The organism is Methylobacterium sp. J-001 (assembly GCF_022829565.1).
GTDB lineage: Bacteria > Pseudomonadota > Alphaproteobacteria > Rhizobiales > Beijerinckiaceae > Methylobacterium.
On the sequence record NZ_JAKSYN010000197.1, the window covers coordinates 56145 to 112710 of the forward strand.

The window sequence follows — 56566 nt, forward strand, 5'->3', positions numbered from 1 at the left end:
AACGCACCTGTCGATCCCAAAAAACTTATCAAGGGCGGCCTGCACGACTGGGAGGTGATCGTCGGCATGGAAGTCCATGCCCAGGTCTCCAGCCGGGCCAAGCTGTTTTCCGGCGCCTCCACCGAGTTCGGGGCAGAGCCGAACGATCACGTCTCTCTGGTCGATGCCGCCATGCCCGGCATGCTTCCGGTGATCAATCAGGAATGCATCGCGCAGGCGGTCCGTACCGGCTTGGGCTTGAAGGCCCAGATCAACCTGCGCTCGGTGTTCGACCGGAAGAACTATTTTTACCCGGACCTGCCGCAGGGCTACCAGATCTCGCAGTACAAGGACCCGATCGTCGGAGAGGGTGAGGTGCTGGTCGACATGCTCGACGGCACGTCGATCACGGTCGGCATCGAGCGCCTGCATCTGGAGCAGGATGCGGGCAAGTCGCTGCACGACCAGGATCCGACCAAGAGCTTCGTCGACCTCAACCGCTCGGGCGTGGCGCTGATGGAGATCGTCTCCCGGCCGGATCTGCGCTCGTCGGAGGAGGCCAAGGCCTACGTGACCAAGCTGCGCACGATCCTGCGCTATCTCGGCACCTGCGACGGCGACATGGAGAAAGGTTCGCTCCGCGCCGACGTGAACGTCTCGGTGCGCCTCCCGGGTGAGCCGCTCGGCACGCGCTGCGAGATCAAGAACGTCAACTCGATCCGCTTCATCGGCCAGGCAATCGAGACCGAAGCGCGCCGCCAGATCGCGATCCTGGAGGATGGCGGAAAGATCGACCAGGAGACGCGCCTGTTCGATCCGGGCAAGGGCGAGACCCGCTCGATGCGCTCCAAGGAAGAGGCGCACGATTACCGGTACTTCCCCGATCCCGACCTGCTGCCGCTCGAATTCGACCAGGCCTATGTCGACGCCCTGGCCGCCGGCCTGCCGGAGCTGCCGGACGCTAAGAAGGCCCGGTTCGTCAAGGATTACGGCCTCTCGCCCTACGATGCCGGCGTGCTCGTGGCCGAGCGGGCCTCGGCTGATTACTACGAGGCGGTGGCCCAGGGACGCGACGGCAAGGCTGCCGCGAACTGGGTGATCAACGAGCTGTTCGGCCGCCTGAACAAGGAGGGCCTCTCGATCGAAGCGACGCCAGTCTCGGCCGATCAGCTCGGCGCGATCGTCGACCTGATCGGCGAGGGCGTGATCTCCGGCAAGATCGCGAAGGACCTGTTCGAGATCGTCTGGACCGAGGGCGGCGATCCGCGCGCCGTCGTCGAGAGCCGCGGCATGAAGCAGGTGACCGACACCGGCGCCATCGAGGCCGCCATCGACCAGATCATCGCGGCCAACCCCGATAAGGTCGCCCAGGCCAAGGAGAAGCCGACCCTGCTCGGCTGGTTCGTCGGCCAGACCATGAAGGCGACCGGCGGCAAGGCGAACCCGGCGGCCGTCAACGCGCTGCTCAAGGACAAGCTCGGGATCGCCTGAGCGACACCCGGATCATGCCATCGATTTATCCCGCCGCGGCCTTGCCGGGCGGGTGATGGTGGAACAGGTCCTGCGATGAGAAACCGCGGCGGAAGCGGCGCTAAGTGGGGCCTTTCGCGCATTCGAAGACGGGCCATATCACGGCCGCTTCTGCGCCCCTGGGGTCGCTTCCGTCTGGCTATTCGTCTGGTGCCGCTGAGCTCCGGGCCGAACCTGTCCCAAAACCGTCTAAGCGGCGCCACGCTGCGGTGGAGTCATGCCTGTCTCCTCCAGCTTCGACCAACCAATCTGACGCAGCACATTCCCGACATGCTGTCCGTTGATCTGGTCTGTGTCCGTTGTCGCCGAACACCCCTGAAGACTGCGCCGGCTTTTGACTTGCGTCAATACGGAATTTCCGGCCGCGCTTCCTTTCCTCGAAGCCCGATCAATCGCGCTGCAATGCAGTATCGCCAAAGCAAAGTCTTGCGGGGTTGAGCACCACGCCGCAAAACGTTGACGGCACCATAGGAATTTTCCCATATCACTAGATTGCCGAGTCGGTCGTCGTCGATGAAACGAGGGATGGCTCGCTCGGAGGATCCGTCTGCGTCGCAACGCTGACTGCGTCTGTCAGCCTCCCCCAGGACGTTGTCGGAAGACTGTTTCCTGGCGAGGCTGTTGCTCAGGATCAGGCTCGCGGCTTCCTCCACCTCGTCGCTGATTGCTCTTTCGGCGCCGACCTTGCGCTGAATACCGTTGCTGTAGCACCGGTCCGGCTCTGCCTTCGCCAGACCTCTGTGGGACAGGTTGGCGGGACCTCGGACAGGACCTGCTTCTGCCCACAGTAGACCACCTGCGCCCAGGCGTGATCGAACCCACCCATTCGCTTCTGTCGCCCGGCGCCAGCGAAAGGTTGGCCATTCTGGATGATGAAGGGTGCGGCTTTAACCGGAGCGGTCAGGGCTAAGTCGCTAAGTACAACGAGGGGCCGCGCAGCGTGCGGTCCGGATCACGGGGACCCTTTCGGCGCCGGGTCCTCCGGGACCATACGGCGTGAACCCAGCAAGGCTTTGAGGAGTCCCGTCCCTGGCCGGTCTTAGCGCCGATCCGCCTCCTGTGTGCCGATCGCGCTGTTTGTCAGCCCCGAGACCCGGTTACGCAGATCCATGAACCACGTTGGCATCGGCGCTCGGCCGGTACCCACCACCACCGTCGCGGTCATGCCGGCCACCAGGGGCATGTCGGCGGGCTTCTTGTCGATACGGACGCGCACCGGGACGCGCTGGGCCAGGCGCACCCAGGTGTAGACCGGGTTCACGTCCGGCAGCCCCTGCGTGCTCGCGGCGGCGTTAGCGGTGGAGATGCCGAGGGTGATGCTTTCGACCGTCCCGCTGATATGCGGATCGTAGCCCATCAGTTTGACGTCAGCGGCGTCGCCGACATGGATGTTGGCCATCTTGGTCTCCTCGAAATAGCCGTCGATCCAGAACGAATCCGTATCAACGATGCTGATGTTCGAGGTCCCTGTGCGCGCGTAGTCACCCACACGCATCAGGAGGTTGGTCACCCGACCATTGACCGTAGATTTTACCTGGGTCCGTCCGAGGTTGACCTTCGCCTGCCGCAGCTGCGCCTGAGCGCTTTCCAGAGTCGCCTCGGCGATCTTGGCCGCTCCGGCAAATTGTTGTTTCTCCTCCACCGAGGTTGAGACGGTGGTGAGCGCTTGGCGCCGGGCCGATTGCGCGTTCTTCACCTGAAGGTCGGCCTCGCGGTTCTTCACCTCGGCATCGGCCGAGGTGACCGCGACCTCGAAATCGACCGGATCGATCACGTAGAGCAGGTCGCCTTTATGGACGAACTGGTTATCCTGGACGCGCAACGACACGATCTGCCCCGACACCTGCGGGGCGATATTGGCAACCTGAACGCGGACGCTTCCGTCCCGGGTCCAAGGTGCGGCAACGTAGAATTCCCAGACGAACGCCGCAGCCACAAAGGCAAGAAGCAGGATCACGCCGGTAGCGGCCAAGCGAAAGATCTTCGCGGCGCGGCCCCGGCGCGCGGTGAGCGGCGGCGGATCGGTTCGGCTCTGCGCCTCCTCGCGTGGAGCGGCCTTCGGATCGTCCTCGTCGGCGGTGGTGGCAGGCATCTAGATGAACGCAATCAGGAGGGCGAGGACACACACGTAGATGCCGGCCTCGGCGAGCGGGGCGTTGGCAACGTAATGGCTGAAGCGGATACGGGCGAAAACCCAGCGCAGTCCGAGGAGGATCACGAAGGCGGCAAGCGCATAACCGACGAACGAGGAGATCAGCACCCCGCCGATGTGGATGTCCTCGTACATGCCGGTCTCGGATAAACCTTTGCGTTAGAAGAGTGCGACGTCGAGGCGACGAAGGAACTGCCGGTGACGCGCGATGGTTCGCGCCGCCGTAACCAGATCGCTCGCAGCCCGCGCCGTGGACAGCCGCACGGTTCGGTCCTGCCGCGAGGCCGCACGGATGAGGTCGCGGGCGCCTGTCTCCAGAGCTCGGTCGTCGCCACAGGCCAAGCCTGCTCGAGCCCGCTGGATCGCTCCGCGCAACGATTCGACCGGCCAGAGCCGGCGTAGCTCGGCATGGGCCCGCGCAGCTGCGGCCTCCAACCGAGCCAGTGCGAAAGCGTGCGAGAGGCTCGCCCGCCGCACCGCCCCGCTGCCCGAGCTGTAACCGGCGAACTGGAACAGGCGGTCGGCGTTCAGGCTGGTGCGGGTTGTCGCGTCGCCACCTTCACCCACGAGGGCATCGGCCAGGGCCCGCTGCGCCGACTCGAGGGCATAGACCCGCTGCTGCGCCGGCGTGACCGGCAACAGCACGCGCACCACAATCGACAGGATGATGGCGGCGGCCACGACGAGGAACCCGTTCAGCAGAAAGGTCTGGGCGTCGTAGCTCTGCGGATTGGAGGGGCCGAGCAGCACCGGGAAGAACACGATCAGGATGAAGCCGATCCCGAAGGTCTTCTGATTCAGTGACAGGAAGCACCCAAGGAAGATGACCGGGGCCATCACGATGGCGAGCATCGGGAAGCCTTGGACACCGTCGAGAAACGCGAAGCGGGCGATACCCGCGAAGGTCGCTGCGAGACTCATCCCGATCACCACGCCGTTGGCGAACTTTTTCGGGTCGGGTGTCACCGAGGACAGGGCTGCGGTGGCGGCGACCTGAACCAGCGCAAAGGAGGCCTGCGGCAAACCGAGTGCCACAAAGGTGGCGGCCGTCACCGCGAAACCGATGGCCACCCGCAACGCACCGCGCAGGGCCACGGGAAAATCTCGGTGGGTCGGCAGGTTCGCGTCGCGCAAGGGTCGATGGCCGTCGGCCACGGCTCGCATACCGTCCTGCGCGAACGTTGCCGCGCAGACCACGTCAAGGGCACGCTGGAGCACCACGACCTCGTCGAGAGGCCGGTTGCCATCCCGGATCGCGGCATCGACGAGATCACGCAGGCGCTCGTCATCCCGCTCAAGGGTCTCGGGATCCGGATCATCGGCGACACGACTGCAGATCCGGAGCGCTTCCTCAACGGCGGGGCTGCGCATGCGCAGACAAGCGGCGGCGGCTGCGACGGCACGGATCGCCGCCGCCAGGACATAGAGGGCCGCAATGCAGCTGCGCGCACCCGCGGCACGCCAAGGACCGTCATCCAGCTCCCCGGCGATAGCGTTGGCATCGGCACGCATCGGCGCGATGGTGCGGATCAGCGCAGCGGTGCGGGAGGCGCCGAGATCGCCCTTGTCCAGCGTCTCGCGCGCGTAAGCGCGCGTGTCATCCCAGGCTTTGCCAAGTTGCGGCAACAGCGCCCGCCACGTGCTCGGAGAGGCGAGGGCGTCGTTGATGAACGTGATGACGAGGATGCCCAACACGATGACGGCCACGCGGGAGACCGCGGCGTCGAAAGTGCCTTGCGGCTCGTCGATCTGGCCCAGCGCGATGATTGCCACCGTGTAGCCCGACAACATCGCGCCGTAGGCGCGGGTATCCTGGAGGTACTGCGCCGTGAATACGCATAGTCCCATCCAGACCGTGAACGAGACCAGCAACAGGACCCGGTCCTGCCCGAACGCCGCCATGAACACGATGGACACGGCAGCGCCGATCAGCGTCCCGAGCAGGCGGTAGACGGCCTTGGAGAGCGCCTGCCCCCGTTTGGGCTGAGCCAAAATCGCAACGCAGGTCGCCGCCGAGGATGCGCTATCCAGCTGAAGCCAGAAAGCCGCGGCGAGCGCCAGCATCATGGCAATCCAGATGCGCAACGCGTAGGCCCAAGCTGCAGGCTTGGGTACCCAGGCATCAAGAAAGCCGACAAGACGATCGGTGAGAGGGGCGGCAGGCTGGTTTTTGCCCGCGGCGACCGACGCCTCAGCCATGCCGCACGCGAGCCGCCACCGGCCAGGACGCCCGCCGATCCATCATGTCCGCGCTGGTTCCCGCTTCAACCGTTCGAAATCCAGAAACGAATGAGAAGCGCGGCGGTTCGGGTTTCTTTAGGCTTTGTCGCCTCCCTTCAAGCGCTTGTTACAGCTGCTCCAGAACTGAGGCCATTTGGGTCCCTGGGCGGCCTTCTGCGCATCGGTGAGCCCGCGCCACTCGGCGCCGCACGTCTTTTGCCGCTCCCGCGCAGCGCTTTGCCCGGGGCTCGGCGCCTTGACGGCGGGTGCAGCCGGCGCAGCCGCCGGAGCCTGGCTTGCGGCCGGAGGCATCGCGGGCGCGTCCTTGGCCAAGAGCGGCTGGGCCGCAAACAGCGGTGCTGTGAGCACCGCGATCCGCACAAATCGGTCGATCATCGAATCCCCCCGGAATCGCAACGGTTCCGGGATGCGATCTCACCGCGCGCGCGCGGTCGCGACAAGGGCTTGGCGGCTTTCGCCAACAGGTCAGGCCTGCGATCTCGTAAACGTGAGCCACGCGTCAGCGATGCTCTTGAGCGCAGCCGGGAAATCGTCTTCATTGCCGCGAGTGTCCGAGATCGGCGGGGGAACGCCGCGCCGCCGTGCGATCGGTCGTGGAGCAGATCAATCATGGCAGCGGTGTCGGGACGGCCGATCGACCTCCATACCTGGAGCACGCCGAACGGCTGGAAGATTCCGATCATGCTCGAGGAATGCGGGCTCCCCTATCGTGTGATCCCGGTCAACATCGCGAAGAATGAGCAATTCGCTCCCGACTTCCTCGCGATCTCGCCCAACAACAAAATACCGGCAATTGTCGATCCGGACGGGCCAGGTGGGCAACCGATCACAGTGTTCGAGTCCGGCGCGATCCTTCAATATCTTGGCCGCAAGACGGGCCAGTTCTACCCGACGGACGAGCGGGCCCGGGTGGCCGTGGATGAGTGGCTGTTCTGGCAGGTGGCGGGGTTTGGACCCATGCTCGGCCAGACGCATCACTTCAAGATCTACGCACCCGAGAAAGTGCCCTACGCCATCGACCGGTTCACCGCGGAGGCAAACCGCCTCTACGGCGTCCTGGAGCGGCGGCTGACGGGGCGGGACTATCTGGCTGGCGATTATTCGATCGCCGACATCGCGACGGTGACTTGGGCCAAACTGAATTTCAAGCAAGGTGTCGAGATTGCCGGCTTGCCGAATGTCGCGCGCTGGCTGGATACCGTCCTGGCGAGGCCGGCCGTACAGCGCGGCCTCGCGGCGATCTGAGCGTCAGTTCTTGTTGGCGGCCTGCTGGTTCACGTCCGGCACCCGGGTCCAGGTCTGCGAGCCGCACAGCACCTTGAGCATGCAGCCCGAGACACTGAGCTCGGCCTCGCTCTCGCGCTCGAGGCTGACGGTGTAAACCTTGCCCTCTTCGATGTTGTAGAGTTCGCCGGTGAATTTCTCGTCGTCCGGCTTCAGTCCGTCGATGAGCTGCAGCCCGATAACCGGACGGCTACGCTTCTTCGGATCGGGGTTCTTCGCATCGGTCCTTGCAACGCCGTTCTCGGCGGTCGGCACCTTGAGCCAGACGACCTTGCCGCACACGAGTTTCTGGCCGGGGCCGCATCGGTCGATCCGGATCTTCGCGCGGCCATCCCCGGTGAGCCAGGTGCCGGACGGATCCTTCCCGGTGTCGGCGGCGGCGGCGGAGAGGCCGCCGAGGAGGAGAGCAGTGCTGAGGGCGAGGCGCATGGTTCGTCTCCGAATATTGGGCACCGAAGGCGCCTGTGGGGTGGACGAAATCGGCTTGGGTCGACAGAACCGTCGCAATCAGGCGATTTTTCGGCGGTGTTGCGGCAGAGCCACGGCCACGCTTGTCCCATCCCGCCGTCTAGGGCGGCTTGAGGCCCGGTAGGGCGCCCGCTATAAGCCTGCCGCGGAAGCGAATTTTCGCGCCTGCGATGCGCGCGTCAGCCCGGCGCGCACCTGCCGCCTTTTCCACAGACAGACCGGACAGACCATGGCCACCGAGCGCACCTTCTCGATCCTCAAGCCCGACGCCACCCGGCGCAACCTGACCGGCGCCGTGAATGCGGTGATCGAGGAGGCGGGCCTGCGCATCGTCGCTCAGCGCCGCATTCGCATGACCAAGGAGCAGGCGGAAAAGTTCTACGAGGTCCACAAGGAGCGGCCGTTCTTCGGCGAGCTCGTGAGCTTCATGACCTCCGGCCCGGTGGTGGTGCAGGTGCTCGAGGGCGAGAACGCCGTGGCGAAGTATCGCGAAGTCATGGGCGCCACGAACCCGGCCCAGGCCGCCGAGGGCACCATCCGCAAGCGGTTCGCCGAGTCGGTTGGCGAAAACACCGTGCACGGCTCCGACAGCGCCGAGAACGCCAAGCTCGAAATCGCGCAGTTCTTCCAGGATTCCGATATCGCCGCCTGAGGCGGAAATCAGGGTGGCGGGTCGGGCACACCGGCGCGCCATCCGGGCGTGGCCCACCCGGCGGCGCGGCAAATGCCCCCCGGTGTGTCCGGACCGTCATTGACGGATCGAGGGTAGAAGGCGACCAACGGTCAAGGTTACCCAACCTCAGCTCTGGACCGCCAAGACCATGACGATGCGCCGCCTGCCCCTGCTGATCGCGACCGGCCTGATCGCGATCGGCGCGACCGCCGCTCTCGCGGGCGGATCCCCGGCCCCGTTCCAACAGTACGAGCCGGATCCCGCGCTCAAGACCGCCACCAAGGCGAATCTTGAGGGCCGCGTACGCCACGCCTGCACGATCGTTCAGGCCCGGCTGACCAGCGCCCCTGAGGCTTCCCTAGAGCGTCCTTGCGGCTGCTACGCCAAGCAGACGCTGCGCAGCCTCGATGAGTCCGAGATCGAAGCCTACCGGGCCACCGGCTATTTCAACGACTCCGCCCGCGCCAAGGCTCTGTCGGCACTCGACAGCTGCAAGCTGCAGCGGCCGGTCTGATCATTCCCGGGGCGCTGCCCCGGACCCTGCCGAAGGGACTCGTCCCTTCGGGATCCCCATTACACGCTGAACAAGACGCCTTCAGGCGCGGTGTCGGCGATGACAACGCGATCACCTTCAAGGCGAGCGCGTCCGTCGGCCACCAGAGCCAGAACCGCCGGGTAGAGACGGCGCTCCTGGACGATCACCCGGTCGGCGAGGCTATCGGGGTCGTCGCCCTCGCGCACCGGGATGGCAGCCTGCGCCACGATCGGCCCGGCATCGAGTTCCGGCACCACGAAGTGTACCGTGCAGCCGTGGAGTCGCACGCCGGCTTCGAGAGCTTGCGCGTGCGTATGCGTGCCCTTGAACAGGGGCAGCAGCGAGGGATGGATGTTGAGCATCCGCCCCGCCCAACCGGCAACGAAGGCCGGCGTGAAGATCCGCATGAATCCGGCCAGGCACACGAGATCGACGTCGGCAGCGCGCAGCTCGGCGTCGAGGGCAGCGTCGAAGCTGGCGCGATCCGGAAAGGCCCTGTGGTCGACCGCCCGGGCCGGGATCCCGGCTTCGGCCGCCCGGCCCAGGCCGGCAGCGTCCGGCCGATTCGACAGCACTAGCACGATATCGGCCGGGTAGGCCGGATCCTTCGCCGCCTCGATCAACGCGACCATGTTCGACCCGCGCCCCGAAATCAGGACCGCGACGCGGGTCTTGCGGGGACTCGCCATCAAAGCGCGAGGCGTCCGCTGAAGGTCACGGGCTCGGGCCCGCGCGCGGTGATCCGGCCGAGGCGTACGGGCGCCTCCCCGGCTCGGGTGAGGGCCTCGTCGACATCGTCGACCGCCTCGGCGGCGGCAATCACCACCATGCCGATCCCGCAATTGAACGTCCGCAGCATCTCCGCCTCGGCGACACCGCCCTCGCGGGCGAGCCAGCCGAACACCGCCGGCGGGGTGATCGCATCGAGGTCGATGGCGATGCCGACATCGTCCGGCAGTACCCGGGGCAGGTTGTCGGGGAAGCCGCCGCCGGTGATGTGGGCCAGCGCGCGGATGCCGTCTGTCGCCGCAAGCGCGGCGAGCAGCGGCTTCACGTAGATCCGGGTCGGCTCCAGCAGGGCATCGCCGAGGCCGCGCGACGGATCGAACGGCGCCGGAGCGTCCCAACCGAGGCCGGTCTTGGCGACGATCCGGCGGACGAGCGAGAAGCCGTTGGAATGGATCCCGGAGGAGGGCAGGCCGAGCACCACGTCGCCCGGCTTGATGCCCGCCTTCGGCAGGAGCGTGCCGCGCTCGGCCGCGCCGACCGAGAAGCCGGCGAGATCGTAATCCGAGCCGTCATAGAGTCCGGGCATCTCCGCGGTCTCGCCGCCGATCAGCGCGCAGCCCGCCTGCCGGCAGCCTTCGGCGATGCCGCGCACGATGTCGGCGCCGACACCTGGTACCAGCTTGCCCGTCGCGTAATAATCCAGAAAGAAGAGCGGCTCGGCGCCCTGGACCACGAGGTCGTTCACGCACATCGCCACCAAGTCGATGCCGATCGTGTCGTGCCGGCCGGTCTCGATGGCGATCTTGACCTTGGTGCCGACGCCGTCGTTCGCCGCCACCAGGATCGGATCGCGAAATCCCGCGGCCTTCAGATCGAACAGGCCGCCGAAGCCGCCGATCTCGGCATCCGCTCCCGGCCGTCGCGTCGAGCGCACCAGCGGCTTGATCGTCTCGACCATCGCGTTGCCGGCATCGATATCGACGCCCGCCTCCGCGTAGGTCAGTCCCTGTCCATCCTTGGCCGTCATGCCAGCGTCGTCCCGGTCAACATCGGCTTCGCTCTAGCGGCTTCCAGCGCGCCGCGCGAGTCGCCTGCGCCGAGGCTTGATCGGCGGAAGGCCGATGCCCACTCTGCGGCGGGGCGTAGTATGAGGCGTCGGGGGGAGGACGACATCATGCGCGCACGGGCTGTGATCGGGCTTGCGATACTCGTCGCACTCAGCATCCTCGTCTACCTGCTGCGGGAGGTGATGCTGCCCTTCGTGGCGGGAATCGCTCTGGCGTATCTGCTCGATCCCCTGGCCGACCGGCTGGAACGCCTCGGGCTCGGTCGCCTGGCCGCGAGCCTGCTGATCCTGGCCCTGTTTGTAATCGCGCTGATCGTTTCGCTGCTGATCCTGATCCCGCTCACCGGAAACCAAGTGGCCGCCCTGGTCAACGCACTGCCCGGCATGGTTTCGCGGCTCCAGGGGATCATCGCCGAACGTGCCGGTCCGCTGCTCGAGCGAGTCGGCGGCGACAACGTGCTGACCGAGCTCCAATCCTCCGTGGGCACCCTGGCGAGTCAGGGCGGCGCGTGGCTGCTCGCCTTCCTCAAGTCGATCTGGTCGGGCAGCCAGGCCCTGATCTCGATTGCTTCGCTGCTGGTGGTGACTCCGGTGGTTGCCTTCTACATTCTGGTCGACTGGGATCGGATGATGGCAGCCCTGGACAGCTGGGTGCCGCCCCGGCACCGGGCCACCGTGCGCGACCTCGCCCGCCAGATCGATGGCGCGATCACCGGCTTCGTGCGTGGGCAGACCCTGGTCTGCCTGATCCTGGGCAGCTTCTACGCAGTGGGGCTCTGGCTGGTCGGGCTCAATTTTGGTGTGCTGATCGGCCTGATCGCCGGCTTTCTGACCTTCATCCCGTATGTCGGCACGCTGACCGGATTCCTCATCTCAGTCGGCGTCGCGCTGGTGCAGTTCTGGCCGTCCTCCGACTGGCTGCATCTCGGGCTGACGGTGGGCGTGTTCCTGATCGGCCAGTTCCTCGAAGGCAATGTCATCGCACCGAAGCTCGTCGGCGAATCCACCGGCCTGCATCCGGTCTGGCTGATGTTCGCGCTGCTTGCCTTCGGGTCCTTGTTCGGTTTCGTCGGCCTGCTGCTCGCCGTGCCGGTGGCCGCTTCGATCGGCGTCCTCGTGCGTTTCGCCCTGGCGCGCTATCTTCAAAGCCGCCTCTACCACGCCGAACAACCGGTCCTGATCAACCTCAATGACGAGGGCGGTCGAACCTTAACCACCACCGGTGTGCGTTCCTCCTGAGCGCCCCAACCGAGCCCCCCATGCGCGAGAACGCCCCACCCCGGCAGTTGGCCTTCGATCTGCCGCTCGATCCCCGCTACGGCCGCGAGGATTTCTTGGTCGGGCCGGCGAACGAGGCGGCGTACCTGCTGATCGAGGCCTGGCCGGATTGGCCCGACAGCGTGCTCGTGCTGAACGGTCCGTCGGGCAGCGGCAAAAGCCATCTGGCGGCAATCTGGGCGGAGCGAGCCCATGCCTGGACGGTGACGGCGGCAGAGGTCGGGTCCGACGCGGTGCAGCACCTCGTGTCGAACGGTGCGTTGGTCATCGAGGATATCGACCGGGACGTCGGCCGGGACGAGGCGGCCCTGTTCCACCTGCTCAATCGGGCCCGGGAACTCGCCTGCCCGGTCCTGCTGACCAGCGCGGCCGGGATCGACGCGCTGGGACTCGCGACACCGGATCTGCGCTCCCGTCTTCGCCTCGCCCCCAGCATCGCCATCGAGGCGCCGGACGACGCCCTGCTGCGCGCCGTCTTGGTCAAGCTGTTCGTCGACCGGCAATTGGTGGTGGATCTCAGCGTGATCGACGCGCTGGCGCTGAGGATCGATCGCTCCCTCGGACGGGCCCGGGACTTGGTAGCGGAACTGGACCGCGACGCGCTCGGGCGTGGACGGCGGATCAGCCGGCCGCTGGCTCTGGCCGTGCTAAGACGCATGGGCTTTGAGGACGAGGCCGACGCGGAGGCGTAAAATCGGAACCCGGTGGCCGTCACGAAAGCGTCGTGAAAGCTACGGGTGTAGAATGCTAAAGGCGCCGGCACCGGCAAGGACAGGAATCGGAATGGAATCGACGCAGAAGCCCATGGACCGCGACGCCGCCGACGAGGCCGCGGAGCCCCGTCGGCCCGACGCGACCAATCCGGCCCCCCGCCGCCCCGCCGTGAAGCGAGCGCCGGCCAGGAATACGGCCGCCCAGAGTGCGGCCGCGCCATCCACGGCAACTCCGTCTGCCACTGCCCCGGGCGTGCCTCCAAAGACCACACCTGCCAAAGCAGCGACCGCTAGGACCGCTTCCGCTCGGAACGCGACCGCTCGGAACGCGGCCATCAACGGGACCAGCATCGGCAGCACGACCGCCCCGGAACCGGCCACGAAGATCGCGGCTCCGAGAAGCGTGCCGACGGACGCCGCAGCTGCGGCCAACGAAGCGGCCCCCACACCAGTCGACACCACTGATGAGTGGCCTGCCGTCCCCACCGTGCCGGCGGAGCAGGCTGTGGGTGCTGCCCGCGAGCCCGTCGTCGAGGCCGGGCGCTCGCTGCGCCATTCCCCCGAGCGCTTCGTGAACCGCGAGCTGTCCTGGCTCCAGTTCAATCGTCGGGTCCTGGAGGAAGCCTCCAATCCGAACCATCCGCTGCTGGAGCGCCTGCGCTTCCTGTCGATCTCGGCGAACAACCTCGACGAGTTCTTCATGGTCCGCGTCGCCGGCCTGATCGATCAGGTCCGGGCCGGGCTCACCCTCCCGTCACAGGATGGCCTCACGCCGTCCGAGCAACTCAACCGAATCGGCATCGAGGTCGCGCGGCTTGCCGCCGATCAGCAGGCCCGCTGGCGCGAGTTGCGCGTGGAGTTGCAGGCCTCGGAGATCGAGATTGTCGAGCCGGCGGCCCTGACGGCCGAGCAGGCCGCCTGGTTGGAGGAGTACTTTCTCAACCACGTTTCTCCGGTTCTGACGCCGCTTGCGATCGACCCGGCGCACCCGTTCCCGTTCATCCCCAATCTCGGCACCACCATCGCGCTGATGCTGGTGCGACCGCGCGACGGCCGGTTGCTGCGGGCCCTGATCCGCGTGCCGGGCGTCATCGATCGGTTCGTTCGCCTGCCCACCAGCGAGAGCGAGACCGCCGCGCGCCTGATCTCGATCGAGCAGGTGATCGGCATGTTCACCGGGCGGCTGTTCCCCGGCTACCTGGTGAAGAGCAGCGGCGCATTCCGGGTGGTGCGCGATTCGGATCTGGAGATCGAGGAGGAGGCCGAGGATCTCGTCCTGCATTTCGAGACCGCGCTGAAGCAGCGCCGCCGGGGCGTGGTGATCCGGCTCGAAGTCGAATCCGGCATGTCCGAGGAGCTGCGCAGCTTCGTCGCCGACGAGCTGGAGATCTCCGCCGACGCGATCTTCCTGATCGAGGGCATGCTGGCCCTGAACGAGCTGTCGCAGATCGTCGGGATCGACCGGCCGGATCTGAAGTTCAAGCCCTACAATCCGCGCTTCCCCGAGCGTATCCGCGAGAGCGGCGGCGACGTGTTCGCGGCGATCCGCCAGAAGGACTTCATCGTCCACCACCCCTACGAGTCGTTCGACTCGGTGGTGCAGTTCCTGGCGCAAGCCGCCCGGGACCCGAACGTGGTGGCGATCAAGCAGACGCTCTATCGGACCTCCTCGAACTCGCCGATCGTCGCGGCGCTCGCCGAAGCCGCCGAACTCGGCAAGTCGGTCACTGCCCTCGTGGAGTTGAAAGCGCGGTTCGACGAGGAGGCCAATATCCGCTGGGCGCGCAACCTCGAGAAGGCCGGTGCCCAGGTGGTGTTCGGCTTTGTCGAGCTGAAGACTCACGCCAAGTTGTCGTTGGTCGTCCGGCGCGAGGGCGACAAGCTTGTCACCTACTGCCATGTCGGCACGGGCAACTACCACCCGATCACGGCGCGGGTTTACACGGACCTGTCGTTCTTCACCGCGGACCCGGCGATCGCCCGTGACGTCTCGCGGATCTTCAACTTCATCACCGGCTACGCCGAGCCCGCCGAGCTGGAGCGGATGTCGGTCTCGCCGCTGACGCTGAAGAATCGTTTGCTGGAGAACATCGAGGCGGAGGTCGCCCACGCCAAGGCCGGGCGGCCGGCTGCGATCTGGATCAAGTGCAATTCGCTCGTCGATGCGCAGATCATCGACGCCTTGTACGATGCATCCTCCGCGGGGGTGCAGATCGATTGCGTCGTGCGCGGCATCTGCTGCTTGCGGCCGGGCATCCCGGGCCTGTCGGAGACGATCCGGGTCAAGTCGATCGTCGGGCGCTTCCTGGAGCACGGCCGGATCTACGCCTTCGGCAACGGCGTCGGGCTGCCCCACCCGAAGGCGACGATCTACATTTCGTCGGCCGATCTGATGAGCCGCAATCTCGACCGCCGGGTCGAGGCGCTGCTGCCGATCACGAATCCGACGGTGCACCAACAGGTGCTCGACCAGATCATGCTGGCCAATCTCCTGGACAATCGCCAGAGTTGGCGGCTGCTTGCCTCCGGCGGCTGCGAGCGGATTCAACCTGCGGAGGGTGAGGAGCCGTTCAACGCGCACAAGTATTTCATGACGAACCCAAGTCTTTCCGGCCGCGGCAAGGCATCGAAGAAGTCGAGCCCGCGTGCTTTGAGCCGTCGGGCCCAACGTGGCTAAGTGCGCCGGCGGATGCGCAGACGACTCGACAGGTTTCGCAAACGGGTTGTGCAGCTCTGCGTGAGGACTCTGCGTTCCCCTGGAAAGCCTCACGGACGAAACGTTGCCCCGCCGGTGCGATTGGGCTTAGAGCAATCGCCGCCGCCAAGGCTATCGGTTCGGCCGCCAGCGATTCGTATCATCGACTTGGAGCCCAGTTCGGTCGCCGCACCGTCGAACACGGCTCTGAATTGCACGCGTGGCCCGCCGGTCCGGCCGGCCACAATCCATCAAGGACTCGGACGTTTGGGCAGCCCTCGCGCCAACCTCACCCTCGCGCATTCCGCCGATAGGCCCTCGCGTGACCTGCGGCCGCCGGTGGCAATCATCGATATCGGCTCGAACTCGGTGCGGCTTGTCGCCTATGACGGCCTGAGTCGCGCGCCGACGCCGCTCTACAACGAGAAAGTCCTGTGCGGCCTCGGCCGCAACGTCCTGACCACCGGCCGGCTCAACGAGGACGCGGTCAACCGTGCCCTGACCGCCCTGGGTCGTTTTCGCGTGCTGTGCGAGACGATGCGCGTCGGCCGGGTGTTCGTGCTGGCGACGGCGGCGGCCCGGGATGCCGAAAACGGTCCCGACTTCCTGCGCGCCGCCGAGGCGGCCTGCGGCCAGGAGATCCAGCTCCTGTCGGGCCGCCGGGAAGCGGAGCTGTCCGCAATGGGCGTGATCTCGGGCTTCCACGCGCCGAACGGCGTTGTCGGCGACATGGGCGGCGGCTCCCTCGAACTGGTGGATGTCCGCGGCACCGTGGTCGGGCAGGGGGTGACGATGCCCCTCGGCGGGCTGGCCTTGCAGGACCTCTCCGGCGGTTCGATCAAGAAGGCCGCCAAGATCGTGCGGGAGCACATGCGCAAGGCCGAGCCGCAGCTCGAGACCCTGCGCGGCCGGACGTTCTATGCGGTGGGCGGCACTTGGCGCGCGTTGGCACGGCTTCACCAGGCGGCCCGCGGCTACCCCGTCCACGTCATGCACGGCTACGCGGTCGAGCCGACCGACGAGATGAGCTTTCTGCAGATCGTCGAGCAGACCGACGTCGCGATGCTCCAGGATGTCGATACGATCTCGGAAGCGCGGCGCCCGCTGCTGGCCTACGGGGCCTTGGTCCTCGAGGAGATCATCCGCGTCGGGCGGCCGCGCGAGGTCGCGATCTCGGCCTCCGGGGTGCGGGAGGGGCTGCTGTTCGAGCAACTCGACCGCGACACGCGCCTGATCGATCCGCTTCTCGCCTCGGCTGCCGAATTCAACGGCCTGCGCGCGCGCTCGCCCCTCCATGGTGAGGAATTGATCGCCTGGACGGACCGGTTCGTGGCGACGCTGGATGGCCCCGAGACGGCAGACGAGCGTCGCCTGCGCCATGCGGGCTGCCTCCTGTCGGATGTCGGCTGGCGCGCGCATCCCGATTATCGCGATGAGCAGAGCATCGCGGCGATCCAGAACGCCGCCTTCGTCGGGGTGGACCATCCCGGGCGGGCTTATCTCGCCCTCTCGGTGTCGCTCCGCCACAGCGGCGTGGCCCCGGAAAAGGCCAACCCGATCCTCAGGACCATCGCTGGACCGCGCCTGTTCGAGCGGGCGCGCCTTCTCGGAGCCTTGCTGCGTGTCGCCTTTCCGATCTCAGCCGGGATGGATGGGGCACTCCCCCGCGCCCCGGTGGTCGTCGAGGACGGCCGCATCACGCTGCGGATGCCGCAGGATTGGGCTGCCCTCGCCAGTGATCGCCTGCTGAACCGCGTCCGCGGCCTCGGCCGTGTGGTCGGGCTAGATGGACGGATCGAGATCGGCGGCAACTGACTCGGGGCGGCCACCTCATTCGCAGGCGTGTGGCCGGCCTCGACCGTTTGCTGCGAAGGACCCCGGCGGCAACCTTCGCCGGGGTCCTAGCAATCCCCTCACTCCGAGATCATGCCCGCGCCCGCCTCGCCGCGGGGCAGGGGAGCCGGCTCGGACTGCGCCTCGACCACGGCTGCGGCCGTGACGTTGACGATGCCGCGGGCGGTCACCGAGGGCGTCAGGATGTGGGCGGGCTTGGCCGGGCCGATCAGCAGCGGCCCCACGGGCAGCGCATCCGCCAGGACCTTGGCGAACTGGAACGCGATGTTGGCCGCGTCGAGATTCGGGAAGATCAGGACGTTGGCCGCCCCCTTGAGGCGCGAGCCCGGCAGCACCCGGTCGCGGACCAGCTCGGAGAGGGCCGAATCCGCCTGCATCTCGCCATCGACCATCAGATCCGGGTCGCGGGCCTGGAGCAGCGCCAATGCCTCCCGCATCTTCATCGCCGAGGGTGAATCCGACTGGCCGAAATCCGAGTGGCTCAGCAGGGCGATCTTGGGCGTCATGCCGAAGCGACTGACATGGCCGGCGCAGGCCTGGGCGACCTCGGCGATCTCCTCCGCCGTGGGGTTCTGGCGGACATGGGTGTCGGCCAGGAAGTAGGCGCCCTCGCTGGTCACGATCAGGCTCATGGCCGCGCATTGGGCGATGCCGGGCGCCAGGCCGATCACGTCGCGGATGATCCGCAGCCGGGTCTCGAACCGGCCCTCCAGGCCGCAGATCAGGGCGTCGGCCTCGCCGCGGCGGACGGCGATGGCGCCGATCACCGTGTTGTTGGTGCGGACCAGGGTGCGGGCCGCATCCGGGGTGATGCCGCGCCGGCCGGCGACGTCCAGATAGGTCTGGACGTAGGCGCGGTAGCGGGGATCGTCCTCGGGATCGATCAGCTCGAAATCGCGGCCCTCCTGGATCGAGAGGCCGAAGCGCTTGAGCCGCGACTCGACCACCCGCGGCCGGCCGACCAGGATTGGGAATGCGACCTTGTCCTCGACGATCGCCTGGACGGCGCGCAGCACGCGCTCGTCTTCGCCCTCGGCGTAGATCACGCGCTTCGGCTCGGCCTTCGCCTTCGAGAACAGCGGCTTCATGATCAGGCCGGACCGGTGCACGAACCGGTCGAGGCTCTCGACATAGGCGTCGAAATCCGCGAGCGGCCGCCCGGCCACGCCGGACTCCATCGCGGCCCTGGCCACTGCCGGGGCGATGCGCACGATCAGCCGCGGATCGAACGGGCTCGGGATCAGCGACTCCGGGCCGAACGGCCTTGCCTCGCCGCCATAGGCGCGAGCGACCACGTCGGAGGGCGTCTCGCGGGCGAGCGCGGCGATCGCCTTTACGGCGGCACGCTTCATCTCCTCATTGATGCTGGTCGCACCGACATCGAGCGCGCCCCGGAATATGTACGGGAAGCACAGGACGTTGTTGACCTGGTTCGGGAAGTCCGAGCGCCCGGTACAGATCATAGCGTCGGGGCGCTTCGCCTGAGCCAGGTCCGGCATGATCTCCGGATAGGGGTTGGCCAGCGCCATGATCAGCGGTTTTTCCGCCATCGTCTCCAGGAGCTCGGGCTTCAGGACGCCACCCGCCGAGAGGCCGATGAACACGTCCGCCCCCGGTATCACCTCGGCAAGCGTGCGCGCCTCGGTCTCCTGGGCGTAGACGTCCTTCCAGCGGTCCATCAACTCGGGGCGGCCCTTGTAGACGACGCCCTTGATGTCGGTGACCGTGATGTTCTCGCGGGTCGCGCCCAGGGATACGAGAAGGTTGAGGCAAGCGAGCGCCGCAGCGCCGGCCCCGGAGGTGACGATGCGGACGTCCGAAAGGTTCTTGCCGGCCAGCTCGAGGGCGTTGAGCACGGCGGCCGCCACGATGATCGCGGTGCCGTGCTGGTCGTCGTGAAAGACCGGGATGTTCATCCGGGCCCGGCACTGCTCTTCGACCTCGAAGCACTCGGGGGCCTTGATGTCTTCGAGATTGATGCCGCCGAAGGTCGGCTCAAGGGCGCAGACCACATCGACGAGCTTGGACACGTCGTTCTGGTCGACCTCGATGTCGAAGACGTCGATCCCGGCAAATTTCTTGAACAGGACCGCCTTGCCCTCCATCACGGGCTTGGAGGCGAGCGGGCCGATATTTCCCAGCCCCAGCACTGCCGTGCCGTTGGTGAGCACCGCCACCAAGTTCTGGCGGATCGTCAGTTCGGCGGCCTGCTGGGGGTCATCGTGGATCGCCATGCAGGCGACGCCGACGCCCGGCGTGTAGGCGAGCGCCAGGTCGCGCTGGTTGCCGAGCGGCTTGGTCGCCTGGATCTCCAGCTTTCCGGGCTGCGGCAGGCGGTGGTAGACGAGCGCCCCGGCCTTGAGGTCCTCGGACATGTTATCGGCCATCGCTCACCTTCCAACTCGCCTGCTTTCCCGGAGACGACGCGGTCGCAAACCGCGCCGGATCCCATCGTGAGGGGTCTGTTGCACCGGCTGCGCGGGGGGCGCAACCCGCACAACGAGACCCGGATCCATCTCGCCGCGCTGGCGAGGGCCTACGGTTTCTCCATAGGCTCTTATTCGTACGGGCGTCCAAAAGTGCGCTTCCCGGAGAGCGGCCGTCGCCTGACGATCGGCCGCTATTGTTCCATTGCCGACAAGGTCGAGATCCTGCTGGGCGGCGACCACCGGCTCGACTGGGCCTCGACCTACCCGTTCGCGGCGATGCGCGGCCTGTTCCCCGACGCATGTGCGCCGGAGGATTACCACGCGTCGCGGGGCGACGTGGTGATCGGGCACGATGTCTGGCTCGGGTCCGGCTGTGTGATCCTGTCCGGCGTCACGATCGGGCACGGGGCCGTGGTGGCGGCCCGGGCGGTGGTGACCCGCGACGTGCCGCCCTACGCGGTGGTGGCGGGCAATCCGGCGCGGGTGGTGCGGCACCGCTTCGACCCGGCGACCGTGGAGGCTCTTGTGGCGGCGGCGTGGTGGGACCTGCCGCACGCGACGGTGACGCGGCTCGTGCCGCTGCTGCAGAGCGGCGACGTGCCCGGCTTGATCGCGGCCGCGGGCAGCGTTGCAGGCGCGCAGGGGATTGCGTAATCCGCGGCCCATCCTCGCCCCGAACCCGGAGCTCGACCATGTCCGACCCTGCGCTGCCCGACCGCCTCTCGGTTAACCCGAACAGCCCGTATTACGACGCGGCCCTGCTGGAGCGCGGCATCGGCATCCGCTTCAAGGGCGTCGAGAAGACCAATGTCGAGGAGTATTGCGTGAGCGAGGGCTGGGTGCGCCTCTCGGCGGGCAAGACCCTGGACCGGGCCGGCAACCCGATGACGGTGAAGCTGAAGGGCTCGGTGGAGCCCTATCTGCGCGACGCGGCGGACGCGGACTGAGATTCTGGCGGGCTCATCGCTCCAGCGGGAATGGGGTGGGCTCCCAATAGGGCTCGAGTTCCGTCCCGCGAACGTTTGCGGCTTCCCAATCGTGCAGGATCTTGGCTAGCGCCGGACGATCGCCGGCCGTGAGCGGTTCCGCCACGGTGGCGAGTTGCATCTGCCAGCGATGCGCGCGCGATCCGGGCGGGAATAATTTACCGGCGCGCCGCGATTGCTGATGGTGCCAAATCGTTCGGGCGGCATCGAGATTGCCGGCCGCAATGTAGACGATCATGCGGTCTTCCAGGGGCTCGCTGTAGAAGCGCTGACTACCATCGAGTAAGCTGCTGTACCCCTCGATTGTGCCGTACAAACTCAGTTTCGGCAGCGCATAAGTTGTCATTACATCTATCGCATCGCAAATCGCGGTCGGATCGGACCACAGCCAACATGCTGTCGAAGACGGACTTGTTCTCGAAAGAGGCTCAGAATAAGTTCCTATTCTTATTTCGTTGCGAAAATTCGAGTAAAATAGCGCATTGGCAACTAAACTTGGCCAAAAACTGTCAGGATTTGAACTTCTTTCTATAAAAATACCGCACGATATATGGCGCACGGGCATTCTCAGCAGAAACCGTAGACGCATCTCCTTCCAGTTTTCATCACGCCTGGCGAAAGGCTTGAAGATTTCGCGAACTTGACGGGCGTTTGTCATTGGCCCGCCCTGATTTCAATGGCAATGAATGTTGTAGCATCAGGATAACGCTTTTGAGCGGCGCTGACCAAATCGACGGCTCGCCTCGACCTCAGGTAGCCTCTACCGGTCTTATGATCATACACACAAACCGTCGATGGCCTTGGATGCTCCAACGTATCCAGACGGAGCGATCCTTTAGTACCGTATATCACTTTGTCTCCGGTAATGGGATCGTATGATATTTCAGCATCAAAATTTGGATCTCTCATGGCCCGGATTATATCTGCAATCCCGACGTGGACTTTATTCCCGAAATCCTGCTCATCCATGTAATTGCCGGAGGCGCGTACATCGGCCGCTACCAAATCTGCAATGGCCTGTACCTCCCGATTACGCGGACATAGCTGATCGAGCTCGGTCTGCCCCACGGCACCGACCCACATGGCTCGATGGTCGTAAGCATCCCCCGGGATGTACTCGCTGGCAGGGGCGACGAAGATCGCCTTGCGATTTTTCGTGTTCTGCCCGGACAAAACCGAGAAGAGCGATCCCGCGGCCTCGAGCGCTCTCGCGAATCGCCGGGCCAAATCGTCGGAGGGGCGCGGCCGGCTTCGGGCCAGTTGGACGAAGGCCTCCGGTTCGGCTCCATCCTGGGTGAGTCGGCTGCGAGCCAGGATTTCGCCGCTGTCGCCATCGCGGATCGTCTGGGTGAGACCGGAAGTCTCGAAGACCGTGCGTGTCCCGTCTGGTCCGGTGACCGTGTGCTGCTCGTCCCAGTCCGTGTGCGGTTTGGCTCGGATCCGAATCGAAAGAACCCGCGATCCATCTTCCAGCACAGAATCTTCCGTTTGCGATTGAGCCTCGGAAGCGCCGTCTGTGCCCTCGGAAACCCAGCGGCCGCCATCGGACTGCCCGGCTGGCGCGCGCGGCTGGTCGGGTCGGTACTTGCAGCTCAAAACGTGATCGAGCCGGATCAGCTTAACTCCAACAGCGAGGCCAGCGAGCTCTGTCCGAAGGGCCGCAATCTCCTGGGCGTGACGATCGTTTGTGAGTCGCGACATTGGCCTTGCCCCCGCTTGGACAAAAAACCTATCGCATCATCGCTATTATGTCAATGTTTTCCTATTAAACGAATGGCCGCTCTTCGAGAATATGGCCCTTGCCTGCGCAAGCCGCGTAGTTCCGCTGGGCTGCCGCGATCAACGTTACAAGCTGATGGGGCCGCTTCGGCGTGGCCACGACCAGGCTGGTCACGACCTCGGGATGGGTCCGTCGCTGCCGGGGACGGCGGGCATGGTTGGACAGGCGAAGAGTTGCGTCCTGGCCAGGGCGCGCGAAGTAAAGGCTGTCGCCACGCTCGTTCCGTGCGACGATTATGAAGCCCTGCGCTTCCAGCAATTCCGCCGCCAACGCCAGGGCTGCCGCGGGCGAGAGCAGCCTATCGTGATCACTCACGGCCCGGCTGGCTCGATCGTGCCGATGCGCCGCCGCCCGAGCGCCCGCGCCTTCAGCGCTAGGGCCGGCCGCTCGATGCCGTACCAGGACAGGACGGCCACAGGCAGGGTCAGCGCGAGGGCGGGGGCGAGCAGGGCGAGGCCGGAGGGTTCGGGCCAGAGGGCGTGCAGGCTCTGCTGGATCGGCCAGCCGTAGAGATAGATCCCGTAGGACAGGTCGGCTTTAGGATCGAACAGGCGGCGGGCCATCGGTCCGAGCGCCAGCCACACGGCCCCATAGGCCTCGGCCAGGAACAGCAGGGCCGGGTAGGCCGGCGTTTTGGCAAGGATTACGGCCGCCACGACGAGGCAGGCGAGGGCGCCACCCGAGACGCGCAGGCGGTCCCGCCAGAGATACAGGCCTGCGCCGGCGGAAAAAATCAGCGGCAGCCGCAACGCCGTCTCCAGCCCCTTGGGCAGGTCGGGACCGCGCAGGGCAATGGCTGCCGTCAGCGCGACAGCGAGCGCAGCAACGATCAGCAGCGCCGGGATCCGCCGCCGGAGGAGGCCGCAGAGGGCGGCGACCAGAACCCCGAGGTAGCACAGCACCTCGTATTTCAACGTCCAGATCGTGCCGAGCGGCGCTCGGTAGGGATTGGCCTCGAAGACGCCGGGCAGGGCGGCGTTGCTCTTGAACGTCGTCAGGGTGCCGCGCAGGAACGACCAGAGGCCGGGATCGCGCAGGTACTCGGCCAGCGGCAGGCGGGTCATGGCGGCCCCGAGCCCCAGGGAAACCAACAAAGTTGCGGCGACGAAGCCCGGAAGGATCCGCAGTGTCCGGGCAAGGGCGTAGTCGCGGATGCCCCGCCGGTCGCAGCTCATGGTGACCAGGAAACCCGAGACCGCGAAGAAGCCGTTCACCGCGTGCTCGCCCAGCGTGTAGCCGGTGGACCGCGCCAGCGGCTCGTCGCCGGCCGCCCCCGTGGCGACGCTGAAAGCGTGCGAGACGACCACCGCCAGGGCCAAAGCCAGGCGCAGGCTGGTGAAACCGTTGCGCCCCCGCTCCAGGGCCGCCGCGACCGTGGGTCCGGCCATCAGCGCAGCCCCTCGCGCGCCAGGGCGTCCTGGCCGCGCAGAAAGGCGAGGGCGCCGGACGCGGAACCGCCGTAGCGTTCCAGCCCGGACCGGCGCAGGGCCAGGGCCGAGAGCGCGGCCTTCGGCAGGTTGGTCATGAGGTGGGACACGCTCGGGTCCGGCAGGCCGTATTTGCGGCTGACATAGGCCCGAGACCAGGCCTGGTGCCAGCGCGACCGGAACACGCGCCCCGGCTCCGGGGCCGATGAGCGGCCGCGGCCGTGCAGCGCCTCGGCGCCGTGGACATGGACGAGGGCGCGGCCCGCATCGGCCACCCGCCGGCACAGGTCGTCGTCCTCGTAGAACAGGAAGATGTTGTCGTCGAAGCCGCCGAGGTCGAGGAACAGGGCGCGCTCGATCATCAGGCAGGCCCCGGACAGGAACGGCGCGCAGGCATCGCCCTCGGGTAGCGTCAGACGGCCGCCGGGATTGGTGAGATAGGGCGCCAGCAGGGAGCGCGCCTGAAAGAAGAAGCGCCCGTCCGGCTCGACCAGCCGCGGCGCCAGGAGGCCTGCATCCGGCCAAGCCCGGGCGGCGGCGAGGAGGGCGTCGACCGCCCCCAGGCGCAGAACCACGTCCGGATTGACGATCAGGACCCGGTCGGCGGTCTCGGCCGCGGCCACGCCGCGATTGTTGGCGCGGCCGTAGCCCTCGTTGCAGGCGTTGCGGATCACCCGCGCCCCGGCGGCCTCGGCGACCGCGACGGAGGCGTCACGGCTTGCGTTATCGACCACGATTGCCGGCACGTGCTGCCGGGCCAAGGCCGCGAGGCAGGCCGGCAGCACGGCGGCGCTGTCATGGGCGACGACGATCGCGACGAGGCCGACCATAGGCCGGCCCGTCCGGGCGTTACGCCTTCTTCTCGGGCAGGTTCAGACGGATATGCAGCTCGCGCAGCTGCTTGGGCGTCGCCTCGGAAGGCGCGCCCATCATCAGATCCTCGGCGCGCTGGTTCATCGGGAACAGCACCACCTCGCGGATGTTCGGCTCGTTGCACAGGAGCATGACGATGCGGTCGACTCCAGGGGCGATGCCGCCGTGCGGCGGGGCACCCATGCGCAGGGCGTTCAGCATGCCGCCGAATTTCTGCTCCAGCACCTCGCGGCCGTAGCCCGCGATGGCGAACGCCTTCTCCATCACGTCGGGGCGGTGGTTCCGGATCGCCCCGGACGACAGCTCGATCCCGTTGCAGACGATGTCGTACTGGAACGCCTTGATTCCCAAAATCTTTTTGGTGACCGGGCCGTTCTCGTCCTCGGATGCCAGCGCATCGAGGTCGAACTTCAAGAAGTCCTCGCGGTCGATGTTCGGCATCGAGAACGGGTTGTGGGAGAAGTCGATCCGCTTCTCCTCCTCGCTCCACTCGTACATCGGGAAGTCGGTGATCCAGCAGAACGCGTACTGGTCCTTGTCGCACAGGCCCAACTCGTCGCCGATGCGGATGCGGGCCTTTCCGGCGAGCGCCGCCGCCTTGGCTTCGGTGCCGGCAGAGAAGAACACCGCGTCGCCGGCCTTTACGCCGGTCTTCTGCGCGATCAGGGCCTGGACCTCGGCCGGGATGAACTTGGCGATCGGCCCCTTGCCGGTGAGCTGACCGCCGTCTTCCTCGAACACGACGTAGCCAAGCCCGGGCGCCCCCTCGGAGCGGGCCCAGTCGTTGAGCTTGTCGAAGAACGAGCGCGGCTGCGACCCGGCCCCGGTCGCCGGGATCGCCCGGACCACGCCCCCGGCGGCGATGACGCCCTTGAACGCCTTGAATGCCACGTCGTCCCGGGCGAACTCGTCGGTGACGTCGGCGATGATGAGGGGATTGCGAAGGTCCGGCTTGTCGACGCCGTATTTCAGCATCGAGTCTGCGAAGGTGATGCGCGGGAAGTCCTTTGTGACGCGCTTGCCGTCCGCGAACTCTTCGAAGACCCCGCGCAGAACCGGCTCCACCGCCTGGAACACGTCCTCCTGCGTGACGAAGCTCATCTCGATGTCGAGCTGATAAAATTCACCGGGCGAGCGGTCGGCCCGGGCGTCCTCGTCGCGGAAGCAGGGGGCGATCTGGAAGTAGCGGTCGAAGCCCGCGATCATCGTCAGCTGCTTGAATTGCTGCGGCGCCTGCGGGAGCGCGTAGAACTTGCCGGGATGGACACGGGACGGCACGAGGTAGTCGCGGGCCCCCTCCGGCGAGGACGCGGTCAGGATCGGGGTCTGGAACTCGAAGAAGCCGCCATCGCGCATCCGGCGGCGCAGCGCGTCGATGATCGCGCCGCGCTTCATGATGTTGGCGTGGAGCTTGTCCCGGCGCAGGTCGAGGAAGCGGTACCGCAGCCGCGTCTCCTCCGGATATTCGAGGTCGCCGAAGACCGGCAGCGGCAATTCGCCCGCCGGGCCCAGCACTTCCAGGTCATCGATATAGACCTCGACCGCTCCGGTCGGCAGTTCGGCGTTCTCGGTGCCGGCGGGCCGCGTGCGCACGCGGCCGTCGATCCGCACCACCCATTCCGAACGCGCCAACTCAGCCGCCTTGAAAGCCGGCGAGTCGGAATCGATCACGCATTGCGTCAGCCCGTAATGGTCGCGCAGGTCGATGAACAGCACGCCGCCATGGTCGCGGATGCGGTGGCACCAGCCTGAGAGCCGGACGGTCTGTCCGACGTCGGACGGGCGGAGCGCCCCGCAGGTGTGCGAACGGTAACGGTGCATGACGGGCTTCTTCTCTGGGAAGGCCGGCACCATTCACGCAAGCCCCCCCAAGTCAAGCAGGAGCGGCCGGAATCCGGTGCCGGGTCGGGCCGCCGACCTACCGGATCGGACGGCCGATCCCCATATGATGTCCATGATCGACAACGCTTTTTCCGATCCCAAGGGCCGCCCTGGTCGGCCCTGCGAAACCCCGCCCAGCCCCTGGCGCACGCTGCCCCTCAATGGCCGTTTCGACCTCGTCTACGAGGACGTGACCGGCACCTGGAGCAGCCGATCGATATCGGCGCGCGAGCTGAAGCTGGGGCCTGGGCGCACCTTGCTGGGCGGCATCGACACGCGCAGCGGAAGCTCTCGTGGCTCTCGTGGCTTTCGGGTCGATCGGATCCGCCGGCGCACCGACGGGGGGACGGGGGAGCGCATCGAGACCGGCATCCTGGACCGGCTGCTTGGCCGCGCCGAGGCCCAGCGCCGGGCCGATGCGATGCGGACGCGCCGACAGGCGAACGCGGGCCGGCGCGCGATCCTCTCCCGCTCTGCGTAGCTTCCGCGGTGTCGCCGCCCCTGCGAAACATCATGTGAAATATGGGGACCTTCTCGCAGGTGGCTCCCCATGACGCTGTCGGTTGCGTATAGCCGGATTCATGGACCTGATTACGACCACCGCCGCGCTGCACGACGTTTGCACGCGTCTCGCCGAGCAGCCCTTCGTGACCGTCGACACGGAGTTCATGCGCGAGACGACATACTACCCGAAACTGTGCCTGATCCAGATCGCGGCGCCGGATGGGACGGGTGTCTTGGTCGATCCACAGGCTACGGGCATCGACCTGCAGCCGTTCATCGACCTGATGGCGGATGAGCGGACCGTGAAGGTTTTCCATTCCGCCCGTCAGGACCTCGAAATCATCTGGCTGATGGGCGGGATCCTGCCCCAGCCGTTCTTCGACACCCAGGTCGCCGCCATGGTCTGCGGCTACGGCGACTCCGTGTCGTATGAGCAGCTCGTCAACGACGTGGCCAAGGCCAAGATCGACAAGTCTTCGCGGTTCACCGACTGGTCGCGCCGTCCGCTCTCGGAGGCTCAGCTGAGCTACGCCCTGTCGGACGTCACCCATCTGGTGAAGGTCTACGAGGTCCTCGTCGCCGAGCTGCTGCGCACGGATCGCGGCGCCTGGCTTGACGAGGAGATGGCGGTTCTCACCTCTCCCGAAACCTATCGGGCGGACCCTGCCCAAGCCTGGCGGCGCTTGTCCGGTCGGATGCGCAAGCCCCGCGAGATCGCAGTCCTCATGGAGGTGGCTGCGTGGCGCGAGAGCGAAGCTCAGACGCGCAACGTCCCCCGCGGGCGCGTGCTTAAGGATGAGGCGGTGATCGACGTCGCTTCAGCGGCTCCGCGCAATGCCGAAGCCCTGGGCCGGCTGCGTACGATCCCGGCCGGTTTCGAGCGCTCGCGTACGGGGGCCGACATCTTGGCAGCCGTGGAGCGCGGCCTGACCCGGGACACCGGCGACATCCGCATGCCCGAGCGGATGCGGCGCAGCGGCGGAAACGGGGCGATCGTCGAACTCCTGAAGGTGCTGCTGAAGGCGGTGTGTGAATCCGAAGCCGTCGCGCCGAAGATCATCGCCACGGTGGACGATCTCGAGGCTATCGCGGACGATGACACCGCAGAGGTCCCGGCGCTGCAGGGCTGGCGCCGGAGCCTGTTCGGCGACAAGGCACTGGCTTTGAAGCAAGGTCGTCTGGCGCTCTCGGTGGAGAGCGGGCGCATCGTGGTCCGCGACCTGGAGCCGACGAATCCGGCCGATCGGGCGGGGATCGACGGTTAGCGTGGTCCAATTGCGTCCGTTTAGATTCAGGTGACCTTTCCATTTGCGTCTGCCGTCTCACGAACGGTCCGTTGGCGAGGCACGATCGAGTTTCGGGGAAATTGGGACAGGGGCGGGATGGTATCGACCATAACGCCCTGGATCGACGTGGGGGCCGTCCGCCGCAAAAGCCCGATCCCGAGTGTTCAGCGACCGCTTATTGGTACGCGATGACGGTTCGAAGCTGGCTCAGCCCCCGCCCGTTCGCGGCGCCCAAGGTCACGAAGGCCTACATCCGGAACGGTGCTGAGCCGAGGCGAAATCGTTTCTTGCTGACGGCTCCGAACAGCATGGTGCTGATCGGAAGCTGATCCTGCCGAAACTTTCCTCGACAGCCGATCTCCGCTCACAGCGAGAGACACAGGACAGGCTACAACAGGTGTGTCGGTATCATCACCGAAACCGTCGCCTATAGAAGTGATTGATCCGCGCTCGCAGATGCGATGGCTGATGAGGGATCAACCACCCCGAACAATACCACCCCACTCCCGTTCGGACCGCAGGCAGCGAGGCCTATGACGGAATTCGAGCGGTTTCGCGCGTAGATACGCGTCAGTCCCCCCACGGCGCCGATTGACTGATCTGCCAACGATGCTTGCCCCGACGGCATAGGAAACCGCGCCACGTCTATACCGAGGCGGGACTGTATGACCGCACGGTCACATGGGCGTGACACGCTGAAGAACCAGGATTAAGTGGCAACGACGCTTGCCACTTAATCCTGCTGACTCATCCGGCGTATGTTCGAACCGAACGAAATCCTGACGACGCTGACCGGACGCGGCCTCGTTACGGCCCAAGGATGCGAAGCCGTGCGGGTCCGCTACCGCGTCGTGGTCGAGCGTCGGCAAGGGGGGCTCTATGCCTACGGCGATCTCCACGGGAGCCATGCTGGATTGCGTCCGATTTGGCTGGAGCCCGATGCGCAGCTTCGACTCAAGACCGGTCGCCGACTCGACATCTCCTTGACCGACCTCGTCGGTGACGCAGCCGAATTTGAGAGCACGGGCGACATCGGCGCACTCTGACCGTCGCCTTTCCGAGCCGGCTTGTTCCCGGATTGCTGAACCCGCGCCGTCGCCGCTCGGCCCGAATCGTTCAGCTCATGAACGTCAGAGAGGCACTGCCGTCGTCGCCGTCCCGCGCCGCCGGCATCCGCAAGCCGGATATCGCCAGAGCATCTCTGTGAGACGCCCCAGCGATGACAGCCATCACACAAACGTCATGGGTTATTCTCCCGGCCGAGCACTGCGCATCCGGCCTTGGGCACCGGGACGTTTCGGCAATCACAGGCTCGCGAGGCCGCACCGAAAAGTTCGCACGCACCGGCGCGTTCGCAACCCATGCGGCGAGAAAGCGCACAGGACTCAACGCGCGATTAGGCGCGTTTCTCCGCTTCGGCAACATTCCGCAGCGCAATCGAGACGTCACGATTCGCGAGTGCCGAATACGCATCACCGTAAGCTCCCTACGCCGCAAATGCATGATGACGCGGTCCGCCGAGAAGGTGCGTGCAAGTGTTGCATGACCGCGCCTCACGGTCGCGTGAGCTTATGGAAAACACCTCCTGCAACGCTTGTGCAGCGCAACATTTCCTTTCGCATGGCAATGACATTAGAATGCGGTTTGTCATGCGAAAAGAAGCTTTCACCTTGTCCCCAGGACCGCAGAACAGCGAGTTGACGGCGCTCAAAAATCTCTTAAGGTCCGTTCAAGCTTCGGTTTCGAGGGGGCCGCCTCAGGGATGGCGGCTCCTGGCGAGGGGATCTTCTGGTCTCCTCAAGTCCGCTACGCCCGCTACCGAAGCGTCCATCCCTGTCGCAAACAGTCAGGTCGGGGTCCGAGGGACGCCATTCTCTCAGTGCGTCTAAACGACTCTTAAAGACTTGTCGGAGGAACCCATGAGAGCGGTACATCTCCTCGCGCTCGGCGCAGGTGTCGCGGCTATCGCCGCGCCGGCGCTGGCCAACGAAAGCGTTCTGAAGAGCATCGCCAACCCGGCGGAGCAAGCACTTCAGACGGTCGACTACGCCAACACCCGTTATTCCAAGCTCGATCAGATCACCTCGGCGAACGTGAAGAACCTCCAGGTTGCCTGGACCTTCTCGACCGGCGTGCTGCGCGGCCACGAGGGCTCGCCGCTCGTGATCGGCAACATGATGTACGTGCACACGCCGTTCCCGAACATCGTGTACGCCCTCGACCTCGACCACGAGGCCAAGATCGTCTGGAAGTACGAGCCGAAGCAGGATCCGTCCGTGATCCCGGTCATGTGCTGTGACACGGTCAACCGCGGCCTCGCCTACGCCGACGGCGCCATCCTGCTGCACCAGGCCGACACCACCCTCGTGTCGCTCGACGCCAAGACCGGCAAGGTGAACTGGTCGGTCGTCAACGGCGATCCGAAGAAGGGCGAGACCAACACCGCCACGGTTCTGCCCGTGAAGGACAAGGTCATCGTCGGTATCTCGGGCGGCGAGTTCGGCGTGCAGTGCCACGTCACCGCCTACGACCTGAAGACCGGCAAGAAGGTGTGGCGCGGCTACTCGGTCGGCCCGGACGACCAGATGCTGGTCGACCCGGAGAAGACCACCTCGCTCGGCAAGCCGGTCGGCAAGGATTCTTCGCTGAAGACCTGGGAAGGTGATCAGTGGAAGACCGGCGGCGGCTGCACCTGGGGCTGGTTCTCGTACGACCCGAAGCTCGACCTGATGTACTACGGCTCGGGCAACCCCTCGACCTGGAACCCCAAGCAGCGTCCGGGCGACAACAAGTGGTCGATGACCATCTGGGCGCGTAACCCGGATACCGGCGTCGCCAAGTGGGTCTACCAGATGACCCCGCACGACGAGTGGGACTACGACGGCATCAACGAGATGATCCTCACGGATCAGAAGATCGATGGCAAGGAGCAGCCGCTCCTGACCCACTTCGACCGTAACGGCTTCGGCTACACGCTGAACCGCGAGACCGGCGCCCTCCTGGTCGCTGAGAAGTTCGATCCGGCCGTCAACTGGGCGACCAAGGTCGACATGGACAAGGGTTCGAAGAACTACGGCCGGCCGCTGGTCATGTCGAAGTACTCGACCGAGCAGAACGGTGAGGACACCAACTCCAAGGGTATCTGCCCGGCGGCCCTCGGCACCAAGGATCAGCAGCCTGCTGCCTTCTCGCCGAAGACCAACCTGTTCTACGTGCCAACCAACCACGTCTGCATGGACTACGAGCCGTTCCGGGTGACCTACACCCCGGGCCAGCCCTACGTCGGTGCGACCCTGTCGATGTACCCGGCCCCGAACTCGCATGGCGGCATGGGTAACTTCATCGCCTGGGATGGCGTGAACGGTAAGATCAAGTGGTCCAATGCCGAGCAGTTCTCGGTGTGGTCCGGTGCTCTCGCCACCGCCGGTGACGTGGTGTTCTACGGAACCCTCGAGGGTTACCTGAAGGCTGTCGACGACAAGACCGGCAAGGAGCTGTTCAAGTTCAAGACGCCGTCGGGCATCATCGGCAACGTGATGACCTACCAGCTCAAGGGCAAGCAGTACGTGGGCGTCCTGTCGGGCGTCGGCGGTTGGGCCGGCATCGGCCTCGCGGCCGGCCTGACCGACCCGAACGCCGGCCTCGGCGCGGTGGGTGGCTACGCGGCTCTGTCGCAGTACACCAACCTCGGCGGTCAGCTGACCGTCTTCGCCCTGCCGAACTAATCGGCCGCAGGGGCTCGGTCGCGAAATGGTGCCGGCGCGGGTTTCCGCGCCGGCATCCTTGTGATTAGAATTTGTCGTAAGAGGCTGCGGCTCAACGCGAGACGAAGGGCCTCGCTCTAGGGAGACTACACGTTGCACAACCTCAGCAACATCGTAACGCGGCCGCTTCTGGCCGCCCTCGCCCTAGCGACCGTTTCCGCGGTTGCCGTACATGCTGAGGATGCCAAGCCTGCCGATCCGGCGCTCGCCAATTCGCTGAATGCGAACGACAAGACCGCCGAGCAGGACCCCGCGCTGCTCAAGAAGAATGCTGCAGTGAAGGTCGAGGACGGCAAGTATATCGATGCCGACGGCCATCCGACGTACCACATCACGGACGACGGCAAGAAGCTCGACTGGTACACCTACTCGGGCTACCGGCGCTATCACGCCGAGTGCCACGTCTGCCACGGCCCGGATGGCATGGGCTCGACCTACGCGCCGGCCCTGAAGGATTCGCTGAAGCACCTCTCCTATGAGGAGTTCATCGGCATCCTCGTCGGCGGCAAGCAGGATGTGAGCGCCTCCGAGCAGAAGGTCATGCCGGCCTTCGGCGACAACAAGAACGTCATGTGCTACTCGGACGATCTCTACACCTACCTCAAGGCACGGGCAGACGGCGCGATCGGTCGCGTCCGCCCCTCCGAGCACGAGGACAAGCCGGATACGGCCCGGAAGGCCGAGAAGGAGTGCATGGGCAGCTGATGGCGCCCTTGCTCCGTACGTTCGCCCTCTGCGCCCTGTCGATGACGGTGGCGCAGGGGGCTGCCGCGCAGCACCTGCCGGACACGGTTACGACCGACGTCCTGCGGGTCTGCGGTGATCCCGGCAACATGCCGTTCTCCGAGCGCAAGGATGACGGCTTTGAGAACAAGATCGCGGCGATCATCGCCGATGAGCTGAAGGTGAAGCTCCGCTATTACTGGCTGACCCAGGGCCCGGGCTTCGTGCGCAATACGCTCGGCACAGGCCTCTGCGATCTGATCATCGGACAGGCCTTCGGCAGCGACCTCGTCCAGACCACCAATCCCTATTACCGGTCGTCCTACACGCTGGTCACGCGCACGGGTGAGCTCGACGGCATCACGGCCCTCGACGACCCGCGGCTGAAAGGCAAAGCCATCGGCGTCATTGCCGGCACACCACCGGTGAACCGGATGGGTGATCTTGGCCTGGTCTCGACCATGAAGGCCTATGCGCCGTACCAGCTCGATCCGGCACGCAAATATCAGACGGTCGGCGCGGAGATCATCGGGGCGCTTGCTGCCAAGGAGATCGACGCCGCCGTACTCTGGGGGCCCGCTGCGGGCTGGCTCGCCAAACAATCCGGGACGCCGATGACCGTGGTTCCTTTGCTCAAGGAGCCGGAACGGCCACCCATGGCCTACCGGATCGCCATGGGCGTGCGGTTGGGTGAGAACGACTGGAAGCGCTCGCTGAACACCGTGTTGCGCAAGCGCAAGGCCGACATCGACAAGGTGCTGCGCGATTACGACGTCCCCCTCCTCGATGACGAGGAGAATAAGCTCACCGATCCCAGCGACCACTGAGCGCGAATTCGGGGCTTCGTGAAGCCTAACGTCTTTAATGGGCTTTGCAGGAGGACGCCTCGAAATCCACGGATATCACCTCGGACCGCGCAAAAGGATTGTGGCCTTCGGAACCGAGGATTCAGACGCGCTCGATGCCGCTCTGATCGAGCTTCGCCAAGGCATCGGTGACACGCTCGCCACCGATGACGAGGTCTGGGGCGATCTCGGCCAGCGGCACCAGCACGAAGGCGCGTTCGCGGACGTGGCGATGCGGGAGCACCAGACGCTCGTCGTCCACCGCAGCACCCTCATAAGCAAGCACATCGATATCGATGACCCGCGGTCCCCAGCGCTCCGCGCGTAGCCGACCGAGCTCGAGCTCGACGGAGAGGCACGCGTCGAGCAGCCCGTGCGGATCGAGATCGGTATCGACCGCGACCGCCCCGTTCAGGAACCAGGGCTGATCCGTCTTGCCCCAGGGCGGGGTCCGATAATCGGCCGACCGCGCAACCACCGCGATGCCGGGGGTGGCAGCCAACCCGGCGACGGCCCGGTCCAGCATCTGGGCCATATCGCCGATATTGCTGCCGATGCCGAGATAAGCTCTCATGCGCCAACTCCGCGATGCCGGGTGATCTCGATGCTGACTCCGTCCAGAATCGCCGGCACCGGCGCGCTCGGCTTGTCGACCCGTACAGTGATTGCCTCCACCGGCGCGAAGCGGTCGAGGATCGTGGCGGCGATGGTCTCCGCCAGCGCCTCAATCAGGTCGAACCGCCTCTCGGTGGCAATCTCAACGGCGATCTGGGTCAGGTCAGCGTAGCTGACGGTGTGGGCGACATCGTCCGAACGCCCGGCGGGCGCGAGGTCGAGCCGAGCCTCGAGCGAGATATAGAAGCGCTGGCCCAGCACCGCCTCTTCGGGCAGGACGCCGTGGCGCCCGAAGACGGCGATGCGCGTGACTCCGATGCGGTCCAGTGAGCCGCTCATTGGGCCTCCGGCCGCATGACGGCGTCGACGACCCGCATGGCATCGACATGGGCGGCCACGTCGTGGACGCGTACGATGTCGGCGCCCAGCGTTGCCGCGAGGGCATGGGCGGCGAGTGAGCTATGAAGGCGATCAGCTGGCTTGGTCTCACGGTCGTGCAGGCGGCCGAGCAGCGACTTGCGCGAGACGCCGACCAGCACGGGAAAGCCGAGGGCCCGGATCTCGGGCAGGCGCCGCAGCGCCTCCAGATGTTGTGACCAGGTCTTGCCGAAGCCGACTCCCGGATCAAGCACGATGTCGCCCTCTGGAATGCCGGCGCGACGGGCAATATCGAGCGAGCGCTCGAAGAAGGCCCGCATGTCGGCAACGATGTCGATGTCCGGATCGATCGTCTCGCGGTTGTGCATGATCACCACCGGGGCGCCATGCGCGGCAGCGACCGAGGCAATATCGGGCTCGCGTTGCAGGCCCCAGACGTCGTTGACGATGCGGGCTCCGGCTTCGAGGGCGAGGCGGGCTGTGGACGCCTTGTGGGTATCGATCGAGATCGGCACCGAAAGACGGGGCGCCAGCGCTCGGATCACCGGCAGAACGCGGGATTGCTCCTCCTCGGCCGGGACTGGAACGTGGCCGGGCCGGGTCGATTCACCACCGATATCGAGGATGGCAGCACCCTCGGCCACCAACCGCTCGGCCTGAGACAAGGCTTCGGCCTCGCCGGCGAACAAGCCGCCATCGGAAAAGGAATCCGGGGTGACGTTCAGGATGCCCATAACCAGCGTGCGGGCGCCGAGGCCGGGCAGCAGGTCGGACAGGCGGGGGGAGGGGGGCACGGATCGGGTCCCGTTCGCAGGTGCGGTTCGGGACCCGGTGTGATCGAAACAACTGGCCAGCGCAACGCTGGCCGTCATTGTCTGTTCATCAGCCGCGATAGCAGCGGATTTCGGCCTCGGCCTGGGCGCGGCGCAGATCCGCGACCTTGTCGTCGAAGATCTTGGTCGATTTGAACTCGTTCGCCCGGTTGCCAATGCCCTGACGCATGGACAGGACCGTGCTCGCCTGGACGTACTTGTCGTAGGGCAGGATCGCGGCGAGCTGGTCGAGAGAGCAGGAGCACCGCTGCATGCTCTCGCGGGTCTGGCCGTTGGCCGCCATGCAGCCGAAGACGTAATCGACCCGCGCGTCGGTGGGATAGTCATTCTCTTCGGCTGCCCAGCCGGCCATACCCGAGACGGTAAGGGCCAGGGCTGCCAATGCGCCGCGTTCAGCCAGCTTTCTGATCATAGCTCAGCTTCTCCTCAAGCAACTCACCACCCTCGGCGTTCTTCGCCGACGCTTCGATGGAGACGATCTGGCCGGGAACCTCCGCGGAGGTGACGAAAGTGTAGGTCATCTTATCCATGCCGCGCATGCGCTGTTCCATGGCATCCTTGGCGAAGGGCTGGATCTCGACCCGCCAGCCATTCACTTCACGGCCGCCCACCTCAACCTTGGTCGGCGTCACGGAAGCGCCTTCACGCAGTCCTTTGCGGATCGCGAGCTTCAGGTAGCGCGGATTTGCCTCCAGCACCTTCGCCAGCGAACGAAGATGGTTTTCGAGAAAGAGCGACACCACCGGGTTGCCGCTCATGTCCTCGAAGGGGCCCGCCGGCATGCGGTTCATCCCGGAAAACATCACCACGCTGATGTCGCGAGCCTCCGGACTCTTCCCCGGCTCCAACTTCAGCGTGATAGTATCCGACAACGGTGGTCCAAATGGCCCTTTCGAGATACCCGATCGACGCATGTAGTCGTACGTGATCGTCGTACCCGGCGCCGCGTTCTTCATATTCGGCTGGTCGAACAGCAGATCTGCAGCGGTCGGCGGCGCCGCCGCGTTGACCTGAGTGACCGTGCCGGGCTTCGGCGCATCTTCAGCAAGCGCCGGCATCGCGGCCAGCACCAGCGCGACGGCTGTCGTGGCAAGAAGCTTCACGAGTTGACGTCCTCCTTGAACGGCGACCGAACGTTGCTGCCGATCGTCCGATAAATGTAATCTGGCGGTGTCTCGGCCGCCTCTTCGACGGCAAGCGCCCGCACTTTGGCGTGAAGTGGCGAAAGCGAGCAGGCCGGGTCAGTAGCAGCGGCATCACCGGCCAGCGCTAGGGCCTGGCAGCGGCAGCCGCCCCAATCCTTCTCGCGCCGGTCGCAGGAGCGGCAGGGCTCCTGCATCCAGTCGGTCCCGCGATAGGCCGTAAAAGCTGGCGAATCGCGCCAGATCTCGCCCAGCGAGTGTTCCGTGACGTGCCAGAATTCGAGGCCTGGAATCGTCTCAGCCGCGTGGCAGGGCAGTACCTTGCCTTGAGGCGTGACGTTCATGAGCTTGCGGCCCCAGCCGCCCGCGCAGGCCTTCGGATATTTCGCGTAGTAATCCGGCACGACGAGATCGATGACGAGCTGACCCTTGAGGCGCTCGCGGGCCGCCTCGACGATCCGGATCGAGGCATCGACCTGCGTCTTGTCGGGCATCAGGGCGGCGCGGTTCACGTACGCCCAGCCATAATACTGCGTGTGGGCCACCTCGAGCCGCTTGGCGCCCATCTTCACCGCCAGGTCGATGAAGCCTTCGACCTCGTGGATATTGCCACGGTGGATCACCGAATTCAGGGTCAGGGGTAGCCCGAGTTCTACGACCTTGGCAGCGAACTCGAATTTTTGCGGCTGCGCATTCTTCAGGCCGCCGATCCTCTCAGCGTTCTGAGCGTCGACGCCCTGTACCGAGAGTTGCACGTGGTCGAGCCCGACATCGTACAACGCTTGGAGCTTCGACAGCGCACCGCCAACCCCGGAGGTGATGAGGTTCGAGTAGAGGCCGAGATCCGCGCAGGTCTTAGTGATCTCGACGATGTCATTGCGCGCCGTCGGCTCACCGCCCGACAGGTGGACGTGGAGAACGCCCAGGCCGGACGCCTCGGTGAGGACACGCTGCCACGTCGCCGTGTCCAGCTCGCCGGACCGGCGGTCCAGCTCGAGCGGATTCGAGCAGTAGGGACAACGCAACGGGCAGCGATGAGTCAGCTCGGCGAGCAGACCCACCGGCGCCGGCACGTCCGGCCGGTTCGGCGTCAGTGCGTTCATCGCTCCAGGACCCGTTTCTCTGCCAGGCCGTCCAGCATCACAAGGATGTCGGCCTCGATGGCCCGCGGGTCGGCCGCATAGGTCCGGCCCAGCTCATCCGCGATCGCCGCGACGCTCCGGTCACCATCGACGAGCTTGAGCACCGCCACGGCGTTGTCGTCGAGATCGAAGGTCCGCTCGGGGGCGAGCAGGACGTACTTGCCGCGGGTCTCGTCATGGCGCAGACGCACGCCGCGTGGCAGGCGCGGCCTGTCATCGGCCACCATCTTGCGCACGCCGGCACCCGCCTGAGGGACCAGCGCTTCAGCGACGAGGCCGGTCCCCGGCGTCCAGGCATCCGGGGGGATCATCCCGGGGGCGACATAGGCGAAGTACAGGGCGTCGAGCTGCGTCCAGAGGACGTTGCACTTGAAAGTCAGCGCGTCCATGGCCTGACGCTGCAGCTCGGGCGTGGTCGCGTGCGTCTTCACATAGTCGAGGGCGAAGTCGGCATCGCGCGGCGCCTGGGTTAGACGCTTGTCGAAATAGGCCAGCGTGTCCTTGGTGATGAAGTCGTAGTTCTTCAGCATTCCGGCAACACGCTCGGAAATGATGGTCGGCGAGAACATCTCCGTCAACGACGACGCGATCGCTTCCAACAAGCTTTTTTCTGCGACGAAGTGGACATAGGCTTCCACTGAGAACTTGGTCGCCGAGAGGGTGCCACGGGTCGATAAAACGTAGTCGCGTTCAAAGCCAACCCCCTCGGCAAGCTTCAGCCAGCGCTCGATACCGCCGTCGCCCGGATGGTCCCCGTCGTGGTCGACGATGCGCTGGCGCCAGATCCGCCGAAGGGACGCATCGGTCATCCGGGCAAGGACGGCAGAGTCCTTCACCGGGATCATGGCTTGATAATAGTAGCGGTTGAGAGCCCAGGCCCGAACCTGATCCTTCGACAGATTGCCATCGTGGAGGAGGCGGTGGAACGGATGCAGGATGTGGTACCGGCGCGCGCCGATATCGCGAAGCGCCGCCTCCAGCTCATCCGGGCTCAGGAGGCGTTGGCTGTCAGCGGCGTCGGGGGGCGGGAAGACTGCGTTCATGGCGTTTCCGGAATCCGTTCTCGGGTCGCGTTTCCTGTACTCCGACCTCGCCCTCATTGAGAGCCGCGTCGGGAAAGCCGAGGACTTACTTTCAGAACGCGACCCCGCGGGGCGAATGTCCGGGCTCGGAATCGATATAGTGCCGGCTTGGTCGGTGCCCAACCACCGGTCGAACGTGTCTCAGAGGGCGAGGCTAAACCCGTCGTGCGCTACACGCCACCCGGCCGCCTCGACATCGGCCCGTTCCGGTGAGCCCTCGATCAAGACCGGATTGGTGTTGTTGATGTGGACGAAGACCCGTTGACCGATAGCGACGTCGGCAAGCGCTTCGATCGACCCATTCGCGCCTCGCATCGGGACGTGCCCCATACGCCAGCCGGTTTTCGTGCCGACACCGGCCCGGATCATGTCGTCATCGAGCAGAACGGTTCCGTCGAACAAGAGTGCGTCCACGCCGGCAATCCGTTCGCGGAGACCATCTGTCACCCGGGCGCATCCCGGAACATACGCAAGGCGGCGTCCACCCGCTTCGATCAGGGCGCCGACGGTGGTCTCAGTCTCGGCGCCGATCTCCATCGTCTCGTCCTCGAGCCACAAGGGCACCTTGCCGGGGACTGGAAACAGCGTCACAGCCAAGCCGGGAAGCGGCTCGAAACGCTGCTCCATGGCGATGGGCTGACGGGCAACGACACCCTCCGCCATAACGTCGAACACGCGATTGGCGTTGACCGACTCCAGGATGCCACGGGTGGCGTAGAGCGTGTAGGGCTGGCCCTCGCGGAGGGTCAAAAGGCCCGCCACATGATCGACGTCTCCGTTGGTCAGAAGCACGGATCGGATCGGCGAGTGCCGCAGCCCTTCGCGGGGATGCATCTGAGGATTGTCGAAGAGCTGTTGCCGTATATCCGGCGAGGCGTTGATCAGGAGCCAATCGGCCCCGTCCGCCGAAATCGCGATGCTCGACTGCGTCCGCGGGCGAACCCGGTCGGGCTCAGATCGCGCCATGGTGCAGATGTGGCAGCGGCAATTCCACTGGGGCAAGCCGCCGCCGGCCGCGGAGCCGAGAATCACGATGCGCATGGTGCGGCTCCCGCGATCCCCGGCCCCTGGAAACTCAGTTGAAGGTGTCGATCTCGGCCGACTCGTAGCTCGTCACTTCCATGCCGACGCAGATCTCGGACACAACAGGGGCAGCCCACTTCATGGTGTTTCTCCTTGGCGGTATCCTCACCAAGCGTCACGGGTTCCTAAGAGACCCCTAAGACACTGATGGCGCTTTGGTTTCCGGCGCGCTTTGGATATCGGCGATTCAGCAGCGGTCTTCAAGCACTAACTTGCCGGATCCTCCCAAATTTTTCGTGAGACCCGACCTAAATGCCCAGATACTCGGGGAAAACGTTACCCAGTTCGACTTAAGTATAAGCTTCTACTGGCGGAAGTCCGGACCTCGTAGCTCCAGCATGAAGCCCTTTCCCCGGACGGTGACCAATCCCGGGCCGCCGTAGCGGACGAAGTCGGCCATCTTTGAGCGCAGGTATCCGATATAGACGTCGACCACGTTGAGCGAGAGGCCGCCCTGGCTGGCCCAAAGCCGATCGAAGATATCGGCCCGGGAGACCGGTTTGCCGATGCTCTCCATCAGCATCGCGAGCAGGTCGGCTTCGCGCGGCGTGAGACGGGCGCTGGCCTCCCCGCAACTCGCCTGGCGGGTGTCGAGATCGAGCAGAAGCCGGCCGGCAGCGAGGCGCGAGCGCGGCGCCTCGGCCTGCTCCCGCCGCATCAGATGCGTGCGCAGGCGCGCAACGAGTTCGTCGAACACGAAGGGCTTGATGATGTAATCGTCGGCTCCGAGCGCCAGACCTTCGGCCCGGTCGCGAATCTCGTCACGCGCGGACAGGAACAGGATCGCCCCCGGGAAACCGCCTTCGCGGAGTGACCGGCAGACATCGTGGCCGGACCCGTCGGGCAGGTTGATATCCAGGAGAACGGCGCCGGGCGCCGGGTCGTGGGCGGCCTTCAACGCCTCGTCCACGCAAGCCGCGGTGCCGACCTCGAACCCCTCGGCTTCCAGGCCGCGGGCCAACAGGCCCCGGATATCGATATCGTCCTCGACGATCAGGATCCGCGTCATGCGGCCGACTCCCTCACCTGCGCGCCGCCGGCCGTATCCCCGGCCGTGCCCGTTCCCCATGCCGGATCGAGCGCCGGGATGTCCAGGCTGACCCGAGCTCCGCGTCCCCCCGGGCCGGCTCCGAGGCGGATCGTGCCGCCATGCTGCTCGACGATCCAGCGGGCGAGCGCCAGCCCGATACCGAACCCGGTCTCGTCCGGACTCGGCCCCGCGCCGCGGCGGAAGCGTTCGAACAGCTCGGCCTCCGAGGCGCCGAAGCCCGGCCCGTCATCGGTCACCGTGATCCGGCCGAGGGCGCCCGGCTCGGTCGACAGCGCGACCTCGACGCGGCTCAGCCCCTTCGCGTGGCGCAGGGCGTTGTCCACGAGGCTCTCGACCGTCTGACGGATCCATTCCCGGTCGGCCAGGCATTCCACGTCCTGAGTGCCTGGCTCTAGGTTCAGGGCGACCCGCCGGCGCGCGGCCTCCGACGCCATGTTGTCGACCGCCTCGGCCAGGACCGAGGCGAGCCCGAGGGGGCGCTTGTCGAACTCGATCTCGCCCGATTCGGAGCGGGCCACGCGCAGCAGATCCTCCACCCGCAGCTTCAGCCGCTGCGCCCGCTTGCGGATCGTCGCGAAGACCGGCCCCGGATCGCCGCCCCGGTACGCGCCGCGCAACGCCAAGTCGCATTCGCCCAGGATTACGGTCAGCGGGGTGCGCAGCTCGTGGCTGACATCGGCGAAGAAGCGCCGGCGCGACCGGTCGACGGCTTCGAGCCGGGCGTTGGCGGCGCGCAGATCGGCGGTGCGGGTCGCGACCGTATCCTCCAGCGCCGCCCGGTCGGCCGCGACCCGCGATTCCCGTCGGGCGAGCCGTGCGGCCATGCGGTTGACGTTGGTCATCAGGAGACCGAGCTCGTCCCGGGTCGCCACCGAGAGCCGCGTGTCGAGGGCGCCATGGCCGATGGCGCTCGCCGCACGCCGGACTTCCTCGATCCGCGCCAGGGTCGGGCGGGTGACACCGCGGTACAGTACGGCAAGCAGCACCAGGGCAGCCGCGACCGCCGCCGCAGCGGCTACGCGCAGGCGCGCCGACAGGGCACGAGCCTCCTCGGAACCCAGCGCCATGCTGCGCCGCTCGGCCTCGATCAGGAACGAGAGCGGCTGGCCGGTCATCGCTCCGAAGCCGTTGAGCGCGCCTTTGATCGCGTCCTGACGCTTCTCGGGCTCGGTCTGGCGGCTGATCTGCGCCACCTGCCGGTCGAGCACGACCCGGGCGGCGCGCAGCTGCGCCATCGGGCGCGTCCGGGCAGCATATTGCATGCGGTCGGCGGGATCGTCGCTCGGTGGGAAGCTCTGGGCCAGGGCCGCATCGACAGTGGTCAGCGCCCGATCGGCATTGTCGCGTGCAATCGCCATGGCTTCGGGCTGGCCGTCCGGATTGCCCACGGTCTCGACCGCCGCCATGCCGAACTGAGTGAGCCGGCCCGACAGTTCGGCAAGCAGTTCCAGGCGCCGCTGCGCCTCCAAGGTACGGTCGACCGTGCGCTCGGCGGCGGCGATCGATGCCAATGCAGCGACGGCGGCCAGCATCACCACGACGGCGGTACCGCCGAGAAGCAACGCGAAACGAAGTTTCAGCGAACGCATCGGGTACGACCGGCCGTGAACCTCTGCCCGCAGTTGCGGGACGGGGTCACAGGTTCTTCGGCAGGCTGCCCCGCGCGGCGCAGCGCCAGCGCTCGACATGCCAGTCCGGGTGGGAGGCCTGCCAGGTCGCCAAAGCGCTCTGCGAATGGCGCAGGCAGATGAAAGGGTTCGAGCCCTCGTAGGACATCTCGATCCGATCCTCGCGACAGGTCGAGGGCTGGGCGACGAGGCAGATCGATAGAAGCAGAAGCATGGGCGCCTCCCCACAGTGCCGGCCTTGGGTCGGCCGGCTTGGGCAGAGCATATGCCGCGCGCGGCCGCTCTGCCCAGGGCGGCGTCAGGACGCGACCCAGATCTCACCCTTGGCGATGGTGGCAAGGTCGCCAGAATAGCGTCGCAGCGGCCGGTCGAGCAGCGCGGCATGCTCGGCACTGAGGTCCTTCAGCGATTTTGCCAGGAGCTTCAGGAAGACGAGATCGTGGGTCCCGGTCTCCACGAAGGTCGGCGACAACCGACCATGCGAACCCACCAGAAGGGTGCCACGGCGCATCCCGTAGCCGGGATGGTCGCCAACCGCGAGCGCCACCAGGGTCCCGGCGATCATGCGGGAGCCGGCATACGCCCCGGCCCGGCCGGCCAGGATGATTCCGCGCCGCATCCGATCGCCGAGATAGGCGCCGGCCGTCCCACGGATGATCAGGGTCGCGCCGTCGAGACCGGTCTTGGCGGCGTAGACGGCACCGCCGGCATGGTCACCGGCGTCGCCGTCGATGGTGATGGTGCCGCCGGTGGCTCCGGCGCCGGCATAGGGCCCGGCATGGCCGGTCACGGTCAGGCTTCCACCCGCCATGCCCTCGCCAAGGCGCTGGCCGACATCGCCGGTGACGCGGATCGCGCCCTCGGACAGGGAAGCGCCGACCCGGTCGAGGCGCTCATGGCCGCCTTCGATTGTCAGGGTGTCGGTGCCGTCCAGCGCGACCGAGAAGCAGTCGCCGAGACGGACGCCGGTGCGGGTCGTCCCGACCTCCAGGCGCTCGGCCTCGGCCTGCGACAGGCGGCTCAGGGCCAGTGGGTTGATGTTCAAGAAGTCGAGCCGCTCGGGCGGGGCCGCGCGCAGGGTGAGGGTGCTCAAGGCTCAGCCCTCCTTCTTGGCATCGTCCCGCGCGAGCAGGTCGCGCAGGTGATAATGGTGGCGGCCGAGATTGCCGCCGTAATTGCCCGCCGTGACGGCGATCAGCCCGTGCCTGCCGCCGATCTCGGTGGCGGCATGGAGTCCGGCCCGCATCGAATCGGACACACCCTGCGAGGTCAGCGCATCGATCACGATCTCCAGCACGACGCCGCACTCGGCGGGCAACGCCGAGCCGGCCCGGCCCTTGAGGGTCGGGCAGTAAGCATCGTTGGTCGAGGCCATCATGCCCTTAGTCCGCCCACCGACCTTCGAGCCCGAGCGGACGATGCCGCCCGGAAACGGCAGGATCGCGCCGGGCACCGCCTTCGCGGCCTCCACGGCCGCCTCGGCGACGATCAGCGTCTCAGCGTGTGTACGGCCGAGGAACAGAAGGTTGCCGCCGCCGACCGCGCCATCCACGGCCCGGACTGAATCCTCGCAGAGGAACTCGCCATCCATGACCGGGATGCGCCAGTAGCGCCGTTCCTTGCCGGTGGCGTCGGGCAGGCGCTTGGCGATGGCGAAGCCGTCACCGAAATACCGGATCGCACCGCCGAGCTTGATCTTGTTCGGTCCATCGACGCCCGCGAAGCAGGCCGTGCCCGGGCAGGTCAGGATGCACTGGCCAACCCGCTTGATCAGCTGTTCCTTCAGGCCGTTCGGCTCGAAGCCGAACAGCAGGATGCGCACCCCGGGTCGGCCGTCCGGAGTCTCCTCCGGCGACAGCACGGCATCGATGCCGGCCTCGGCGCCGCAGCCGATCACCGACGTGGCGAAACCCGTCATGGTGGTGGCGGCGATCATGGCCCACTTAGCGGTGTCGTTGGTGACGACGATGGCGGTCCCGGCCACGTCGAACGCCTCCGCGAAGGTGTCGACGATCGGGATGCCGTTGAGGCTGAGCTCAGACATGGTTGTTTCCGCCACTCGCCCCGCTGATCACGCCCGGCATGGCACCGCCTCGAAGGTGTCCGCATCCGCGTCGAACGCCGCATCCGGCACCGCGAAGCTGTCGAGCCCCGCGCCGAACCGATCCGACAGGTAGGCATCGGCGCGCTTGGCCATGGCCGGATCGGACTCGACCGAGAGCGACAGGGTCCGACCGGTGCGCCACTCAACCACCTCGCCATCCTCGACGATCGGCACGCCGTCCTTGAGGACGAGCTTTGCGGCGGTGAACATCGCCGTCCGGTTGGTATCGTCGCGATAGACCGCGACGTCGGCGCAGGCGCCCGGCCGTAGGTGGCCACGGTCGGCGAGACCCAGGAGCTTGGCCGGGCCGGACCGGGTCAACTGGACGATTTCCGAGAGGGTGTATTCCCGCTCCAGGCCCGGCAGGCCGGACCGCTCGCCGACGATGCCGGGGAGGGTCGCGATCTCGCGATCACGCTCGGACTTGTCCATCAGCAGGTGAATGATCCGCGGATACTGCGTGAACGGGCCGCCATTGGGGTGGTCGGTGGTCAGGATCGTGCGCTCCGGATCGGTGGAGAGCAGCATGATCTCGAGGCCGATCGCCCATTGCAGCGAGCTGGTCGGACCGCGCGGCCGATACAGGAACGGCACGACGCCGCCGCCTTCGGCATCGCCGGCATTCAGCACCCACTTCTTTGGGTTGGCGCCCTTCCGGCCAGCGAATTGGCGCAGGATGTCGAGCGACACGGTGACGGTCTGGCCGAAGACCACCTGCCCGATATCGAGGGTCGCGTTCGGATTATCGGCGATCGCCCGGGCAATCCGCTCGGCGGCCGAGCGGAAGCCGCCGCCCTCGGTGGCGCCATAGGCGTAGAACTGCGCATGGGCGAAGTGGATGCGCCGGCCCTCCGCCGCCTCCAGGGTCTCGACGAACGAATCGTCCGCTCCGGGCAGGCCGAGATTGTTGCAGTGAACGTGCAGCGGGTGGGGCACGCCGATGTCCTCGACCGCGTCGAGGAGCGAGCCCATGATCTGACGGGTCGAGAGACCGTAGACCGGGATCTCGTCGTCCAGCGACAGGCGCAGAGCGCCGTCTTTGAAGGCGGAGGCGCCGCCGGCATTGATGCATTTCACGCCCAGGCCGCGCGAAGTGGCGACCGAGAGCGCAACGAGATCGCGCACGGCGTTGCCGCCCTGGCGCTCGCGCAGCAGCTGCAGCAGCTGGTCGTCGTTGCCCATCACGGTGAGCGCGCCGCGGTCGAGCAGCGGGATGTCGGCGAGTTCCAGCTGGGTCGCCAGCGCATGGGTCGGCGGCATCGCCGGCTCGACCGCGGTGGTGTAGCCCATCCGCGCATAGGTCGAGCCGATCCAGCCTGCGGCCCCGCCCGCATGGGCGAAGGGGTGGCCGTCAGGCGCCGTCTCGCTCACGTAGAGATCAGGCAGGAGCAGGCGCGACGTGATCACGTTGCCGCCGGCGATGTGCGAATGCACCTCGACGCCGCCAGCCATCACGACGCAACCGGAGGCGTCGATCACCCGATCGGGCTGCCGGCCCGCCGGATCAACGATGCGGCCGTCTTCGATCCAGACATCACCGACGGCATCGCGGGACGCGGTCGGATCGACGACGCGCCCGCCCCGAATCACGCTCAGCATGCAGGCTCACTCCTCGACGCGGCGCCGACTTCGGCCAAGCGGTCCTTCAAAGCGCCCAGCACCGACGCGGCGGACGGTAGATCCGTCGGCGCCGTGGCCGGCCAGTAGGTCAGCGCTGCGCGCTGCTCATTCCAAAAGACGCCGCCCAAATCCTGGCCCGGTCGGCCGACCGCAATCACTACGTCGGCGAAAGAGGCCTGGGCCTCGGTGACCAGCCCAACACTCGGCACGGCGGCCAGCCAATCGGGACGCGGTACCGGCAGGGCGGCCAGCCAGATCACGGCATCGACCTCGCCGGCCGCGACCTGCCGGGCGACATCGAAGCGCCAGGGATCATGTTCGGGGACGCGACGGCCAAAGCCGCTGCGCGGCGCCTGCCCAGTCGTCCAGGCAGCCACCGGCACGACGGCGCGATCCTGGTCCGCACCCGACACCGCCAGGGTGAAGCAGCGTGTGGTCTCGTTCAGCTCCATGGCGAAGGCCTGGAGCATCTCCACGCCGAGCTCGCCGAGTTCGGCCGGATCGTACAGCAGGACGATGTATTGCGCCGCCGTGAGCTGCACCAGGAGCTTGGCCTGCGGCGTGTCACCGGCGAGATGACCTTTCGCGTAGGCGCGCAATTCCGCAACCGACTCGGCCAAACCGCCCTCGGCCGGTTGGAATAAGGTTGCCTTGGAGCCATCGGCTCCGGCCCCAAGCGCCAGGAGCGCGCGATCCGATCCAGCGGCACGCCCGCGCGTCGGCTTCGTCTCCGACAGGCGTTTCATCAGCGGCGTGCGCCCCGGCGCAGCGCCGACGACGAGCACCGCATCGGCCCGGCCCACCGCCTCGGCGGGCGTCGAGGTCATGGCGCCCACACGGCTCAGCGCCCCGAGTTCGGCATAAGTGCCGACCGCACCGGCTGTGTCGATGGAGGCGCCGATGCGCCCCGCGAGATCGTAGGCCGCGCGGATCGCGGCGACGTCGGCGCTGAGGCCGGCAATCACCGGCGCGCGCGCCTTGGCGAGCAAGGATACGGCCGCCTCGATGGCGGTGCCCGCGTCCGTCGCGCCACCCTTCACCCAGGCTGCCATGCTCCCTCACGCGACGTTCTTGTTTGGCTTCGGAGCGGGCGACGGCCGTAAGACCGGACGAAGCGGGTTCACTCCCAAAGGAAGGTCCCGCCGGATCGGAATGGCTCGCCCGCCCGATGGATCCGGGCAGGCGGCAACTCGGCGCGCCGTCGCTGCCCTAGGTTTGCATTCATCTGCGTGCCGCGGCAAGGGGGGTCGCAGCGTGGTTCGGCCGATCGCCCGCAAGATCCCGTTGCTTCGGCCGCACGCCGCATGGGAAAAGCGCGCCAGTTCGGTGGTGGTTTTCGAAGGGATGGGCGTGGGCGAGGTTCCCCAGCGGAACGAGGCGACCGCTTCGAGCAGCACGGTCCGAGTCGAAGCGCCGGCGCGGCTGCATTTCGGGTTTCTCGATCTGCACGGCGGCCTGGGCCGACGCTTCGGCAGCATCGGGCTCGCCATCGACGAGCCGTCCCTGGCGCTGACTGCCCGTCGCGCCGGACATTTGTCCGTTACTGGCGCGGAAGCCGAGCGGGTCGAGGGCTATGCCCTGGCCGCCGCGAGCCATCTCAAGAGCCCGGACAAGGTGGCGATTGCGGTCGAGCGGACCATTCCCGCGCATGCCGGCTTCGGATCCGGCACCCAGCTCGCCCTCGCTGTGGCAGCGGCCGTGGCCCGTCTCAATGGGGCTGCGTTTTCGGCCCAATCCTTCTCCACCAGCCTTGATCGGGGCAACCGCTCAGGCGTCGGCCTGTGCGCTTTCACGGAGGGCGGCCTGATCGTGGATGGCGGCCGCGGGGCCGATGGCGCACCGCCACCAGTCACGGCGCGGCTCCCCTATCCAGAATCGTGGCGGATCGTGCTCATCCTCGATCAAAGCATGGCCGGCGTGCACGGCACGCGGGAAGTCGAGGCATTTCGCGACCTGCCGCGTTTCCCCGAAGCGCAGGCGGCGGAGATCTGCCGAATCGTTCTGATGCAGGTCCTGCCTGCGGCGGCTCTTGGTGAGCCGCAGGGCTTCGGAGCTGGCATCACGCGCATCCAGGATCTCATCGGAGATCATTTCGCCCCCCATCAGGGCGGCCGCTACGCCAGCGCCGCGGTTGCGCAGGCTCTGGCCGCTGCGGCGGCGCTGGGCGTGCCCGGCTACGGCCAGTCGTCCTGGGGGCCGACCGGCTTCGTGCTGATGCCGTCCGAGGCCGAAGCCCGAACCCTGGTGTCCAAGCTGGATCGCGGCGGGCCACTTCGCTTCGTGATTGCCCGGGGCCGCAACACCGGCGCCACAATCACGGCCGCAGGATGAACCGGGCCGCTCGGGCTTGACCGCGACCCCCGTGGTGGGTTTTGGACGCTCAACAGGCGCGATTTGACGCGCTCAGCACGGGATAGAACGTCATGGCCCGCTCGATCCTCCACATGCTGACGCCGCTCCGTCACATGAGCCCGTTCGACGTGAACATGGCCATCGATGCCGGCTTCGAAACGGTGGTGACCTATACCGAGGTCAGCCTTGCGGACGTCGTCTCGCTGACCCAAGATTCGATCTTCTCGCGTGCGCCAGCCGACGGGACTCGCACGGGCATTTTCATCGGCGGCAAGAACGCCGAGGACGCCCTGGACATGGTCGACCGCGCCAAGAAGGCGTTCGTACCGCCGTTCGTGAATCACGTCTTCGCCGATCCCGCCGGCTCGTTCACCACCGGCGCCGCCATGGTGGCGCAGGTCTCCCGGGCGCTGCGGCAGAAATTCGGCACCGATCTCACCGGCAAGCGCATCGTGATCTTCGGCGGTGCCGGCGTCGTCGCTTACGTGGCCGCCGTGATCGGCGCGCTGCAGGGCGCGCAGACCGTCCTGGTCGGCCATGATGGCGAGGAGCGCGTCTCAAAGATCGCCTTCACGATGAAGTGGCGCTTCGGAATCGAGGTCGGCGCCGTCGACGGGACCACCCCCGAGGATCGCCGCCGCGCTATCCAAGATGCCGACGTGATCCTGTCGGCCGGCCCCGCCGGCATCCCGATCCTCTCGGCCGAAGACCTTAAATCCGCCCCGAAACTCTTGGTCGCCTCCGACGTGAACGCCGTGCCGCCGGCGGGCATCGCCGGGATCGACGTCAACGCCGTCGACGTGCCCCTGCCGTCGGGCAAGGGCGTTGGCATCGGCGCCCTGGCGGTGGGCAACGTGAAGTACCAGACCCAGCGCCGCCTGTTCGACCGGATGCTCGCCTCCGAAACACCGCTCTGCCTCGACTTCCGCGACGCCTACACCCTGGCGGTCGAGATCGCGGGCTGAGCCGGTTCCGGCACAGTCCGGTATGGACCCGGCGATCCTGATCGCCGCGCAGGCTGGGCGCGCCCTCGCTCAGGCTGCCCGGCGGGCTGGTCTGCGCCCTTACGTGGCCGACCTGTTCGGCGATTCCGACACCCTGGCGCTCAGCGAAGCCTACCGCCCGCTCCCGGGCCGTTTCGGCAGCCGGATCGCCGCCCGCGCGACCCTGGCGGCGATCGACGAACTGGCTGCCTCCGCGGGTTCGCCCATGGGCATCGTCCTGGGCAGCGGGTTCGAGGATGCGCCCGGTCTCGTAGCCCGTATCGCGGAACAACATCGGCTGATCGGCGCCAATGTCGATGCCATCGCGGCCCTGAAGGATCCGTTCGGATTCGCAGCGCTCTGCGCTCGGCTCGGCGTGCCGCATCCGGCTGTCACGGTCGATCCGCTCCCCGACCCCTCTGGCTGGCTGATCAAGCGGATCGGCGGCAGCGGCGGCAGCCACATCCGCCCGGCAACGCGCGGTTCGGCGCCGGACCGGCACTACCATCAAGCGCGCGTCTGCGGCCGGCCCCACGCTCTAAACTTCCTCGCCTATGCGCGCACGATGCAAGTGCTTGCGTGCACCGAGCAATGGCACGCACCGTCGCCGATCCGACCCTTTCGGTACGGCGGTGCCCTGGCCCCCGGCGCGGCGGAAGCGCCGCTTCTCCCCGACGCTCTGCTCGCCACGATCGCGGGGGCGGCAGAAAAAATCGTTGCCGCGACTGGGCTGCGCGGGCTCGCCAGCGCCGATTTCCTGGTCGACGAGTCCGGCTGGTGGCTGACCGAGATCAATCCGCGACCGGGCGCGACCCTCGATATCTTGGACCGAAGAAGCACACCGTTGATGGCCGCCCATATCGAGGCCAGCCTTGGCGGCATGCCGACGCTCGGTGAGCAACCGGCGGATGCGGCGGCTGCACAGATCTGTTACGCGGAGCGTGAGCACGCGCCTGTCCGGGATTTTTCCTGGCCGGATCATGTGCGCGATCGCCCACGCCCCGGCACGGTGGTCCGCCGCGACGCGCCCCTTTGCACGGTGCTTGCCCTTGGGGCCGACCGGCAGGCGGCGCGCGACAGTTTGAACACGCGGACGGCGCGGCTCCAAGCCGATCTAGCCGCACAGAAAACACACCCCGAGGAAGCCCTGTGATGAGTGCCAGCCAATCCTATCCCAGCGTCAACGCGCTCACCGCGCCGCTGATCGAGCGGTTCGTGGCCGATGCCGCAACCCTGCGCCTGTCGGTCTCGCAGGCGGCCGGCGGCGCCCGGATGGTCGATGCGGGCGCGCAGGCGCGGGGCTCGATCGAAGCCGGACGGCGCATCGCCGAGATCTGCCTCGGCGGCCTCGGCACCGTCACCATCGCCCCGAGCGGCCCGATCGCCTCCTGGCCGTATTCCGTGATCGTCCACGCCGCCGATCCCGTGCTGGCCTGCCTCGGCAGCCAGTATGCCGGCTGGAGCCTCGCCGACGAGGCCGGGGATTCCGGCTTCTTCGCCCTCGGCTCGGGCCCCGGCCGCGCGGTCGCGGCGGTCGAGGACCTGTATCAGGAGCTGGGCTACCGGGATTCGGCCACGAAGACCGCCCTGGTGCTCGAAGCGGCCGGCGGGCCGCCCGAGAGTGTCGTCGCCAAGGTCGCCGAGGCCGCCGGCCTTCGCCCGGAAGACCTGACCTTCATCTTCGCCCCGACCCAGAGCCTTGCCGGCTCGACCCAGGTGGTCGCCCGGGTGCTGGAAGTGGCCCTGCACAAGGCGCACACGGTCGGCTTCGACCTGCACGCGATCGTCGACGGGATCGGCTCGGCACCGCTTTCGCCTCCGCACCCGGATTTCATCAAGGCCATGGGCCGGACCAACGACGCGATCATCTACGGCGGCCGGGTCCAGCTGTTCGTCGACGCCGACGATGCCGACGCCAAGCAGCTCGCCGAGCAGATCCCGTCCACCACGTCGAGTGACCACGGCGCCCCGTTCGCCGAGATCTTTTCGCGGGTGAACGGTGATTTCTACAAGATCGATGGTGCCCTGTTCTCGCCGGCCGAAGCGATCGTCACGTCGGTGCGCTCCGGCGCCACCTATCGCGGCGGCCGCCTGGAACCGACGCTGGTGGATGCCTCCTTCGCGTAGCCGTATCGATCCCCTCCCCGTGACCGGGGAGGGACTGTTGTCCAGAGTCTTGAATCCATGCGCATCGCCCTGGCGGCCGATAACGGCAATTGGCACAAGGCCCGGCTATTGGCGGCCCTAAGGGCGCAGGGCGTCGAGCCGGTTCTGTTTTCCCTGGCCGACGTGATCGTGGCGACCGGCGGTGGCGAGCCCCTGCGTGTCCCGGGGTTTTCCGGCGAATTGCCCGACGGCGTGCTGCTGCGGACCATCGCGGGCGGTACCTTCGAGGCGACCACCATGCGGCTCGGCGTCCTGCACGCCCTCGTTTCCGCCGGCGTTACCGTGTGGAACGCCCCCACCGCCATCGAGCGATCGGTCGACAAGGCCGCCACTTCGTTGCTCGTCGCTCGGGCTGGTCTGCCGACCCCGGATACCTGGGTGGTTTCCAAGCGCGAGGCTGCCGCCGAGATTGTGCTGCGCGAGGGGCGCCCTGGCGCGCCGCTGGTCTTGAAGCCGCTGTTCGGCTCGCAGGGGGAGGGGCTCGCGCTGATCGAGCGGCCAGAGGATCTACCCGACGAGGACGCGGTGGCCCGGGTCTATTATCTTCAGCGCTACGTGCCACGGCAGGACGGCCTGTGGCGCGACTATCGTGTATTCGTCTGCGATGGCCGGGCAATCGCCGGCATGATCCGCGAGGGCGACGGCTGGATCACCAACGTGCATCTCGGCGGCCGGCCGCTGCCCTGGGTGATGCCGCCGGCCGCTGCCGAGATGGCCGAGGCCGCCGCCGCCGCGGTCGGTGTCGATTATTCCGGCGTCGACCTGGTCGAGGACGGGGAGGGCGGTTTCTCGATTCTCGAAGTCAATTCCATGCCGGCCTGGTCGGGCCTTCAGACCGTGTGCGAGACCGACATCGCAGCCGCCGTGGTGCAGGGCTTCCTGGCCGCCGTCCGGGGCGCCACCCTGCCACGGCTCGTGGTGGCATGAGCGCCCTCGACGCAGGGCTGATCGGCACGCTCTATCGCGCGGCCTGCCTGGCGGAACTGGACGCGTTAAAGCCCGGCAACGTCCACGCTTACGCAGACGGCCACCGCATGGTGGTGGCGGATTTTGTCACCAGCGCCGATGTCTCCGCCCCGGAATTGGCCCGGTCCGGCGCGGGGGTCGGCGAGCGGGTCCGGGCAGGAATCGCCGCGACCCTGGCGGCTGTCGCCCAGAATACGAATCTCGGGATTCTTCTGCTCTGCGCCCCCCTCGCCGTAGCCGCCGAACGGGCCCGGCCCGTCGGCGCGGTGCTGGACGATCTCGACGCTGCGGATTCGGCGGCGGTGTTCGCGGCGATCCGTCTTGCCAACCCGGGTGGTCTCGGCCGGGCCACGAAGCACGATGTCGCCGCCGAGGCTCCCGCCTCCTTGCGTGCCGCGATGGCGGAGGCGGCCGACCGGGACCGCATTGCCCGGGCCTACATAACCAGCTTCTCGGACATCGCCACGATCGGCCTTCCGGCCCTCATTGAGGCGCGCGCCCAGGGCCTCGATCCGTCCTGGTGCACCACGGCCATCCAACTTGCCTATCTCCGCTCCGTCCCGGATAGCCACATCGCCCGCAAGGCAGGCGCCGAGGCAGCCGAGGGCGTGCGCCTGGAGGCGGAGGCCGTCTTGTCCGGGCTCGATCTCGCCAGCCGCCCGGTGGCCCCCCTGCTCAGTCTCGACACGTCGCTCAAGGCCCGTGGGCTCAACCCCGGCACAAGCGCCGATTTCACGGTGGCGACCGTGTTCTGGGATGCCCTCGCATCGGCTGGCGCTGCGTTGGCGTGAAACACCAAAAAGTTCCCGCCGTCCGAGCCCCGCGTCCAAAGAAATTCCTCACCTTCAGGGCCTTGCGCGGGTTGTGAGCCGCAGGGTCGCGCTGTAGGGTCCGGCGCGCTGTCCGGCCCAACCGGCTCGGCCCGTCTGGCTCGGCCGGAGGGTCGGGCGCCGATAACAAGGATGGCTTCCCGGCCGCAGGCATCGCCCGGCGCCGCGGCACATTTTCGGAATCCAGGGAGAGACACCGAATGGCGAAGATCACCAAGGTTCAGGTTGGCGAAGCCCTCGTCGGCGACGGCAACGAAGTCGCTCACATCGACCTGATCATCGGACCGCGCGGCTCGCCCGCCGAGACGGCTTTCTGCAACGGCCTCGTGAACAACAAGCACGGCTTCACCAGCCTGCTGGCGGTCATCGCGCCGAACCTGCCCTGCAAGCCGAACACCCTGATGTTCAACAAGGTCACCATCAACGACGCCCGTCAGGCCGTCCAGATGTTCGGCCCGGCCCAGCACGGCGTTGCCAAGGCCGTCCAGGACGCCGTTGCCGAAGGCATCATCCCGGCTGATGAGGCCGACGACCTGTTCATCCTGGTCGGCGTGTTCATCCACTGGGAAGCGGCCGACGACGCCAAGATCCAGAAGTACAACTACGAGGCCACCAAGCTCTCGATCCAGCGCGCTGTGAACGGCGAGCCGAAGGCTTCGGTCGTCACCGAGCAGCGCAACTCGGCCCAGCATCCGTTCGCCGCCAATTAGATTGGGGACGGTCCTGGACAGAGTGAGCCTCCGCCCGCACCGCGGGGCCTGCTCCAGCGACTGGCCTCGATCTTTTTAGGTCGATAAGAACAACCACCGACGGGACGGCGAAAGCCGTCCCGTTTTTTGTTTCAGTCCCCCGCGAACCCGCCGTCGAGGCGGCCCGATTGACGCGGGAAGTGGCCCGACCTAGAGGCTGCCCATCATGCCAAGCTTGCTCCCCACCGGATCGTATTACGCGCCGCTCCCTTAGCGGCGGCCTGCTTGTCATGCCCAACCGCTGCGTCGTCGGCGGTTGCTCGAGTTCCTGATCCGCCGACCTCGCGCCTGCTCGAGGTCACCGTGTCAGTCTCCCCCGTCACTCCGCCCCACCCGGCCATCGGACTCATCGGCTTCGGCGCCTTCGGGCGTCTGATCGCCCGGCACCTTGCGCCGCATCTGGCGCTGCGTGTCTACGATCCGCGCCCGGCGGAGCCCGATGCTAGACCTACGGTGCGATGCGGACCGGCCTGGAGGGTGCGGCACGCTGCCCGGTCGTCATCCTCGCCGTTCCGGTTTCTCGCTTTGCTGATGTCGTGGCCGCGATAAGCCCGCATCTCCGGCCGGGAACGCTGGTGGTCGATGTCGGCTCGGTGAAGATGGAGCCCATTGCGATCATGCGGGCGGGACTTCCGGCTGGCGTCGAGATTCTCGGCACCCATCCCCTGTTCGGCCCCCAGAGTGCCGGCGACGGAATAGCCGGACTGAAGATCGCCGTATGCCCGGTCTCGGGACGGCGCGGGCGTCGCGCGATGGCGTTCCTTCGGAAAGTACTGAAGCTCAAGGTGATCGTCACGACGCCGGAAGCCCATGACCGCGAGGCCGCAGCCGTCCAAGGCCTGACCCACCTGATCGCGCGGGTGCTCGTCGCCATGGAGCCGCTTCCCACGCACATGACCACGCAAAGCTTCTCGCTGCTCATGCAGGCAGTCGACATGGTCCGGCACGATGCGCCCAACGTCTTCGAGGCGATCGAGCGGTCGAACCCGTTCACCGCCAATGTCCGGCAGCGCTTCTTTCCACTGGCTGCCCAAGTCGAGGCTGACCTGGCACGCGACGACCACGCCGTGGCTCTCGAACGGTCACGCCTCATGACCCGCCGTACGCACACTGAGGCGTGAGGAGACGGGGCTCCGCACAACGGAAAAGGGGCCGCCTTGCGGCGACCCCCTTCCTCATTCCGTCGGGTGGCTTGGACTTAGAAGTCCATGCCGCCCATGCCGCCGCCGCCCGGCATCGCGGGGGCGCCGCCATCCTTCTTCGGCGCGTCCGCGACCATGGCCTCGGTGGTCACCAGCAGGCCGGCCACGGAGGCCGCATCCTGCAGGGCGGTGCGCACGACCTTGGCCGGGTCGACGATGCCGGCCTGGATCATGTCGACATACTCTTCGGTCTGGGCGTTGAAGCCGTAGGTCTCCGAGGAGGTGTTGTCGGTGATCTTGCCGACCACGATCGAGCCTTCGACGCCCGCGTTCTGGGCGATCTGACGGATCGGGGCCTCAAGCGCCTTCAGCACGATCTTGATGCCGGCCTGGACGTCCGGAACGTCGGACTTCAGCTCGGCGACCGCCTTCTTGGCGCGCAGCAGCGCCGTGCCGCCGCCGGGGACGATGCCTTCCTCGACAGCCGCGCGGGTGGCGTTGAGGGCGTCGTCGACGCGGTCCTTCTTCTCCTTGACCTCGACCTCGGTCGCGCCGCCGACGCGGATCACCGCGACGCCGCCCGCGAGCTTGGCCAGGCGCTCCTGCAGCTTCTCGCGGTCGTAGTCCGAGGTGGTCTCCTCGATCTGCGCCTTGATCTGGCTGATCCGACCCTCGATGTCCGACTTCTCGCCGACGCCGTCGATGATCGTGGTGTTCTCCTTCTCGATCCGCACGCGCTTGGCGCGGCCGAGCATCGGGAGCGTGACGTTCTCGAGCTTGATCCCGAGATCCTCGGCGATCATCTGGCCCTTCGTGAGGATCGCGATGTCTTCCAGCATCGCCTTCCGGCGATCGCCGAAGCCGGGCGCCTTCACGGCCGCGACCTTCAGGCCGCCGCGGAGCTTGTTCACCACGAGGGTGGCCAGGGCCTCGCCCTCGATGTCCTCGGCGATGATCAGCAGCGGCTTGCCGGTCTGGACCACGGCCTCGAGCACCGGCAGCATC

54 protein-coding genes and 1 pseudogene (1 of these 55 running past the window's edge) are annotated in these 56566 nt (G+C 66.8%); 24 read left to right on the forward strand and 31 right to left on the reverse strand.

All coding sequences use genetic code 11. The features are described 5' to 3' along the window. A protein-coding gene (gatB, locus tag MKK65_RS24040; protein WP_243960505.1) for an Asp-tRNA(Asn)/Glu-tRNA(Gln) amidotransferase subunit GatB crosses the window boundary here: on the forward strand, positions 1-1470 show its 3' portion. The gene continues 3 nt to the left of window position 1, outside the view; 1470 of the gene's 1473 nt are visible here — the last part of the coding sequence; its start codon lies off the left edge, out of view; the stop codon is at positions 1468-1470. Between the two features lie 1078 nt (positions 1471-2548). Here gatB and MKK65_RS24045 read toward each other — a convergent pair. The 4 genes from MKK65_RS24045 to MKK65_RS24060 all read right to left on the reverse strand — a co-directional run bounded on the left by MKK65_RS24045 (position 2549) and on the right by MKK65_RS24060 (position 6277). Then, the gene (locus MKK65_RS24045; protein WP_243960506.1) at positions 2549-3601 is read right to left on the reverse strand and encodes an HlyD family secretion protein; all 1053 of its coding nucleotides are present in this window, start codon (positions 3599-3601) and stop codon (positions 2549-2551) included. Continuing rightward, entirely contained in the window at positions 3602-3796 is a 195-nt protein-coding gene (locus tag MKK65_RS24050; protein ID WP_058190355.1) for a DUF1656 domain-containing protein, read from the reverse strand. A gap of 24 nt (positions 3797-3820) precedes the next feature. Further along, positions 3821-5860, reverse strand: a complete 2040-nt coding sequence (locus MKK65_RS24055) for an FUSC family protein (RefSeq protein WP_243960507.1) — start codon at positions 5858-5860, stop codon at positions 3821-3823. Positions 5861-5977: 117 nt separating this feature from the next. Continuing rightward, the gene (locus MKK65_RS24060) at positions 5978-6277 is read right to left on the reverse strand and encodes a hypothetical protein (RefSeq protein WP_058190357.1); all 300 of its coding nucleotides are present in this window, start codon (positions 6275-6277) and stop codon (positions 5978-5980) included. A 234-nt stretch (positions 6278-6511) separates the two neighbouring features. Here MKK65_RS24060 and MKK65_RS24065 point away from each other — a divergent pair, with 234 nt between their 5' ends. Further along, a complete protein-coding gene (locus MKK65_RS24065) occupies positions 6512-7147 on the forward strand; it encodes a glutathione S-transferase family protein (protein ID WP_243960508.1) in 636 nt (211 codons plus the stop codon). Positions 7148-7150: 3 nt separating this feature from the next. Here the strand turns inward: MKK65_RS24065 and MKK65_RS24070 are convergent, their stop codons facing one another. Beyond that, complete coding sequence (locus tag MKK65_RS24070) at positions 7151-7615, reverse strand: DUF2147 domain-containing protein (RefSeq protein WP_243960509.1); 465 nt, start codon at positions 7613-7615, stop codon at positions 7151-7153. A gap of 268 nt (positions 7616-7883) precedes the next feature. Between MKK65_RS24070 and ndk the strand changes: the two genes are divergently transcribed. After that, positions 7884-8306 (forward strand): nucleoside-diphosphate kinase, encoded by a 423-nt coding sequence (gene ndk / locus MKK65_RS24075; protein WP_243960510.1) that lies wholly within the window; start codon positions 7884-7886, stop codon positions 8304-8306. 169 nt (positions 8307-8475) lie between these two features. Continuing rightward, positions 8476-8841 (forward strand): hypothetical protein, encoded by a 366-nt coding sequence (locus tag MKK65_RS24080; protein ID WP_243946790.1) that lies wholly within the window; start codon positions 8476-8478, stop codon positions 8839-8841. 59 nt (positions 8842-8900) lie between these two features. Here MKK65_RS24080 and purN read toward each other — a convergent pair whose 3' ends face one another. Both purN and purM read right to left on the reverse strand, forming a co-directional pair. Further along, entirely contained in the window at positions 8901-9551 is a 651-nt protein-coding gene (gene purN / locus MKK65_RS24085; protein WP_243960511.1) for a phosphoribosylglycinamide formyltransferase, read from the reverse strand. Continuing rightward, entirely contained in the window at positions 9551-10618 is a 1068-nt protein-coding gene (gene purM, locus MKK65_RS24090; protein ID WP_243960512.1) for a phosphoribosylformylglycinamidine cyclo-ligase, read from the reverse strand. The genes purN and purM overlap by 1 nt, the downstream gene beginning before the upstream one ends. A 147-nt stretch (positions 10619-10765) precedes the next feature. Between purM and MKK65_RS24095 the strand changes: the two genes are divergently transcribed. The 4 genes from MKK65_RS24095 (at position 10766) to ppx (ending at position 17158) form a co-directional block, all read left to right on the forward strand. After that, positions 10766-11896, forward strand: coding sequence for an AI-2E family transporter (locus MKK65_RS24095; RefSeq protein WP_243960513.1), 1131 nt, complete (start codon positions 10766-10768; stop codon positions 11894-11896). A gap of 20 nt (positions 11897-11916) precedes the next feature. Further along, positions 11917-12627 carry a hypothetical protein gene (locus MKK65_RS24100; protein ID WP_243960514.1) on the forward strand — a complete coding sequence of 237 codons (711 nt, stop codon included), beginning with the start codon at positions 11917-11919 and terminating at the stop codon, positions 12625-12627. A 91-nt stretch (positions 12628-12718) separates the two neighbouring features. Then, on the forward strand, positions 12719-15325 hold the full coding sequence (locus tag MKK65_RS24105; protein WP_243960515.1) for an RNA degradosome polyphosphate kinase: 2607 nt from the start codon (positions 12719-12721) through the stop codon (positions 15323-15325). 285 nt (positions 15326-15610) lie between these two features. Further along, positions 15611-17158, forward strand: a complete 1548-nt coding sequence (ppx, locus tag MKK65_RS24110; RefSeq protein ID WP_058190366.1) for an exopolyphosphatase — start codon at positions 15611-15613, stop codon at positions 17156-17158. A 98-nt stretch (positions 17159-17256) separates the two neighbouring features. Here the strand turns inward: ppx and MKK65_RS24115 are convergent, their stop codons facing one another. Continuing rightward, positions 17257-19584, reverse strand: a complete 2328-nt coding sequence (locus MKK65_RS24115) for an NADP-dependent malic enzyme (RefSeq protein ID WP_279596928.1) — start codon at positions 19582-19584, stop codon at positions 17257-17259. A gap of 78 nt (positions 19585-19662) precedes the next feature. Here MKK65_RS24115 and MKK65_RS24120 point away from each other — a divergent pair, with 78 nt between their 5' ends. Both MKK65_RS24120 and MKK65_RS24125 read left to right on the forward strand, forming a co-directional pair. Further along, on the forward strand, positions 19663-20280 hold the full coding sequence (locus tag MKK65_RS24120; protein ID WP_279596938.1) for a CatB-related O-acetyltransferase: 618 nt from the start codon (positions 19663-19665) through the stop codon (positions 20278-20280). Between the two features lie 38 nt (positions 20281-20318). Next, positions 20319-20573, forward strand: coding sequence for a DUF3297 family protein (locus MKK65_RS24125; protein ID WP_058190369.1), 255 nt, complete (start codon positions 20319-20321; stop codon positions 20571-20573). A gap of 13 nt (positions 20574-20586) precedes the next feature. Here MKK65_RS24125 and MKK65_RS24130 read toward each other — a convergent pair whose 3' ends face one another. The 6 genes from MKK65_RS24130 to aspS all read right to left on the reverse strand — a co-directional run bounded on the left by MKK65_RS24130 (position 20587) and on the right by aspS (position 26513). Beyond that, positions 20587-21270 carry a hypothetical protein gene (locus MKK65_RS24130; protein WP_243960517.1) on the reverse strand — a complete coding sequence of 228 codons (684 nt, stop codon included), beginning with the start codon at positions 21268-21270 and terminating at the stop codon, positions 20587-20589. Beyond that, entirely contained in the window at positions 21267-22313 is a 1047-nt protein-coding gene (locus tag MKK65_RS24135) for a hypothetical protein (protein ID WP_243960518.1), read from the reverse strand. Before MKK65_RS24135 ends, MKK65_RS24130 begins: the two co-directional genes overlap by 4 nt. Before the next feature lie 64 nt (positions 22314-22377). Then, entirely contained in the window at positions 22378-22707 is a 330-nt protein-coding gene (locus tag MKK65_RS24140; protein WP_243960519.1) for a hypothetical protein, read from the reverse strand. Next, positions 22704-23780 (reverse strand): acyltransferase family protein, encoded by a 1077-nt coding sequence (locus tag MKK65_RS24145; RefSeq protein WP_243960520.1) that lies wholly within the window; start codon positions 23778-23780, stop codon positions 22704-22706. The genes MKK65_RS24140 and MKK65_RS24145 overlap by 4 nt, the downstream gene beginning before the upstream one ends. Then, the gene (locus tag MKK65_RS24150) at positions 23780-24649 is read right to left on the reverse strand and encodes a glycosyltransferase family 2 protein (RefSeq protein ID WP_243960521.1); all 870 of its coding nucleotides are present in this window, start codon (positions 24647-24649) and stop codon (positions 23780-23782) included. Before MKK65_RS24150 ends, MKK65_RS24145 begins: the two co-directional genes overlap by 1 nt. A gap of 19 nt (positions 24650-24668) precedes the next feature. Next, positions 24669-26513 carry an aspartate--tRNA ligase gene (gene aspS, locus MKK65_RS24155; protein ID WP_243960522.1) on the reverse strand — a complete coding sequence of 615 codons (1845 nt, stop codon included), beginning with the start codon at positions 26511-26513 and terminating at the stop codon, positions 24669-24671. 133 nt (positions 26514-26646) lie between these two features. Here aspS and MKK65_RS24160 point away from each other — a divergent pair, with 133 nt between their 5' ends. The 6 genes from MKK65_RS24160 to xoxJ all read left to right on the forward strand — a co-directional run bounded on the left by MKK65_RS24160 (position 26647) and on the right by xoxJ (position 33677). Next, positions 26647-27054, forward strand: a complete 408-nt coding sequence (locus tag MKK65_RS24160) for a hypothetical protein (protein WP_409565492.1) — start codon at positions 26647-26649, stop codon at positions 27052-27054. A gap of 100 nt (positions 27055-27154) precedes the next feature. Next, positions 27155-28342 (forward strand): ribonuclease D, encoded by a 1188-nt coding sequence (gene rnd, locus MKK65_RS24165; RefSeq protein ID WP_243960523.1) that lies wholly within the window; start codon positions 27155-27157, stop codon positions 28340-28342. A gap of 851 nt (positions 28343-29193) precedes the next feature. After that, the gene (locus tag MKK65_RS24170; protein WP_243960524.1) at positions 29194-29409 is read left to right on the forward strand and encodes a hypothetical protein; all 216 of its coding nucleotides are present in this window, start codon (positions 29194-29196) and stop codon (positions 29407-29409) included. An 873-nt stretch (positions 29410-30282) separates the two neighbouring features. Then, positions 30283-32088, forward strand: coding sequence for a lanthanide-dependent methanol dehydrogenase XoxF1 (xoxF1, locus tag MKK65_RS24175; protein ID WP_058190376.1), 1806 nt, complete (start codon positions 30283-30285; stop codon positions 32086-32088). A gap of 132 nt (positions 32089-32220) precedes the next feature. Beyond that, positions 32221-32832 (forward strand): c-type cytochrome, methanol metabolism-related, encoded by a 612-nt coding sequence (locus tag MKK65_RS24180; RefSeq protein ID WP_058190377.1) that lies wholly within the window; start codon positions 32221-32223, stop codon positions 32830-32832. Further along, complete coding sequence (gene xoxJ, locus MKK65_RS24185; protein ID WP_243960525.1) at positions 32832-33677, forward strand: rare earth element methanol dehydrogenase accessory protein XoxJ; 846 nt, start codon at positions 32832-32834, stop codon at positions 33675-33677. Before MKK65_RS24180 ends, xoxJ begins: the two co-directional genes overlap by 1 nt. A 121-nt stretch (positions 33678-33798) precedes the next feature. Here the strand turns inward: xoxJ and folK are convergent, their stop codons facing one another. The 16 genes from folK to MKK65_RS24265 form a co-directional block, all read right to left on the reverse strand. After that, on the reverse strand, positions 33799-34269 hold the full coding sequence (gene folK / locus MKK65_RS24190) for a 2-amino-4-hydroxy-6-hydroxymethyldihydropteridine diphosphokinase (RefSeq protein WP_243960526.1): 471 nt from the start codon (positions 34267-34269) through the stop codon (positions 33799-33801). Continuing rightward, the gene (gene folB / locus MKK65_RS24195; protein ID WP_243960527.1) at positions 34266-34649 is read right to left on the reverse strand and encodes a dihydroneopterin aldolase; all 384 of its coding nucleotides are present in this window, start codon (positions 34647-34649) and stop codon (positions 34266-34268) included. Before folB ends, folK begins: the two co-directional genes overlap by 4 nt. Further along, a complete protein-coding gene (gene folP, locus MKK65_RS24200; protein WP_243960528.1) occupies positions 34646-35482 on the reverse strand; it encodes a dihydropteroate synthase in 837 nt (278 codons plus the stop codon). Before folP ends, folB begins: the two co-directional genes overlap by 4 nt. Positions 35483-35570: 88 nt before the next feature. After that, positions 35571-35933: a hypothetical protein gene (locus MKK65_RS24205; protein WP_243960529.1), complete on the reverse strand. Its 363-nt coding sequence runs from the start codon at positions 35931-35933 to the stop codon at positions 35571-35573. Then, positions 35914-36624 (reverse strand): hypothetical protein, encoded by a 711-nt coding sequence (locus MKK65_RS24210; protein ID WP_243960530.1) that lies wholly within the window; start codon positions 36622-36624, stop codon positions 35914-35916. Before MKK65_RS24210 ends, MKK65_RS24205 begins: the two co-directional genes overlap by 20 nt. After that, on the reverse strand, positions 36621-37766 hold the full coding sequence (gene pqqE / locus MKK65_RS24215) for a pyrroloquinoline quinone biosynthesis protein PqqE (RefSeq protein WP_243960531.1): 1146 nt from the start codon (positions 37764-37766) through the stop codon (positions 36621-36623). The genes MKK65_RS24210 and pqqE overlap by 4 nt, the downstream gene beginning before the upstream one ends. Then, on the reverse strand, positions 37763-38848 hold the full coding sequence (gene pqqC / locus MKK65_RS24220) for a pyrroloquinoline-quinone synthase PqqC (RefSeq protein WP_243960532.1): 1086 nt from the start codon (positions 38846-38848) through the stop codon (positions 37763-37765). The genes pqqE and pqqC overlap by 4 nt, the downstream gene beginning before the upstream one ends. A gap of 180 nt (positions 38849-39028) precedes the next feature. Next, on the reverse strand, positions 39029-39928 hold the full coding sequence (pqqB, locus tag MKK65_RS24225; protein ID WP_243960533.1) for a pyrroloquinoline quinone biosynthesis protein PqqB: 900 nt from the start codon (positions 39926-39928) through the stop codon (positions 39029-39031). 34 nt (positions 39929-39962) lie between these two features. Beyond that, positions 39963-40052, reverse strand: coding sequence for a pyrroloquinoline quinone precursor peptide PqqA (gene pqqA / locus MKK65_RS24230; protein WP_007564431.1), 90 nt, complete (start codon positions 40050-40052; stop codon positions 39963-39965). Positions 40053-40274: 222 nt separating this feature from the next. After that, positions 40275-40979: a response regulator transcription factor gene (locus MKK65_RS24235; protein WP_058190386.1), complete on the reverse strand. Its 705-nt coding sequence runs from the start codon at positions 40977-40979 to the stop codon at positions 40275-40277. After that, the gene (locus tag MKK65_RS24240; protein WP_243960534.1) at positions 40976-42610 is read right to left on the reverse strand and encodes a sensor histidine kinase; all 1635 of its coding nucleotides are present in this window, start codon (positions 42608-42610) and stop codon (positions 40976-40978) included. The genes MKK65_RS24235 and MKK65_RS24240 overlap by 4 nt, the downstream gene beginning before the upstream one ends. A gap of 46 nt (positions 42611-42656) precedes the next feature. Beyond that, on the reverse strand, positions 42657-42863 hold the full coding sequence (locus MKK65_RS24245; RefSeq protein WP_058190388.1) for a hypothetical protein: 207 nt from the start codon (positions 42861-42863) through the stop codon (positions 42657-42659). Between the two features lie 84 nt (positions 42864-42947). Continuing rightward, positions 42948-43742 (reverse strand): formylmethanofuran dehydrogenase subunit C, encoded by a 795-nt coding sequence (locus MKK65_RS24250; RefSeq protein WP_243960535.1) that lies wholly within the window; start codon positions 43740-43742, stop codon positions 42948-42950. Between the two features lie 3 nt (positions 43743-43745). After that, positions 43746-44693, reverse strand: a complete 948-nt coding sequence (gene fhcD / locus MKK65_RS24255; RefSeq protein ID WP_058190390.1) for a formylmethanofuran--tetrahydromethanopterin N-formyltransferase — start codon at positions 44691-44693, stop codon at positions 43746-43748. A 27-nt stretch (positions 44694-44720) separates the two neighbouring features. Beyond that, the gene (locus tag MKK65_RS24260; protein WP_243960536.1) at positions 44721-46352 is read right to left on the reverse strand and encodes a formylmethanofuran dehydrogenase subunit A; all 1632 of its coding nucleotides are present in this window, start codon (positions 46350-46352) and stop codon (positions 44721-44723) included. Continuing rightward, the gene (locus MKK65_RS24265) at positions 46346-47425 is read right to left on the reverse strand and encodes a formyltransferase (protein WP_243960537.1); all 1080 of its coding nucleotides are present in this window, start codon (positions 47423-47425) and stop codon (positions 46346-46348) included. Before MKK65_RS24265 ends, MKK65_RS24260 begins: the two co-directional genes overlap by 7 nt. A gap of 298 nt (positions 47426-47723) precedes the next feature. Here MKK65_RS24265 and MKK65_RS24270 point away from each other — a divergent pair, with 298 nt between their 5' ends. The 8 genes and pseudogenes from MKK65_RS24270 (at position 47724) to MKK65_RS24305 (ending at position 55540) form a co-directional block, all read left to right on the forward strand. Then, positions 47724-48704 (forward strand): beta-ribofuranosylaminobenzene 5'-phosphate synthase family protein, encoded by a 981-nt coding sequence (locus MKK65_RS24270; protein ID WP_409565493.1) that lies wholly within the window; start codon positions 47724-47726, stop codon positions 48702-48704. Positions 48705-48796: 92 nt separating this feature from the next. Continuing rightward, the gene (locus MKK65_RS24275; protein ID WP_243960538.1) at positions 48797-49690 is read left to right on the forward strand and encodes an NADP-dependent methylenetetrahydromethanopterin/methylenetetrahydrofolate dehydrogenase; all 894 of its coding nucleotides are present in this window, start codon (positions 48797-48799) and stop codon (positions 49688-49690) included. Between the two features lie 22 nt (positions 49691-49712). Next, positions 49713-50861, forward strand: a complete 1149-nt coding sequence (locus MKK65_RS24280) for an ATP-grasp domain-containing protein (RefSeq protein ID WP_243960539.1) — start codon at positions 49713-49715, stop codon at positions 50859-50861. After that, positions 50861-51835 carry a methenyltetrahydromethanopterin cyclohydrolase gene (gene mch, locus MKK65_RS24285; protein ID WP_243960540.1) on the forward strand — a complete coding sequence of 325 codons (975 nt, stop codon included), beginning with the start codon at positions 50861-50863 and terminating at the stop codon, positions 51833-51835. The genes MKK65_RS24280 and mch overlap by 1 nt, the downstream gene beginning before the upstream one ends. Positions 51836-51892: 57 nt before the next feature. Next, on the forward strand, positions 51893-52801 hold the full coding sequence (locus MKK65_RS24290; RefSeq protein WP_243960541.1) for a RimK family alpha-L-glutamate ligase: 909 nt from the start codon (positions 51893-51895) through the stop codon (positions 52799-52801). Next, on the forward strand, positions 52798-53631 hold the full coding sequence (locus MKK65_RS24295; RefSeq protein WP_243960542.1) for a triphosphoribosyl-dephospho-CoA synthase: 834 nt from the start codon (positions 52798-52800) through the stop codon (positions 53629-53631). The genes MKK65_RS24290 and MKK65_RS24295 overlap by 4 nt, the downstream gene beginning before the upstream one ends. Before the next feature lie 239 nt (positions 53632-53870). Next, a complete protein-coding gene (gene fae / locus MKK65_RS24300; protein WP_058190399.1) occupies positions 53871-54380 on the forward strand; it encodes a 5,6,7,8-tetrahydromethanopterin hydro-lyase in 510 nt (169 codons plus the stop codon). Positions 54381-54722: 342 nt separating this feature from the next. After that, a pseudogene (locus tag MKK65_RS24305) lies at positions 54723-55540 on the forward strand (prephenate dehydrogenase/arogenate dehydrogenase family protein). A gap of 77 nt (positions 55541-55617) precedes the next feature. Here MKK65_RS24305 and groEL read toward each other — a convergent pair. Continuing rightward, positions 55618-56566, reverse strand: a 949-nt coding sequence (gene groEL / locus MKK65_RS24310) for a chaperonin GroEL (RefSeq protein ID WP_243960544.1), incomplete at its 5' end; no start/stop codon positions are given.

Bases quoted from the DNA above. Each gene is read 5' to 3' on its own strand.
- MKK65_RS24275 (WP_243960538.1), top strand. From the start codon at position 48,797: ATGGCCCGCTCGATCCTCCACATGCTGACGCCGCTCCGTCACATGAGC.
- MKK65_RS24160 (WP_409565492.1), top strand. From the start codon at position 26,647: ATGATCGACAACGCTTTTTCCGATCCCAAGGGCCGCCCTGGTCGGCCC.
- MKK65_RS24105 (WP_243960515.1), top strand. From the start codon at position 12,719: ATGGAATCGACGCAGAAGCCCATGGACCGCGACGCCGCCGACGAGGCC.
- MKK65_RS24295 (WP_243960542.1), top strand. From the start codon at position 52,798: ATGAGCGCCCTCGACGCAGGGCTGATCGGCACGCTCTATCGCGCGGCC.
- MKK65_RS24080 (WP_243946790.1), top strand. From the start codon at position 8,476: ATGACGATGCGCCGCCTGCCCCTGCTGATCGCGACCGGCCTGATCGCG.
- aspS (WP_243960522.1), bottom strand. From the start codon at position 26,513: ATGCACCGTTACCGTTCGCACACCTGCGGGGCGCTCCGCCCGTCCGAC.
- mch (WP_243960540.1), top strand. From the start codon at position 50,861: ATGAGTGCCAGCCAATCCTATCCCAGCGTCAACGCGCTCACCGCGCCG.
- MKK65_RS24050 (WP_058190355.1), bottom strand. From the start codon at position 3,796: ATGTACGAGGACATCCACATCGGCGGGGTGCTGATCTCCTCGTTCGTC.
- fhcD (WP_058190390.1), bottom strand. From the start codon at position 44,693: ATGTCTGAGCTCAGCCTCAACGGCATCCCGATCGTCGACACCTTCGCG.
- MKK65_RS24070 (WP_243960509.1), bottom strand. From the start codon at position 7,615: ATGCGCCTCGCCCTCAGCACTGCTCTCCTCCTCGGCGGCCTCTCCGCC.
- MKK65_RS24065 (WP_243960508.1), top strand. From the start codon at position 6,512: ATGGCAGCGGTGTCGGGACGGCCGATCGACCTCCATACCTGGAGCACG.
- rnd (WP_243960523.1), top strand. From the start codon at position 27,155: ATGGACCTGATTACGACCACCGCCGCGCTGCACGACGTTTGCACGCGT.
- pqqA (WP_007564431.1), bottom strand. From the start codon at position 40,052: ATGAAGTGGGCTGCCCCTGTTGTGTCCGAGATCTGCGTCGGCATGGAA.
- MKK65_RS24260 (WP_243960536.1), bottom strand. From the start codon at position 46,352: ATGCTGAGCGTGATTCGGGGCGGGCGCGTCGTCGATCCGACCGCGTCC.
- MKK65_RS24045 (WP_243960506.1), bottom strand. From the start codon at position 3,601: ATGCCTGCCACCACCGCCGACGAGGACGATCCGAAGGCCGCTCCACGC.
- ndk (WP_243960510.1), top strand. From the start codon at position 7,884: ATGGCCACCGAGCGCACCTTCTCGATCCTCAAGCCCGACGCCACCCGG.
- pqqB (WP_243960533.1), bottom strand. From the start codon at position 39,928: ATGCGCATCGTGATTCTCGGCTCCGCGGCCGGCGGCGGCTTGCCCCAG.
- xoxF1 (WP_058190376.1), top strand. From the start codon at position 30,283: ATGAGAGCGGTACATCTCCTCGCGCTCGGCGCAGGTGTCGCGGCTATC.
- xoxJ (WP_243960525.1), top strand. From the start codon at position 32,832: ATGGCGCCCTTGCTCCGTACGTTCGCCCTCTGCGCCCTGTCGATGACG.
- MKK65_RS24125 (WP_058190369.1), top strand. From the start codon at position 20,319: ATGTCCGACCCTGCGCTGCCCGACCGCCTCTCGGTTAACCCGAACAGC.
- MKK65_RS24245 (WP_058190388.1), bottom strand. From the start codon at position 42,863: ATGCTTCTGCTTCTATCGATCTGCCTCGTCGCCCAGCCCTCGACCTGT.
- folB (WP_243960527.1), bottom strand. From the start codon at position 34,649: ATGAGCGGCTCACTGGACCGCATCGGAGTCACGCGCATCGCCGTCTTC.
- folK (WP_243960526.1), bottom strand. From the start codon at position 34,269: ATGAGAGCTTATCTCGGCATCGGCAGCAATATCGGCGATATGGCCCAG.
- MKK65_RS24240 (WP_243960534.1), bottom strand. From the start codon at position 42,610: ATGCGTTCGCTGAAACTTCGTTTCGCGTTGCTTCTCGGCGGTACCGCC.
- fae (WP_058190399.1), top strand. From the start codon at position 53,871: ATGGCGAAGATCACCAAGGTTCAGGTTGGCGAAGCCCTCGTCGGCGAC.
- MKK65_RS24235 (WP_058190386.1), bottom strand. From the start codon at position 40,979: ATGACGCGGATCCTGATCGTCGAGGACGATATCGATATCCGGGGCCTG.
- MKK65_RS24095 (WP_243960513.1), top strand. From the start codon at position 10,766: ATGCGCGCACGGGCTGTGATCGGGCTTGCGATACTCGTCGCACTCAGC.
- pqqE (WP_243960531.1), bottom strand. From the start codon at position 37,766: ATGAACGCACTGACGCCGAACCGGCCGGACGTGCCGGCGCCGGTGGGT.
- MKK65_RS24145 (WP_243960520.1), bottom strand. From the start codon at position 23,780: ATGGCCGGACCCACGGTCGCGGCGGCCCTGGAGCGGGGGCGCAACGGT.
- purN (WP_243960511.1), bottom strand. From the start codon at position 9,551: ATGGCGAGTCCCCGCAAGACCCGCGTCGCGGTCCTGATTTCGGGGCGC.
- purM (WP_243960512.1), bottom strand. From the start codon at position 10,618: ATGACGGCCAAGGATGGACAGGGACTGACCTACGCGGAGGCGGGCGTC.
- MKK65_RS24290 (WP_243960541.1), top strand. From the start codon at position 51,893: ATGCGCATCGCCCTGGCGGCCGATAACGGCAATTGGCACAAGGCCCGG.
- MKK65_RS24130 (WP_243960517.1), bottom strand. From the start codon at position 21,270: ATGACAAACGCCCGTCAAGTTCGCGAAATCTTCAAGCCTTTCGCCAGG.
- pqqC (WP_243960532.1), bottom strand. From the start codon at position 38,848: ATGAACGCAGTCTTCCCGCCCCCCGACGCCGCTGACAGCCAACGCCTC.
- MKK65_RS24055 (WP_243960507.1), bottom strand. From the start codon at position 5,860: ATGGCTGAGGCGTCGGTCGCCGCGGGCAAAAACCAGCCTGCCGCCCCT.
- MKK65_RS24205 (WP_243960529.1), bottom strand. From the start codon at position 35,933: ATGATCAGAAAGCTGGCTGAACGCGGCGCATTGGCAGCCCTGGCCCTT.
- MKK65_RS24100 (WP_243960514.1), top strand. From the start codon at position 11,917: ATGCGCGAGAACGCCCCACCCCGGCAGTTGGCCTTCGATCTGCCGCTC.
- MKK65_RS24060 (WP_058190357.1), bottom strand. From the start codon at position 6,277: ATGATCGACCGATTTGTGCGGATCGCGGTGCTCACAGCACCGCTGTTT.
- MKK65_RS24280 (WP_243960539.1), top strand. From the start codon at position 49,713: ATGGACCCGGCGATCCTGATCGCCGCGCAGGCTGGGCGCGCCCTCGCT.
- MKK65_RS24115 (WP_279596928.1), bottom strand. From the start codon at position 19,584: ATGGCCGATAACATGTCCGAGGACCTCAAGGCCGGGGCGCTCGTCTAC.
- MKK65_RS24135 (WP_243960518.1), bottom strand. From the start codon at position 22,313: ATGTCGCGACTCACAAACGATCGTCACGCCCAGGAGATTGCGGCCCTT.
- MKK65_RS24150 (WP_243960521.1), bottom strand. From the start codon at position 24,649: ATGGTCGGCCTCGTCGCGATCGTCGTCGCCCATGACAGCGCCGCCGTG.
- MKK65_RS24265 (WP_243960537.1), bottom strand. From the start codon at position 47,425: ATGGCAGCCTGGGTGAAGGGTGGCGCGACGGACGCGGGCACCGCCATC.